The sequence below is a fragment of the Xanthomonas sacchari genome (genome assembly GCF_024266585.1).
Classification (GTDB): domain Bacteria; phylum Pseudomonadota; class Gammaproteobacteria; order Xanthomonadales; family Xanthomonadaceae; genus Xanthomonas_A; species Xanthomonas_A sacchari_C.
Genome location: NZ_CP100647.1, coordinates 4,199,785 through 4,257,455, shown reverse-complemented (window position 1 = coordinate 4,257,455; position 57,671 = coordinate 4,199,785). Strand labels below are relative to the sequence as shown.

General features: G+C 70.3%; 38 protein-coding genes and 1 riboswitch (2 of these 39 only partly in view). Of the genes, 26 read left to right on the top strand and 12 right to left on the bottom strand.

Annotated elements, in window-relative coordinates; translation table 11 throughout:
• From NKJ47_RS17890 to NKJ47_RS17875, 4 genes are all read left to right on the top strand, one after another.
• Positions 1-94: the final stretch of a M23 family metallopeptidase gene (locus NKJ47_RS17890; protein ID WP_254459097.1), read on the top strand. 854 nt of this gene lie to the left of the window's left edge; the window shows 94 of its 948 coding nt (coding positions 855-948); its start codon lies beyond the left edge, outside the window; it ends in the stop codon at positions 92-94.
• Positions 95-258: 164 nt separating this feature from the next.
• A complete protein-coding gene (gene secA, locus NKJ47_RS17885) occupies positions 259-3,000 on the top strand; it encodes a preprotein translocase subunit SecA (RefSeq protein WP_254459096.1) in 2,742 nt (913 codons plus the stop codon).
• 243 nt (positions 3,001-3,243) lie between these two features.
• Complete coding sequence (locus tag NKJ47_RS17880; RefSeq protein ID WP_254459095.1) at positions 3,244-3,618, top strand: VOC family protein; 375 nt, start codon at positions 3,244-3,246, stop codon at positions 3,616-3,618.
• 283 nt (positions 3,619-3,901) lie between these two features.
• Positions 3,902-4,864, top strand: a complete 963-nt coding sequence (locus tag NKJ47_RS17875; RefSeq protein WP_254459094.1) for a Nudix family hydrolase — start codon at positions 3,902-3,904, stop codon at positions 4,862-4,864.
• 259 nt (positions 4,865-5,123) lie between these two features.
• Here NKJ47_RS17875 and NKJ47_RS17870 read toward each other — a convergent pair whose 3' ends face one another.
• The 3 genes from NKJ47_RS17870 to NKJ47_RS17860 all read right to left on the bottom strand — a co-directional run bounded on the left by NKJ47_RS17870 (position 5,124) and on the right by NKJ47_RS17860 (position 8,290).
• A complete protein-coding gene (locus tag NKJ47_RS17870) occupies positions 5,124-5,729 on the bottom strand; it encodes a DUF4124 domain-containing protein (protein WP_254459093.1) in 606 nt (201 codons plus the stop codon).
• 182 nt (positions 5,730-5,911) lie between these two features.
• Entirely contained in the window at positions 5,912-6,754 is an 843-nt protein-coding gene (gene metF / locus NKJ47_RS17865) for a methylenetetrahydrofolate reductase [NAD(P)H] (RefSeq protein ID WP_254459092.1), read from the bottom strand.
• 165 nt (positions 6,755-6,919) lie between these two features.
• Entirely contained in the window at positions 6,920-8,290 is a 1,371-nt protein-coding gene (locus NKJ47_RS17860; protein ID WP_254461463.1) for an alpha-amylase family protein, read from the bottom strand.
• 333 nt (positions 8,291-8,623) lie between these two features.
• Here NKJ47_RS17860 and NKJ47_RS17855 point away from each other — a divergent pair, with 333 nt between their 5' ends.
• From NKJ47_RS17855 to NKJ47_RS17815, 8 genes are all read left to right on the top strand, one after another.
• Positions 8,624-9,544: a M14 family metallopeptidase gene (locus NKJ47_RS17855; RefSeq protein WP_254459091.1), complete on the top strand. Its 921-nt coding sequence runs from the start codon at positions 8,624-8,626 to the stop codon at positions 9,542-9,544.
• Positions 9,545-9,737: 193 nt separating this feature from the next.
• Entirely contained in the window at positions 9,738-10,295 is a 558-nt protein-coding gene (locus NKJ47_RS17850; protein ID WP_254459090.1) for a DUF3228 family protein, read from the top strand.
• A 473-nt stretch (positions 10,296-10,768) separates the two neighbouring features.
• Positions 10,769-13,294, top strand: coding sequence for a methyl-accepting chemotaxis protein (locus tag NKJ47_RS20730; RefSeq protein ID WP_302329797.1), 2,526 nt, complete (start codon positions 10,769-10,771; stop codon positions 13,292-13,294).
• The gene (locus NKJ47_RS17835) at positions 13,291-14,073 is read left to right on the top strand and encodes a TorF family putative porin (RefSeq protein WP_254459089.1); all 783 of its coding nucleotides are present in this window, start codon (positions 13,291-13,293) and stop codon (positions 14,071-14,073) included. The genes NKJ47_RS20730 and NKJ47_RS17835 overlap by 4 nt, the downstream gene beginning before the upstream one ends.
• 448 nt (positions 14,074-14,521) lie before the next feature.
• Entirely contained in the window at positions 14,522-15,016 is a 495-nt protein-coding gene (locus NKJ47_RS17830) for a sigma-70 family RNA polymerase sigma factor (protein WP_254459088.1), read from the top strand.
• On the top strand, positions 15,006-16,004 hold the full coding sequence (locus tag NKJ47_RS17825; RefSeq protein ID WP_254459087.1) for a FecR domain-containing protein: 999 nt from the start codon (positions 15,006-15,008) through the stop codon (positions 16,002-16,004). Before NKJ47_RS17830 ends, NKJ47_RS17825 begins: the two co-directional genes overlap by 11 nt.
• A gap of 60 nt (positions 16,005-16,064) precedes the next feature.
• Positions 16,065-18,821 carry a TonB-dependent receptor gene (locus NKJ47_RS17820; protein WP_254459086.1) on the top strand — a complete coding sequence of 919 codons (2,757 nt, stop codon included), beginning with the start codon at positions 16,065-16,067 and terminating at the stop codon, positions 18,819-18,821.
• 71 nt (positions 18,822-18,892) lie between these two features.
• On the top strand, positions 18,893-20,047 hold the full coding sequence (locus NKJ47_RS17815) for a cytochrome-c peroxidase (protein WP_254459085.1): 1,155 nt from the start codon (positions 18,893-18,895) through the stop codon (positions 20,045-20,047).
• A gap of 102 nt (positions 20,048-20,149) precedes the next feature.
• Here NKJ47_RS17815 and NKJ47_RS20725 read toward each other — a convergent pair whose 3' ends face one another.
• Both NKJ47_RS20725 and ahcY read right to left on the bottom strand, forming a co-directional pair.
• Positions 20,150-20,917, bottom strand: coding sequence for an energy transducer TonB (locus tag NKJ47_RS20725; protein ID WP_302329796.1), 768 nt, complete (start codon positions 20,915-20,917; stop codon positions 20,150-20,152).
• A gap of 612 nt (positions 20,918-21,529) precedes the next feature.
• Positions 21,530-22,975, bottom strand: coding sequence for an adenosylhomocysteinase (ahcY, locus tag NKJ47_RS17805; RefSeq protein WP_254459084.1), 1,446 nt, complete (start codon positions 22,973-22,975; stop codon positions 21,530-21,532).
• Between the two features lie 33 nt (positions 22,976-23,008).
• A riboswitch (S-adenosyl-L-homocysteine riboswitch) is annotated at positions 23,009-23,108 on the bottom strand.
• 189 nt (positions 23,109-23,297) lie between these two features.
• Between ahcY and NKJ47_RS17800 the strand changes: the two genes are divergently transcribed.
• From NKJ47_RS17800 to NKJ47_RS17765, 8 genes are all read left to right on the top strand, one after another.
• Positions 23,298-25,790, top strand: a complete 2,493-nt coding sequence (locus NKJ47_RS17800; protein WP_429002549.1) for a prolyl oligopeptidase family serine peptidase — start codon at positions 23,298-23,300, stop codon at positions 25,788-25,790.
• A 161-nt stretch (positions 25,791-25,951) separates the two neighbouring features.
• A complete protein-coding gene (gene ppc / locus NKJ47_RS17795) occupies positions 25,952-28,666 on the top strand; it encodes a phosphoenolpyruvate carboxylase (RefSeq protein ID WP_254459082.1) in 2,715 nt (904 codons plus the stop codon).
• Positions 28,667-28,747: 81 nt separating this feature from the next.
• The gene (locus NKJ47_RS17790) at positions 28,748-29,323 is read left to right on the top strand and encodes a TetR/AcrR family transcriptional regulator (protein WP_254459081.1); all 576 of its coding nucleotides are present in this window, start codon (positions 28,748-28,750) and stop codon (positions 29,321-29,323) included.
• Positions 29,324-29,406: 83 nt separating this feature from the next.
• Positions 29,407-30,387 (top strand): DUF4105 domain-containing protein, encoded by a 981-nt coding sequence (locus NKJ47_RS17785; protein WP_254461460.1) that lies wholly within the window; start codon positions 29,407-29,409, stop codon positions 30,385-30,387.
• Complete coding sequence (locus tag NKJ47_RS17780; RefSeq protein WP_254459080.1) at positions 30,384-32,333, top strand: lipase family alpha/beta hydrolase; 1,950 nt, start codon at positions 30,384-30,386, stop codon at positions 32,331-32,333. Before NKJ47_RS17785 ends, NKJ47_RS17780 begins: the two co-directional genes overlap by 4 nt.
• A 443-nt stretch (positions 32,334-32,776) precedes the next feature.
• Entirely contained in the window at positions 32,777-35,491 is a 2,715-nt protein-coding gene (locus NKJ47_RS17775; RefSeq protein ID WP_429002548.1) for a TonB-dependent receptor, read from the top strand.
• 101 nt (positions 35,492-35,592) lie between these two features.
• Positions 35,593-36,654 carry a Ca2+-dependent phosphoinositide-specific phospholipase C gene (locus tag NKJ47_RS17770; RefSeq protein ID WP_254459078.1) on the top strand — a complete coding sequence of 354 codons (1,062 nt, stop codon included), beginning with the start codon at positions 35,593-35,595 and terminating at the stop codon, positions 36,652-36,654.
• Positions 36,655-36,698: 44 nt separating this feature from the next.
• Positions 36,699-37,916 (top strand): histidine-type phosphatase, encoded by a 1,218-nt coding sequence (locus tag NKJ47_RS17765; RefSeq protein ID WP_254459077.1) that lies wholly within the window; start codon positions 36,699-36,701, stop codon positions 37,914-37,916.
• 515 nt (positions 37,917-38,431) lie between these two features.
• Here NKJ47_RS17765 and metK read toward each other — a convergent pair.
• A complete protein-coding gene (metK, locus tag NKJ47_RS17760) occupies positions 38,432-39,643 on the bottom strand; it encodes a methionine adenosyltransferase (protein WP_010342184.1) in 1,212 nt (403 codons plus the stop codon).
• Positions 39,644-39,849: 206 nt separating this feature from the next.
• Here metK and NKJ47_RS17755 point away from each other — a divergent pair, with 206 nt between their 5' ends.
• The 3 genes from NKJ47_RS17755 to NKJ47_RS17745 all read left to right on the top strand — a co-directional run bounded on the left by NKJ47_RS17755 (position 39,850) and on the right by NKJ47_RS17745 (position 44,977).
• On the top strand, positions 39,850-41,565 hold the full coding sequence (locus NKJ47_RS17755) for a lysophospholipid acyltransferase family protein (protein ID WP_254459076.1): 1,716 nt from the start codon (positions 39,850-39,852) through the stop codon (positions 41,563-41,565).
• Complete coding sequence (locus NKJ47_RS17750; RefSeq protein WP_254459075.1) at positions 41,562-42,380, top strand: UDP-2,3-diacylglucosamine diphosphatase; 819 nt, start codon at positions 41,562-41,564, stop codon at positions 42,378-42,380. Before NKJ47_RS17755 ends, NKJ47_RS17750 begins: the two co-directional genes overlap by 4 nt.
• Before the next feature lie 473 nt (positions 42,381-42,853).
• Positions 42,854-44,977: a tetratricopeptide repeat protein gene (locus NKJ47_RS17745; protein WP_254459074.1), complete on the top strand. Its 2,124-nt coding sequence runs from the start codon at positions 42,854-42,856 to the stop codon at positions 44,975-44,977.
• A 66-nt stretch (positions 44,978-45,043) separates the two neighbouring features.
• Here the strand turns inward: NKJ47_RS17745 and NKJ47_RS17740 are convergent, their stop codons facing one another.
• On the bottom strand, positions 45,044-45,430 hold the full coding sequence (locus NKJ47_RS17740) for a hypothetical protein (protein ID WP_254459073.1): 387 nt from the start codon (positions 45,428-45,430) through the stop codon (positions 45,044-45,046).
• Positions 45,431-45,791: 361 nt separating this feature from the next.
• On the opposite strand from NKJ47_RS17740, the gene NKJ47_RS17735 reads away from it, so the two are divergent.
• The 3 genes from NKJ47_RS17735 (at position 45,792) to NKJ47_RS17725 (ending at position 49,036) form a co-directional block, all read left to right on the top strand.
• Positions 45,792-46,460, top strand: coding sequence for a hypothetical protein (locus tag NKJ47_RS17735; protein ID WP_254459072.1), 669 nt, complete (start codon positions 45,792-45,794; stop codon positions 46,458-46,460).
• A 151-nt stretch (positions 46,461-46,611) separates the two neighbouring features.
• Positions 46,612-47,685, top strand: coding sequence for a metal-dependent hydrolase (locus tag NKJ47_RS17730; protein ID WP_254459071.1), 1,074 nt, complete (start codon positions 46,612-46,614; stop codon positions 47,683-47,685).
• A gap of 679 nt (positions 47,686-48,364) precedes the next feature.
• Entirely contained in the window at positions 48,365-49,036 is a 672-nt protein-coding gene (locus tag NKJ47_RS17725) for a hypothetical protein (RefSeq protein ID WP_254459070.1), read from the top strand.
• A gap of 417 nt (positions 49,037-49,453) precedes the next feature.
• Here NKJ47_RS17725 and NKJ47_RS17720 read toward each other — a convergent pair whose 3' ends face one another.
• The 5 genes from NKJ47_RS17720 to NKJ47_RS17700 form a co-directional block, all read right to left on the bottom strand.
• Entirely contained in the window at positions 49,454-50,281 is an 828-nt protein-coding gene (locus NKJ47_RS17720) for a class I SAM-dependent methyltransferase (RefSeq protein WP_254459069.1), read from the bottom strand.
• Between the two features lie 24 nt (positions 50,282-50,305).
• Complete coding sequence (gene dusB / locus NKJ47_RS17715; RefSeq protein WP_254459068.1) at positions 50,306-51,304, bottom strand: tRNA dihydrouridine synthase DusB; 999 nt, start codon at positions 51,302-51,304, stop codon at positions 50,306-50,308.
• 228 nt (positions 51,305-51,532) lie between these two features.
• On the bottom strand, positions 51,533-53,908 hold the full coding sequence (locus tag NKJ47_RS17710; RefSeq protein WP_429002451.1) for a glycoside hydrolase family 98 domain-containing protein: 2,376 nt from the start codon (positions 53,906-53,908) through the stop codon (positions 51,533-51,535).
• A gap of 597 nt (positions 53,909-54,505) precedes the next feature.
• A complete protein-coding gene (locus NKJ47_RS17705; RefSeq protein ID WP_254459067.1) occupies positions 54,506-56,626 on the bottom strand; it encodes a TonB-dependent receptor in 2,121 nt (706 codons plus the stop codon).
• Between the two features lie 147 nt (positions 56,627-56,773).
• Positions 56,774-57,671: the 3' portion of a ribokinase gene (locus tag NKJ47_RS17700; protein ID WP_254461458.1), read on the bottom strand. Its footprint extends 59 nt past the window's final position; 898 of the gene's 957 nt are visible here — the last part of the coding sequence; the start codon falls outside the window, past its right edge; its stop codon occupies positions 56,774-56,776.

The following is a 57,671-nucleotide window of genomic DNA, read 5'->3' as shown; positions in this document are numbered from 1 at the left end:
GCATTTCGAGGTGTGGAAGGACGGGGTGGTGGTGAACCCGGCCAAGTTCCTCGGCGATGGCGCCATCCCGGTGGGCCGCCGCGGCCGCGGTTGAGCCGCGCCGGGGGCGGCGTGGCGGCGCTTGAATCGCCGGGCGCCGCCCCAAGCTACAATGTGCTTTGCCATCGACAGGGCGCCTCGCGCCCTGTTTCGTTTGCGGCCCGTCGATTCCATGGGGGATCGGGCCGTAGAGGCGTTCCTTTCCAACCGGTTCCTTCAATGATCAACAGTCTGCTTACTCGCGTTTTCGGTAGCCGCAACGAGCGCCAACTGCGCCAGCTCCACCGTATCGTCGCCAAGATCAATGCGCTGGAGCCGGAGATGGAGCAGCTCTCCGACGAGCAGCTGCAGGCCAAGACCCCGGAACTGCGCGGCCGCATCGCCGGCGGCGAGACCCTGGACAAGGTGCTGCCGGAAGCGTTCGCGGTCTGCCGTGAGGCCAGTCGACGCGTGCTGGGCATGCGCCACTACGACGTGCAGTTGATCGGCGGCATGGTCCTGCACCTGGGCAAGATCGCGGAAATGCGCACCGGCGAGGGCAAGACCCTGGTCGCTACGCTGCCGGTGTACCTCAACGCGCTGGAAGACAAGGGCGTGCACGTGGTCACCGTCAACGACTACCTGGCGCGCCGCGACGCCGCGCAGATGGGCAAGCTGTACAACTGGCTGGGCCTGAGCGTCGGCGTGGTGTACCCGGGCATGCCGCACAGCGACAAGCACGCCGCCTATGCCGCCGACATCACCTACGGCACCAACAACGAATTCGGCTTCGACTACCTGCGCGACAACATGGCGCTGTCCAAGGCCGACCGTTTCCAGCGCGGGCTCAACTACGCCATCGTCGACGAGGTCGACTCGATCCTGATCGACGAAGCGCGCACGCCGCTGATCATTTCCGGCCCGGCCGACGAGTCGCCGGAGCTGTACATCCGCGTCAATCGCATCGTGCCGCAGCTGGTCAAGCAGGAGTCGGAAGAGGGCGAGGGCGACTTCTGGGTCGACGAGAAGGGCAAGCAGGTGCACCTGTCCGAAGCGGGCATGGAGCACGCCGAAGAACTGCTGCGCGCCGCCGGCATCCTTGCCGACGAGGAAGACCGCCTGTACGGCGCGCAGAACCTGAGCGTGGTCCACCACCTCAACGCGGCGCTGCGCGCGCACGCCATCTACCAGCGCGACGTCGACTACATCGTGCGCGACGGCGAGGTGGTCATCGTCGACGAGTTCACCGGCCGCACCCTGCCGGGCCGGCGCTGGTCCGACGGCCTGCACCAGGCGGTGGAGGCGAAGGAAGGCGTGCCGGTGCAGCGCGAGAACCAGACGCTGGCCAGCATCACCTTCCAGAACCTGTTCCGCATGTACAAGAAGCTGTCCGGCATGACCGGTACGGCCGACACCGAAGCCTACGAGTTCCAGAGCATCTACGGCCTGGAAGTGGTGGTGATCCCGACCAACCGCCCGACCATCCGCAAGGACTGGCCGGACCAGGTGTTCCTCAACCGCCAGGGCAAGTTCAACGCGGTGCTGGCCGATATCGAGGACTGCGCCAAGCGCGGCCAGCCGGTGCTGGTCGGCACCACCTCGATCGAGACCTCGGAGATGCTGTCCGAGCACCTGCGCAAGGCCGGCGTGAAGCACGAGGTACTCAACGCCAAGCAGCACGAACGCGAGGCGCAGATCGTCGCCAACGCCGGCCAGCCGGGCGCGGTGACCATCGCCACCAACATGGCCGGCCGCGGTACCGACATCGTGCTCGGTGGCTCGCTGGAAGCCGAACTGCACGCGCTGGGCGAGGAGCCGGACGAGGCGACGCGCGCGCGCCTGAAGGCGGCCTGGCAGGAGCGCCACGACGCGGTCAAGGCCGCCGGCGGCCTGCACATCATCGGCACCGAGCGGCATGAGTCGCGGCGTATCGACAACCAGCTGCGCGGCCGTTCCGGCCGCCAGGGCGACCCGGGTTCCTCGCGCTTCTACCTGTCGCTGGAAGACAACCTGATGCGCATCTTCGCCTCCGACTGGGTGCAGAAGGCGATGCGCATGATGGGCATGAAGGAAGACGACGTCATCGAGGACAAGCTGGTCAGCCGGCAGATCGAGAAGGCGCAGCGCAAGGTCGAGGCGCACAACTTCGACATCCGCAAGAACCTGCTCGACTTCGACGACGTCAACAACGACCAGCGCAAGGTGATCTACGCCCAGCGCGACGAGCTGCTGGACGCCGAGTCGGTGAAGGAGAACGTCGACGGCATCCGCGACGACGTGATCTACGACCTGGTGTCGCGCTTCGTGCCGCCGAACTCGGTGGACGACCAGTGGGACCTGGCGGGCCTGGAAGCCACGCTGGCCAGCGAACTGGGCCTGTCGCTGTCGATCAGCGAGCTGGTCAAGCGCCAGGAGGAACTGGACGCGGACGGCATCGTCGAGAAGGTGCGTGAGGAAGTGGACCGCCATTTCCGCGAGAAGGAATCGGCGATCGGCAGCGAGACCATGCGCGCGCTGGAGAAGCACGTGATGCTCACCGTGCTCGACCAGAGCTGGAAGGAGCACCTGGCGCGGATGGACTACCTGCGCCAGGGCATCCACCTGCGCGGCTACGCGCAGAAGCAGCCCAAGCAGGAATACAAGAAGGAAGCCTTCGAGCTGTTCTCGGAGATGCTGGAGCACGCCAAGCGCGAAGTGGTGACCCTGCTGGCGCGGGTGCGCATCCGCAGCGAGGAGGAAGTGGCGGCGCTGGAGGCGCAGGAACGCCAGCAGGTGGAGGCGCAGCTGCGCCAGGCGCAGTTCCAGCACCAGGACGCCGGCGGTTACAGCGCCGACGAGGAAGCCGAGCAGGTGCAGGGTGGCGGCGCAGCGGCCCCGACCGTGGCGCAGGTGACCCGCGAGGCGCCGAAGGTCGGCCGCAACGATCCGTGCCCCTGCGGCAGCGGCAAGAAGTACAAGCACTGCCACGGCCAGCTGAGCTGAGCGCGCTGCTGCGCGATCGCGCAGCAGCCTCGCGGTTGGCGTCGCAGACTCGGCGCGCCCCTAGCTGAAGGGGCCGTGTCCCGAACGCGCTGCCGGCATTGCCCACGCTTTTGCGAACCGCCCCGCCTCGCGCAGGGCGTTCTGTTTCTGGGAGGGACGCGGGACGATGCGCTCGGTGGCGTGGCGCATCGCGCCAGCGGCGGGTAGGGTGGCCGATCTCGCCATTGCCTCTCGAGGCCTGCCGTGCAACCGTCCCCCAGCCTGGAACTGAAGGTGTTCGTGCCGGCGCGCGATGTCGCGCTGTCGGCGCGGTTCTACGCGGCACTGGGATTTGCGCCCGAGCCGCTCGGCGACGGCCTGATCTGCTTCCGCCATGGCGATCGCTGCGCGTTCCTGCTGCAGGATTTCTACCACGAAGGCTTGGCGCACCATCTCGTCCTGCATCTGTGGGTGGAGGACGCCGATGCCTGGTGGCGGCGCCTGCAGGCGACCGACCTGGCCGGCCTCTACGGCGCGCGCCTGGGCGATCCAGAGGATCGGCCCTGGGGTATGCGCGACTTCACCCTGCACGATCCCGGCGGCGTGCTGTGGCGGATCGGTCACCGCCTGGACGCCTGAGCGAATGGCGCTGCGGACGCGCGGCGCCGCCGCCAGGCACGCGGCAGCACGGCGCCGAGCGGCGGGGCCGCCGCGCGACAGGCCGGCCTGCGCACGCCTGACGCCCGCCCCGATCCTGGTTTTGTGCCGGCCTGGCAGGATCCGGCGATCAAGGCACGTCCTCGCGCAGCGCACCGCCTGGCCCTGGATCGCCCGGCTGCGCGGGGCGGCCCTTCATGGCCGATCGCGCCGATGTGAACCGGGTTCATTGCGCTGGCGGCGCCGGAAACGGCAAGCTTGCGCCATGTCCGAACCGCTCAGATCCATCCATGTCGTCGCCGGCGTCATCACCGATGCGCGCGGCCGTATCCTGCTCGCCCGCCGCACCGAGGGCCGCGACCTGGCCGGCCTGTGGGAATTCCCCGGCGGCAAGCGCGAGCCCGGCGAAACCTCGGAGCAGGCGCTGGTGCGCGAACTGCAGGAGGAGCTGGGCATCGAGGCGGTGGTCGGCGACTGGCTGATGGAGGTGCCGCAGCGCTATCCGGACAAGCGGCTGCGCCTGGAAGTGCGCCAGGTACTGTCGTGGAAGGGCACGCCGCGCGGCCGCGAGGGCCAGGCGCTGACCTGGGTGGCCGCGGACAAGCTGGGCCGCTACCCGATGCCGCCGGCCGACCAGCCGGTGGTGGCGATGCTGCGCCAGCCCGCCTGCTACCTGGTGACGCCGGAGCCGGCCGAGCCAGGCCCCTGGTTGACGGCGCTGGAGCGCGCGCTGGACGCCGGCGTGCGCCGCGTGCAGTTGCGCGCGCGCGGCCTGCCGGCCGAGCAATGGGCGCCACTGGCGCGGACCGCGGCGGCGCTGTGCGCGACGCGTGGCGCACAGGTGCTGCTCAACCGCGACGTGGCGCTGGCGCAGGAACTGGGCGTGGGCGTGCACCTGGGCGCGGAGCAGCTGCCGCAGTGGCAGGCGCGTCCGTTGCCGGACGGGCAGCCGGTGGCCGCGTCCTGCCACAGTCTCGAGGAATTGCAGGCGGCGCAGCGCCTCGGCTGCGATTTCGCGGTGGTGGGGCCGCTGGCGGCCACCGCGAGCCATCCGGGCGCCGCAACGCTGGGCTGGGAAGCGTTCGAGCGCCTGCGCGAGCAGGTCGCCCTGCCGATCTACCCGATCGGTGGCCTGGCGCCGACCCAGGTGGCCGAGGCGCGCCGCCACGGCGGCCAGGGCATCGCCGCGATCCGCGGACTATGGCCGTTGGCGGCCGATGTGGCATGAGTCGGGCGGCAACAACCGCTTCCCGCAGGAGTCGACTGTCATGCAGCCGCGACGCGCGAAGGAGCGCGCTGTCCGATGGCGCAATGCGTCGGGACTGAAGTCCTCCCACAGTGATCCTCCGACGAGGCTGGCGCCACACCTGTGGGAGCGGCTCCAGCCGCCACATCGGATTGCCGACACGCCGCGGCTAAAACTGCTCCTGCGCGAAGGGGAGGCGCGTACGGGCAAGTCGCCGTCGCGAATCCCCAATCCCCGCCTCTCAAAAACTGATCCAGAAACAGTCGTACTGCCGGCGCAGCCCCAGCACGGTGGACGCCGGGGTAATGCTGCCGCTCAAGGTCTGTTGCAGGCGCAGGCCGGTCGCGCGCCGGCGCGGTGGGCCGTCGGTGCCGTCGCCGTCCGGCGTGCCCGGCATCGGCGTTTCCGCGGCTGCGGCGGGCGTGGCGGCCGCGGTCTCTGCCGCGTCGTCCGGCAATACCGGCACGATCGCGACCAGCGGACGGCGCACGATCGCGTCGAGCCGGTCGAGAATGCGTTGCGCGCCGGCGTCGGAGACGCCGTTCCACCAGTACAGCGCCGACAGCCGGTTGACGTCGCGGGTCGCCACCGCGGTGCGGATCTGCTGTGCCAGCACGCTGAGCCGGCGCACGCACTGCGGCGGCGCCGGATCGCCGGTGCTGCCGCCGACGTTGCCGGGCGCGGCCGGTGGCGGCAGTCGGTCGATCGCGCCGACGTCCTCGCAGCGGCGATCGCTGAACACGGTGGTGCCGTCGGGGCCGCTGCAGCGATTCACCCGCTGCGCCGCGGCGGGCAGCGCGAACATGCACAGGCACAGGAGCAGCGGCATCGGCGGAAGGGCGCGCATCGGCGCAGGGTAGCCGCAGCTGGCGTGACTGCTGGGCGAATGCCTTAGGAACGCCGGGATTGGGGATTGGGGATTGGGGATTCGCCAAAGCGGGGTCGGCGCGCATGTGCGCCGCTGTTGCCAATCCCCAATCCCCAATCCCCAATCCCCAATCCCGAGCGGCCGCACAGGGGCCGCGACGCTCAGCCGGCGCCGCCGGCTGAGCGCAGGCGCGCCAGCACGCTGGTGGTCGGCTTGGCCAGGTTGAGCGTGTAGAAATGCAGCCCGGGCGCGCCGCCGTCGATCAGGCGCTGGCACAGCGTGGCGACCACGTCTGCACCGAACTCGCGGATGGCCTCGGCATCGTCGCCGTAGGCCTGCATGCGCTTGCCGATCCAGCGCGGGATTTCCGCGCCGCACTGCTCGGAGAAGCGGCGCAGCTGGCTGAAGTTGGAGATCGGCATGATGCCGGGCACGATCGGGATCTGCACGCCGAGCTTGCGCACCGCGTCGACGAAGTGGAAGTAGGCGTCGGCGTTGTAGAAGTACTGGGTGATGGCCGCATCGGCGCCGGCGTCGACCTTGGCCTTGAAGTGGCGCAGGTCGCTGAGCGCGTCGTTGGCCTGCGGATGCGTCTCCGGGTACGCGCCCACTTCCAGGCGGAAGGCATCGCCGTGCTCGGCGCGGATGAAGGCGATCAGGTCGGCGGCGTAGCGCAGGTCGCCCGGGTGGCCCATGCCGGACGGCAGGTCGCCGCGCAGCGCGACCAGGCGGCGGCAGCCGATGGCGCGATACAGCTTGAGCAGTTCGCGGATCTCCTCGCGGCTGCCGCCCACGCAGGACAGGTGCGGCGCGGCCTCGAAGCGATGGTGCTGCTTGAGGTGGCGCACGGTCTCGGAGGTGTAGCTCAGGGTCGAGCCGCCGGCGCCGAAGGTGCAGGACACGTACTCCGGCGCGTGGGCCTTCAACCGCGCGGCGGTGCGGTCGAGCTGCGCGCGCTGTTCGTCGGTCTTGGGCGGATAGAACTCGAAGCTGATGGCGGTCATGGGCGCAGCGCGGCGGGCAATGCGGTCAGTATATCTCTTCATCCGGATGGATGTGCAAGAAGCGCTGGCCGCCGCATCGGCGCGGCCGCCGCCACCGCGCCGCCCGGATCGGCGATGCTGTCCCCGCTGGGCGCGCCTCGGGGCGCGCCGCTCCGGCGCACAAGCTCAGCGCTGCCACATCCGCGCCTGCCGCGGCGGCAGGCTGAAGGTGTAGCTGCCGCTGGAAATGCGCACCACGCTGCCGGAGCCCAGCGCATCGGTGTAGTCGACGTTCCAGCGCAGCACGCTGCCGTTCATCGGCACCGCGGCGGTGACGGTGTCGCCGCACTTGTTGATGCCGACGATGCCCAGGTCGCCGCGGCGGAACAGCAGGTAGCAGGCACCGTGCGCCAGCACCTGCATGTCGCGGCCCTGCGCGGCGTTGTGGAAGCCGACCATGCGCTTGAGGTCCTCGCGCTGGTAGGCGTTGACCCAGCGGTTGTCGCCGCTCTCGTTGTTGTCCGAGTACACCATCGGCACGCCGCCGTCGCGGCCGAGCAGGTAGGCGTAGGCCAGGGTCTCGTCGACCGGATCCATGATCGCGTAGCGGAAACCGGCGTTGTTGGGGATGTCGTGGGTGATGGCGAAGGTCACTGCACGCGCGCCCGGCAGCGCCTGGCCATAGGCGCCCGGATCCACCAGCAGGTCCATGCTGCCGCCGTAGGCGAAGGCGTTGCGCACCGAATTGAACAGCGGGAAGTCGTAGGCCGCGTGCGGGGTGGCCTGCAGGTACGGCGCCAGGAACTGGTCGTAGTCGGCATTGCCGCTGCCGCCGCCGGTGATCACCTCGCCGAACACCAGCACGCCGGCGCGCACCTGCGCGTCGAGCACCTTGTTCAGATGGTCGAAGGTCATGTGCTTGGCCGCGTCGATGCGGAAGCCGGTCACGCCCAGCGCCTTCAGCGCCAGCAGGTAGTTGCGCTGCTGCTGCACCACCCAGTCGTTGCCGCCCAGGTCCGGCAGGCCGGGATCGCTGCCGCCGCCGCAGATGCGGTAGGTGCGCACCTGGTAGGAATCGTTGTAGTCGGTGATGCACTGCGCCGGGCCGAAATCGCTGGCGCTGAGGAAATTCTGCGACAGGTCGCCGAACAGCCGCAGCGACGCATAGCGCTGCGGATTGGCGGCGTACTGGCCGAGTACCGCGCTGCCCGGGTAGTTCAGGTCCGCGCGCGTGGCCGCCTCGTTGGCCATGTGGTTGAGCACCACGTCGGCATAGGTCTCCACGCCGACCGCCTTCAGCGCCTGCACCATGCTGGCGAAGGCATCGGTGTCGCCGAGCGGGTTGTCGATCAGGCGCATGTCCTGCGGCTGGTAGCGCGCCCACCAGGCGTCGCCCTGCGAGCGGTAGGCCGGCGCCACCAGCACCTTGCGGTAGCCGGCGGCGGCGATCTGCGCGGCGCGCGCTTCCACGGTGGCGTAGCGCCAGTTGAACGCGTGCAGGATGACGTCGGCCTGGGCGCTGGCGGTGGCCAGGAGCAGCAGCAGGCCGACCAGCAGGCCGCGCCAGCGATGCAGGCGCAGCAGACGATTTGCAGCGGATGGGACGCGCATCGTTCGATCTCCTCGTTGCGTGGGCACAGGCACGGCGCCTGCCGGACAGGGGCGTGAGGTCGCCGCGCGGCTGGCGTGCGGCGGGAGGATGCTAAGCGCGCATCGCGGCGCAACATGCGCGCGCTACATACGTATTCATGGCGACAGCGCGCGAAAGCGGGATCGGTATCCGCTTCCGCGCGGGTGCGTTACCGATGCCGGGTTTCCGTTGTATGCGGCGTCGCCGCCGGTGCGCTTTGCTACAGTCGCCGCCCTCACCTGTCGACGCGGAGCCGCCCCATGACCAGTGCAGCCTTCTATCCGATCGGAACCCCCGGCGTGCCCTGGGGCGCCGCCGAGAAGGCGGCCTGGCTGGCCACGCAGCCGCGCCGGCGCAGCTACCAGGACGAGGTGGTCGCGGCCATCGAGCGCCTGCGCGGGCCATGGGAGGTGGTCGAGTACGGCGAACTGGCGTACGCGCAGGCGCGCTATCCGCTGCTGGCGCTGCGCAGCCGCGGCTGGGACGATGCGCTGCCGTGCATGCTGGTCACCGGCGGCGTGCACGGCTACGAGACCAGCGGCGTGCACGGCGCGTTGCAGTTCGCACAGCAGCATGCCGAGGACTACGCCGGCCGCGCCAACGTGCTGGTGGCGCCGTGCGTGAGTCCCTGGGCGTACGAGCGCATCCACCGCTGGAACGCCGATGCGTTGGATCCCAACCGTTCGTTCCGCGCCGACAGCCCGGCGCAGGAGTCGGCGGCGCTGCTGCGCCTGGTCGCGCCGCTGCGCGATCGGGTGCGCATGCACATCGACCTGCACGAGACCACCGACAGCGACGAGTCCGAGTTCCGCCCGGCGCTGGCCGCGCGCGATGGCGTCGCCTACGCGCCCGGCGGCATTCCCGACGGCTTCTACCTGGTCGGCGACAGCGACAATCCGCAGCCGGCGTTCCAGCAGGCGGTGCTGGCCGCGGTGGCGCAGGTCACCCATATCGCCCCGGCCGACGCCGCCGGCGAACTCATCGGCACGCCGCTGGCGGCGCCGGGGGTCATCAACTATCCGGTGAAGCGGCTGGGGCTGTGCGCGGGCATCACCGACGCGCGCTACGCCACCACCACCGAGGTCTACCCGGACAGCGCCAGCGCCACGCCGCAGCAGTGCAACGCCGCACAGGTGGCGGCGGTGCGCGCGGCGATCGACTACGCCCTGGCGCATCCGTAGCCGCAAGCCGGCTGCGTGCCCTGTAGGAGCGGCTTCAGCCACGCAGGGCGTTACCGATAGCGCCTGTCGCGGCTGAAGCCGCTGCTACGTGGGGTCTCCGAACACCGGGGTTTGCCGGCGCGGCGACGGTGGCAGCGGTGGGCACTGGCCCTGCCGCGCGCTACGCTGGTGCGCCCTCGTTCGCCACGACGCCATGTCCATCGTCCTCACGCCGTTCGCCCGCACCCGCCTGTTCCCGCGCGATGGGCGCCGCAATGCGATCCAGGATTGCACGCCGGAGCAGTTCGAGCAGCACCTCAACGCGCATGCGCCGCTGCAGGTGCTGGACGGCTACGCGCCGTTCTGCAAGCTGCACGTGCACCGCAACTGGACCTCGACGCGCTGCCTGACCGTGCCGATCACCGACGCCAACCGGCGCCTGCTGCGTTCCGGCTACGAGGCGCGCAGCCGTGAGGAGTTGCCGGTGCTGGTGCGCTGGTTCGAGGGCGTCGAGCCGCCGGTGGCCGAGTACCTGCTGCCGATCCTCTACAGCCGCGCGCAACTCGCGCACGAGGGCGCGCCGATCGAGGCCGACTGGGGCGTGGTCGGTTGCCTGTACACCGCCGAGCCGCAGGAGATTCCGATGGCGCCGATCACCATGCTGCGCAATGCGCTGGGCGTGGAGGAGGGTGGCTCGGGCGTACCGCTGGATCGCGACGCTTATCGGCGCAGCGTGGCGTTCTGGGAACACAACGCCAACTGGCGTCCGTAAGCGCAGCGCGCGCCGTCCGCGCGCGCTGCCTTGCCGGCCGCACAGCGCGTTGCGTACGCGCCGCGCGCAGCTGCCCTTACTGCGCACGGGCGTGAGCGCCTGGCGCTCGGCCACGCACCTACGCAGCCGTCGTCATCCGTTCCCCGTTGCTGCTGTGCTGCTGTCGGCACGCCGCGTTGCACCCGTGCACCCGGCTGTTCACCAGCGCAAACGTGCAGCAGGGAACTGCGCGCTACCGCGCGTTTTCACCGGGAACCTCTGCCCATTCATCGGCTTGGCGCGGAGCGGCCATCAAGTTTGCGGATGGCGGGACGATAGCCAGAGGGTGGGGCGCATGCAGCAGCACCCGGAGGTGATGTCCGGCGGCGCGTCGTGGCCCGGTGGGGAAGGCGTCCCTGGCGGGCCATCGGCGACGGAGACGGCGCGGCGTGTGACCCCAAGACCGTATCCCTCCCCCTGCCAAGGAAGTCGTCATGTCCACTCCCTCGCCGCATCGCCGTCGCGGCAGCGTCGCCAAACGCCTGATGCTGGGTACCGGCCTGCTCGCGCTGGCCTGCTTCGGCCTGACCGCGATGATCATCTACTGGCGCAGCAGCGACGCGCTGCTGTCGACCTCGCGCACCAGCATCGAGAACCTGGCGCAACTGGAAGCGCAGCGCGTGTCGCGCGAGATCGGCGTGGCCTTCGACGCCAGCGAGGCGCTGGCCAACAGCTTCCGCGTGCAGCACGGCGCCGGCGGCCTGTCGCGTGACACCGCCACGGCAGTGTTGCGCAGCCAGCTCGACGCGCATCCGCAGTGGTTGGGCATCAGCACCATGTGGGAGCCGGACGCGTTCGACGGCAACGACAAAGGCTTTGTCGGCGCCGAGGGCCACGACGCCACCGGCCGCTACATGACCTGGTGGTCGCGGCAGAACGGCACGCTGGTCCGCGAGGCGCTGCGCGACTACGAGAAGCCCGGCGACGGCGACTGGTACCTGCTGGCGCGCAACACGCACAAGCCGGTGGTGATCGAGCCGTACTACTACCCGGTGGCCGGCAAGGACACGCTGATGACCACGCTGGCCACGCCGATTCTGGAGAACGGCCGTTTCCTGGGCGTGGTCACCGTCGACTTCACCCTCGATACCCTGCAGCGGCGCATCGCCGCGCTGCGGCCGATGGGCGAGGGCTATGCCAGTCTGCTGTCGCCGCGGGGCGTGGTGATGGCCAGCCGCGATCCGCAGCAGGTCGGCAAGACCCGCAACGACGCCTGGTCGAAGGACATGCTGGCGCGCGTGGCCAAGGGCCAGGTGGTGTTCGACCATCGCCGCAGCGACGGCGAGGACGCGCTGAGCGTGTTCGTGCCGCTGAAGATCGGCGATGCGCCGCAGGCGTTCGCGCTGGGCATCTCGGTGCCGTACGCACTGGTGATGGCCAAGGCGCGCGCGCTGTTGTGGACCATCGCCGCGGTCGGCCTGCTTTCGGCGCTGTTGCTGAGCGGCGCGCTGTACCTGCTGCTGCGCCGGCAGGTGCTCGACCCGCTGGCCGAGGCGGTGCGGGTGTCCTCCGCGGTCGCCGCCGGGCGCCTGGACAGCCAGGTCCGGCACCGTCGCGACGACGAACTGGGCCAGTTGCTGGACGCGATGGGCAGCATGCAGGCGCAGCTGCAGGCGGTGATGCAGGCGCAGGCGGAGATGGCGCAGCGCCACGACGCCGGCGAGATGAGCTACCGGATGGACGCCGCGCGCTTCCCCGGCGAGTACGGGCGCATGGTCCACGGCACCAACGCGCTGGTCGCCGCGCACGTGGACGTGCAGCGGCGCCTGGTCGAGGTGATGGCGCAGTACGCGATCGGCAACATGCAGGTGGACATGGAACCGCTGCCGGGCGAAAAGGCGGCGATCACCGAGGCGATGCGCACGACCAAGCGCAGCCTGCAGGCGATCAACCAGGCCATCACCGAACTGGCGCAGGCCGCGGCCTCGGGCGATTTCTCCCGGCGCGGCGACGCCGAGCGCTTCCAGTACGACTTCCGCGGCATGGTGGTCGGGCTGAACGGCCTGATGGAGCTGACCGAAGGCAACCTCTCGGCCCTGTCGGCGCTGTTGCGCGCCGTGGCCCAGGGCGATCTCACCGCGCGCATGCACGGCGAGTTCCATGGCGTGTTCGCGCAGATGCGCGACGACGCCAATGCCACCGTGGAGCAGCTGACTGGCATCGTCGGCCGCATCCAGCAGGCCACCACCGCGATCAACACCGCCGCCAGCGAGATCGCCGCCGGCAACGACGACCTGTCGCGCCGCACCGAGCAGCAGGCGGCCAATCTGGAAGAGACCGCGGCCTCGATGGAGGAACTGACCGCCACGGTGAAGCAGAACGCCGAGCATGCGCACCAGGCCAGCCGCCTGGCCCAGGACACCGCCGACGTGGCCTCGCGCGGCGGTACGGTGGTCGAGCAGGTGGTGGAGACCATGTCCGGGATTTCCGACGCGTCGAAGAAGATGGCCGAGATCATCGGCGTGATCGACGGCATCGCCTTCCAGACCAACATCCTGGCGCTCAATGCCGCAGTGGAGGCGGCGCGCGCCGGCGAGCAGGGCCGCGGCTTCGCGGTGGTGGCGAGCGAGGTGCGCGCGCTGGCGCAGCGCTCGGCGACCGCCGCGCACGAGATCAAGGGCCTGATCGATGCCTCGGTCGGCAAGATCGACGACGGCACCGCGCTGGTCAACGGCGCCGGCGACACCATGCGCGAGGTGGTGGCCAGCGTGCGCCGGGTCACCGACATCATGCGCGAGATCGCCGCCGCCTCGCAGGAACAGAGCGCCGGCATCGAACAGGTGGGCAAGACCATCGTGCAGATGGACGAGGTGACCCAGCAGAACGCCGCGCTGGTCGAGGAGGCCACCGCGGCGGCGCGGGCGATGGAGGATCAGGCCGAGGAACTGCAACGCGCGGTGGCGCTGTTCAAGCTCGCCGCGCCCGCGTCGGGCCGGGCGCGGCTGGAACTGGTGTCGTGAGGCCGGCGCGTACGGTAGCGCTGGCGGTGGCGCTGGGCAGCGCCGCACCGGCCTGGGCCGGGACCGCCAGCGCCAATCTGGCGGCGACCTCGAACTACGTCTCGCGCGGGTTCGAGCAGAGCTGGGGCCGGCCGGTGCTGCAGGGCGGGCTGGACGTGGCCAGCGACAGCGGTTGGTTCGCCGGCACCTGGGCGTCGGGGGTGAGCCCGTACTTCATCGAAGGCGGGCACCTGGAGTGGGACGTGTACGCCGGCTACGCGGCCAGCCGCGGCGACTGGGGCTGGCGCGCCGGGGTCTACCACTACGCCTATCCCGGCGCGCGCATGAGCGCCAGCGGCACCCGCTACGACTACGGCGAGGCGATCGTCGCCGGGCGCTGGCGCACGCTGGAGTTGTCTTACGCCAGCACCTGGACCCGCGACTATTTCGGCTACAACAGCGCCACGCTGGGCGTCGGCCAGGGCCGGCATTCGCGCGGCTCCGGCTACCTGGCATTGGACGCCACGCTGCCGCTGGCACCGGACTGGCAGGCGAGCGTGCATGCCGGCCACCAGCACGTGCGCCATTTCGCCGACTACGGCTGGACCGATGCGCGCCTGGGCCTGAGCCGCACCTGGCGCGGCACCGAGTTCGCGCTGAGCTACGCGCGCGCCTGGAACAGCGCCGGGGTGTACCGCCGCTACACCACCGGCGTGGCCGACGGCGATGGCCGGGTGCATGTATCCAATCCGATCGACGGCGCCTGGGCGTTCACGATCAAGCGCAGTTTCACGCTGTAGCGGATGCGGCGCCCTTCGCCGCCAGCAACGCGCGCAGGTGGTGCTGAAGCGTGGTGCGATCGCCATCTGCGCCATGCGTTGCGCATCGAAGAGACCGGCAGCAGACCGCGCCGCCTGCCGTCGTAGCGAGGCGTTCCGGGCGCACGAAGCGAACTGGTGGCCGCACCTTGATGCGCCGGACACGGGGCGGAAGCGGGGCGCTGGCAGGGGACGGGCAGCCGAGGCCATCGCACTCCGCGGAGCGCTTGGGCAGTCGCGCCGCCGCCACGGCGACGCGATCGCGCGGCAGGCATGCCGGCCGCGCCGCGCCGGGCAGGGCAGGGCAGGGCAGGGCACCCGCCGCCACGCATTGACGCCGGACGTTAAAGTAAATAAGAATCGTTTTCTTTTGTTCAGGGGCGAGCCACGCGCGTCGAAGCGGCCCCACGCCGCTTCGCTCGGGGGTCGCATGCTTCTCCATCGGGATTTGCTCGGTCAGCTCTACCGTGATCATCAGCCCTGGCTGCAGCGCTGGCTCGCCGGGCGCCTGGGCTGCCGCGACGTCGCCGCCGACCTGGCGCAGGACACCTTCGCGCGCCTGCTCAGCGGACGCGACCTCTCCCGCCTGCACGAGCCGCGCGCCTATCTGACCACCGTCGCCAAGGGCCTGATGGCCAACTGGTGCCGGCGGCAATCCTTGGAGCGTGCCTATCTGCAACGGCTGGCGGCGCTGCCGGAGGCGGCGATGCCGTCGGCCGAACAGCAGGCGCTGGTGCGCGAGGCGCTGGAGGCGATCGACGCGATGCTCGACGGCCTGCCCGCGCAGGCGCGCCGGGTGTTCCTGCTGTCGCAGTTCGACGGGCTCGGTTACGCCGAGATCGCCTGCCGGCTGGGGGTGTCGCTCAGCACGGTCAAGCGGCACATGAAGCGCGCCCTGCTCGGTTGCCTGCTGCATGCGCCCTGAGCCGGCGGGCGCGGCGCTGGATCCGCGTGTCCTGGAGCAGGCGGTGGAGTGGCTGGTCCGGCTGGGCGACGACGGCGCCGGCGAGGCCGAGCACGCCGCCTGCGCGCGCTGGCGTGCGCAGCACCCCGATCACGCCCGCGCCTGGGCGCGTGTGGAACGCCTGCACGACCTGATCGCAGCGGTGCCGGCGACGCTGGCGCGGCCGGTGCTGGACCGCCCGTCGCGTGGCGGGCGCCGCGCGGCGATCAAGTCCATGGGCGCGTTGCTGCTGCTGGCGCCCGGCGCGTGGCTGGGCTGGCAGTGGCTGGAGCGGTCGCCGGCCGGCGCGACGCTGCAGACGGCGGTCGGCGAACGCCGGCGGCTGCGCCTGGACGATGCGAGCCTGCTTGAGCTAGATACGGACACCGCGCTACAGGTGGCCTTCGACGCGCAGCAGCGTCTGCTGCGCCTGCGCCACGGCAGGATCCTGGTGACGACCGCGGCGGACCCGCAGCGCCCCGCCCGCGCATTCCGGGTGACGACCGCCGATGGCGCGCTGCAGGCGCTGGGCACGCGGTTCGAGGTGCGCGCCGATGCCCGCGGCACCGGCGTGGTGGTGCTGGAGGGCGCGGTGTTGGCGCAGCCGGGCGCGGCGGCCGCGCGTCCGTGCCGGGTGCCGGCCGGGCAGGCGTTGCGTTTCGATCGCCGCCACTGCGGCGCGCTGCGGGCGATCGCGCCGGGAACCGCCGCCTGGACGCGCGGCATGCTGGTCGCCGATGCGTGGCCGCTGGCGGACCTGTTGCGCGAACTGGGCCGCTACCGTCGCGGCGTGCTGCGCTGCGATCCGGCGCTTGCCGGGCTGCGGGTGTCCGGCGCGTTCCCGCTGGATGATCCCGAGCGCAGCCTGGCGCTGCTGGAAGCGACCTATCCGGTGCGCGTGCGGCGGCAGGCGGACGGCTGGTGGACCACGCTGGCGCCGCGCGAGCGCGCGCCTACGCAAGCGCGCTGACACTTTTTCGCGACTCGCGTGGCAAGGCTGCGAATCCTTCTTCGTCGAGTCCCATCGCCCATGCGTCGCCTCCCACGTCCCATCCGCGTCAGCCTGCTGGCCGTCGCCCTCGCCGCCGTGCCACCGTCCCTCGCCCGCGCGCAGAGCGCCCCGGTCGATCTGCCGGCCGGTCCTCTCGGCAGTGCCCTGAGCACCTTCGCCGGGCAGCGCGGCATCGCGCTGGCGTTCGATCCCGCGCTGACCGAGGGCCGGCAGGCGCCGCCGCTGCACGGGCAGGTCGACGACCGCGAGGGCCTGGAGCGCCTGCTGGCGGGATCGGGCCTGCGCCTGATCGCACGTGCCGACGGCAGCTACACCCTGGTGCCGGCCCCGGCCGGCGCCGCGGCGCTGCCGTTCGCGCCGCTGCGCATCGGCGCGCAGCGGACGTTTCCGTATTCGGAGGGAATGGCGCTGGACCAGGCTTACCTCGAAGGCGCGCCGAAGGGCGACGGCGACATCGCCACGCTGCTGCGGATCGATCCGGCCGTGCAGTTCAGCGAGACCGCGCGCAGTTCGCGCAACATGGGCGAGATCCGTCCCGCCGACATCAGCATCAACGGCGCGCCGTTCTACCAGAACCTGTTCCTGCTGGACGGGGTGAGCTTCAACAACGACATCGATCCGACCTTCGACAACCCCAACCATTTCGCCGACGTGCCCAGCCACTCCCAAGGCGTGGCGGTGGACACCGATCTGCTGGAGAGCGTGACCGTCTACGACAGCAACGTGCCGGCGGCCTTCGGCAACTTCACCGGCGGCGTGGTCGATGCGCAGACCCGCAAGGCCGGCGATGCGCTGCGCGGCAAGCTCTGGTGGCGGATGGCGCGTTCGGCCTGGGACGAGATCATCGTGCCGACGGGCCAGGAGCAGAGCTTCGCGCAATCGGCCAGCGCGTCCTACCAGCCGCGCTACGACAAGGCCAAGTTCGGCCTGCGCCTGGAAGGGCGGACCGCGTCCGGCCTCGGCCTGGTCGGCACGCTGCTGCGCACGCGCTCGGAGATTCCGCTGCGCGGCTACACCGCCGGCAACCTCAGCCGCAGCGACAGCAACCGCAAGACGCAAACGCGCGAAAACAGCGCGGTCACCCTGGCCGCGGACTGGCGCGGCGAGAGCGGCCTGGAGCTTGGCGCCAGCCTCGCCTATGCGCCCAGCGACGACCGCTACTTCATCCAGAACGCCAACAACGCCTGGTTCGACCTGAAGTCCGGCGGCCCGGTGCTGAGCCTGCGCGCCAATGCCGAGCACGGTGCCTGGCGTTTGCGCAACACGCTCAGCTACAGCGACCTGGAGAGCTCGCGGCGCAGCCAGGTGAACTATTGGAAGGCCTGGGCGAAGTCGGCAGCCTACGACTGGGGCGTCAACAACAGCAGTTTCGAGGGCAGCTGGGGCAACGTCGACCAGCACGATCGCAAGCTCGGCTACCAGTTCCAGCTCGACCGCGAAGCCGTCGCCTGGGGCGCGACCCACCATGCACTGCAAGCCGGCGTGTCCTATCAGCGCCGCAAGGCGAACTACGCCCGCCTCAACGACCACTTCTCCTATCTGCAACCCTACGCCACGACCAGTTGCACCACCGCCGACGGGCGCGTGGACAGCGACAGCTGTTCGCTGTCGCCGGTGGCGGCCACGTCCGGCACGCTGATCGCCGGCCGCGGGCAGTACTTCCGGCGCCTGACGATCTACCGCGCGGGTGCGTTCGCGGTCAGCGGCGACGAATGGGCGGCGTGGCTGCAGGACGACATCCGCATCGGCGACCTCAGCCTGCGTCCGGGCTTGCGCCTGGACCAGGACGACATCTGGGACAGGGCCACGCTGGCGCCGCGCCTGGCCGCCTCGTGGGACCTGCGCGGCGACCGCGCGACGGTGCTCAGCGCCGGCCTCAACCGCTACTACGGGCGCAACTTCTTCAGCTATCTGCTGCGCGAAGGGCGCGAGCGCCTGGGCCTGACCAAGACCCGCAGCAGCAGCCGCACCGCCTGGGACAGCGTCACCGGTACCAGCGGCGGCTCCAGCAACCGCCTGGCCGACGTCGACATTCCCCATACCGACGAATGGACGGTGGGCGTGGACCAGCGCTGGGCAGGCATGGAGATCGGCCTGAAGTACGTCAACCGCGACAACCGCGACGAAGTGCTGCGCCAGTCGGTCCGCAGCAACGATGCCAGCGGCGCCTACGCCACGAATGTCTACGAGTACGTCAACAAGGGCCGCAGCCGCAGCGCGGTCTACACCCTGAGCGTGGCGCCGCAGGCGCCGCTGGTGTGGGGCGGCAGCACCACGCAGGCGCAGTTCGCGTTCGACTACACCGACAGCCGGCGCAACTACTCCGATTACCAGTCAAGCTGGAACGACGCCGCGGACGCGCTGGTGCTGTACAAGGGACAGCCGACGTGGCTGTACGACCTGCCGGCCACCGACTTCGCACGCCGGTGGAACGCACGCCTGTCCACGCAGACGCGGCTTGCGCTGGGACCCGGCGAACTGCTGTGGAGCAATTTCCTGCGCTACCGCGCCGGCTTCCGCAACATCCTGCAGCGCGGCAGCGCCGACTACCAGGGACAGACCCTCGACGTCTATGCCGACGTGGTCTATCCGCGCTCCTTCAGCCTCGATACCACCCTGGAATACAGCGTCGAGCTGCCGCGCGCGCAACAGGTCTACGCGCGGCTGGAGGCGATGAACGTGCTCAACCGGGCCAACCCCATCGTCGGCGCTGGCAATTCCGCCTACTACGAAGCCGGGCGCAGCTATTGGCTGGAAGCCGGTTACCGCTTCTGATGCGCGAGTGCGTGCAGGAGCGGGCGCCGGCCGATGCGCCGCAGGGGGCGGCGCGCGGCCGGCGCAGGCGTGTGCGCCGGTACTGCCTTGCGCTGCTGCTGGCCGGGCTGGCGGCAGCGCCGCAGGCGGTCACGCCGGCGCCTGCGGCCGCCGCGGCGGAGGCTGATGCGGCGTTGGCGTACTGCCGTAGCCGCATCGCGGCGAGCGCAGCGACGATCGACTATGCCTGCCTGCGCCGGGTGTATGCCCAGCCCATCGCGCAGTGGCCGGCACCGCAGGTGGCCGACGGCGCGCAGTGGAGCGAGCTGGCACCGCTGCCGGCGAGGACCCCGGAGCCGCCGGACAATCCCGGTACGCCGGACAAGATCGCCTTGGGCCGCATGCTGTTCGAGGATCCGCGCCTGTCGCGCTCCGGGCAGATCGCCTGCGCCAGTTGCCACGACCGCGAACTGGGCTGGGGCGACGGCCGCAGCGTGCCGTTCGGCAACGCCCGCCAGCGCGGGCGGCGCAACGCGATGAGCGTGGCGATGGCGGCCTATGCGCAGCCGCTGTTCTGGGACGGACGCGCGCGCACCCTGGAAGAGCAGGCGCTGCATCCCATCGTCGATCGCAAGGAAATGGATTTCGACATCGCCGCGCTGTTGCGGCGGCTGAACCGCAGTGCGGACTACCCGGCGCAGTTCCAGCGCGTGTTCGGGACGCGGCGCATCGACGCGCAGCAACTCGCGCAGGCGCTGGCGGCGTACCAGCGCAGCCTGGTCCCGCGCGCCAACCGCTTCGACCGCTTCCTGGAGGGGCGGCGCGACCTGCTCAGCGACCAGCAGGTGTGGGGGCTGCATCTGTTCCGCACCCACGCGCGCTGCATGAACTGCCACAGCGGGCCGGCGCTGACCGACAACGGCTTCCACAACCTGGGCCTGCATTTCTACGGCCGCGCGCGGCAGGACCTGGGCCGCTACGAGGTCACCGGCGATCCCGCCGACAGCGGCAAGTTCCGCACGCCCTCGCTGCGCGGCGTCGGCAAGACCGGGCCGTGGATGCACAACGGCGGGTTCGCCGACTTGCGCGGCATCGTCAACCTGTACAACGTCGGCATGCCGCGGCCCAAGCCCAGGCCGGCGCAGCTGGGCGACCCGCTGTTTCCGCAGCCAGACCCGCTGCTGCAACCGCTGGACCTGCACCGGAGCGAGCTGGAGGCGATCACCGCGTTCCTGGATACCTTGTAGGCGCCGCTGCGCCCGGACTGCGCACGCGCGAGTGGGGCGCGGGCACGCGCTGCGCCGGAGCCCGCAGCGGCCGCTCTGCCGCGCGCCAGCACCGGCGCCGGCTCAGCGCAGGAAGAATTCGACCGGAACGTCGACTTCGACCGGGTCCGGCAGCGTGTCCGGCGCGCGCGGCAGCGGCTGCGCGCGCAGGAAGGTCTGCAGGGCCTCCTGGTCGAGCAGGGCGTAGCCGCTGCCGTGGCGGATCGTCGCCGACAGCACACGGCCCTGCCGGTCGAGCCGCGCACGCACGTAGGCCACGCCCTCCTGGCGGCGATTGCGCGCCTGCCGCGGGTAGCGGCGGAACTGGTGCAGCCGCGCCAGTACCTTGCCTTCCCAGTTCGGGTCGCTGGTGCCGGCCGCCTGCGCTGCCGGCGGCAGCGGCGGCGAGGACGGCGCCGCCGCCTCCGCCGCCTGCGGCGCATCGGCAGTGGCGGCGCTGGGATCGGTGCCGGGGTGGTGCGCCAGCGCATCGGCCGCGGGCTGCGGCAGTGGCGGCGATGCCGGCAATGGGCGCGCGGTGGGGCGCTGCACCGGCGGGGGCTGCACGGCCGGCGGTCGCCGCGTCTGCCGCGTCGCCGCCTGCTCCGGGCGCGGTTGCGGCGCCTCCTTCGGCGCCACCGGCATCGGCGGCGCCGCAGGCGGCAGCAGGGTCAGGCGCATCCGCACCGATTCCTGGGGCGGCGGCAACGGCGGTGGCGCCGTGGCGATGCCGAACAGCAGCCACGCCAGCGCCAGATGCGCGCCGATGGCGATGCCGGCCGCGAGCGCACGCGGCAGGGCCTCGTGGCGCCAGGTCGAGCGGGAAGGGACGGTGGCCGCGGCGAACGCCATGTCTGCGGATTAATGCGAATGATTATCATCCAATGATAGCGCAGGTGCGGATGCGGCGCAGGCGGGCGAGAGGATTGCCTGCGCATCGGTCGGCTTGGTGAGGGCAGTGGGGGCGGCCGTGCGGGGCAGAACGCGCTGCCGTTGGCACCGATCACCCTGTCGCGCAACGCGCTGGAGATGGAGGACGGCGATGAAGGCGTGTTGCCGGATCGCGGGCGATCGGCGCAGCGTAGCGTTTCGGAGGCCGGCGCCAACTGGTGGCTAAGATCGTGATCGCGCCGCTGGTGTTTCATGCGTCGCGCGCATAGCCCGCCTCCCGCTGTGCGCGGATGGCCAGCACGATCACCGTATCGGTCACGTCCACATCGCGATACAACGCCAGGTCCCCGTAGCGCAGGTGTGGTGCAGATGACCTAGCTGGACAGACGCGTCGGCCAACTGGCCGGAAAAGGCCGCTTGGAGCAGGATTGGCGGAAGGTGGCGATGTCTGCGGTTTTTCGCTCCGTACGATTTCCAGCTCCCTTCCTCCACGCGCGCGCAGCGCCGATCGCACAAAAAACGGGCGCCTCGCGGCGCCCGTTCCTGTCTGCATGGCGATGTCTTGCCGATGGCTCAGTAGCGGTAGTGCTCCGGCTTGTACGGGCCTTCCACCGGCACGCCGAGGTAGGCGGCCTGCGCATCGGTGAGCTTGGTCAGCTTCACGCCGATCTTCTCCAGGTGCAGGCGCGCCACTTCCTCGTCCAGCTTCTTCGGCAGGCGGTACACCTGCTTCTCGTAGCTGTCCTTGTTCTGCCACAGGTCGATCTGCGCCAGGGTCTGGTTGGCGAAGCTGTTGGACATCACGAAGCTGGGGTGGCCGGTGGCGCAGCCCAGGTTGACCAGGCGGCCTTCGGCCAGCAGGAAGATCGCATTGCCGTTGGGCAGCACGAACTTGTCCACCTGCGGCTTGATGTTGATCTTCTGCACGCCCGGTAGCTTGTACAGCGCCTCGACCTGGATCTCGTTGTCGAAGTGGCCGATGTTGCAGACGATGGCCTGGTCCTTCATCTGCGTCAGGTGCTCGATGCGGATGATGTCCTTGTTGCCAGTGGTGGTGACGTAGATGTCGGCCTGGCCGAGGGTGTCCTCGACGGTGTTGACCTCGAAGCCCTCCATCGCCGCCTGCAGCGCGCAGATCGGGTCGATCTCGGTGACGATGACGCGGGCGCCGTAGGCGCGCAGGCTGTGCGCCGAGCCCTTGCCAACGTCGCCGTAGCCGCACACCACCGCGACCTTGCCGGCCAGCATCACGTCCATCGCGCGCTTGAGGCCGTCGGCCAGCGACTCGCGGCAGCCGTACAGGTTGTCGAACTTGCTCTTGGTCACCGAGTCGTTGACGTTGATCGCCGGGACCAGCAGGGTGCCGGCCTCGGCCAGCTGGTACAGGCGGTGCACGCCGGTGGTGGTCTCTTCGGAGACGCCCTTCCAGTCCTTGACCACGCGGGTCCAGTAGCCCGGGCGTTCCACCGCCACGCGCTTGAGCAGGTTCTTGATTACCTGCTCCTCGTGCGAGGAGGCCGGCTCGTCCACCCACTTGGAGCCGTTCTCCAGCTCATAGCCCTTGTGGATCAGCAGGGTCACGTCGCCGCCGTCGTCCACCACCAGTTCCGGACCGGTCTGGGTGCCGTCGGGCAGGGTGAAGGTCAGCGCGTCGAGGGTGCAGTCCCAGTATTCCTCCAGGGTCTCGCCCTTCCAGGCGAACACCGGGGTGCCGGTGGCGGCGATCGCCGCGGCGGCGTGGTCCTGGGTGGAGAAGATGTTGCATGAGGCCCAGCGCACGTCGGCGCCGATGTCCTTCAGCGTCTCGATCAGCACCGCGGTCTGGATGGTCATGTGCAGGGAGCCGGTCACGCGCACGCCGGCCAGCGGCTTGGCGGCGGCGTACTGGCGGCGGATCGACATCAGGCCCGGCATCTCGTGCTCGGCGATGTCCAGTTCCTTGCGGCCCCAGTCGGCCAGGGAAATGTCGGCGACCTTGTAGTCGCCCTCGGTGGAAAAACTCTTGAGTGCAGCGTTCATCGATAAAGCTCCGGTCAATGGCGAGAAACTCGCGAAGTCCGGGCGCCGTTGTCGCTCAAGCCTCGCGCCGAGCCTGGCCGGGTCTGGAGACGGGGACTCCGGTCTCGATCCGGTCGCAGCGCCCCTCGGCGCAAGGGGTGATCGATTATAGCGGCTGCCACGTGTGGCGCTTGAACACGCGCGCCGGCCCAACCATCGACAGGGGGCGTGCGGCGCAGGCCCTGCTACCGTCGTCGGCTCGATCGAGGCGAAGGAGAGGCGAGAGATGAACCAGATCACAGCGCGCGGCCGCCGCCGCATCGCCGGCCCGGTCTGCGGCCTGCTGTGCGCGGCGTTGGCGGCAGCCGGCAGCGCCAGCGCCGGCGCCGGCGCCGCCGCGGCGGCAGCGGCGGCAGCGGCAGCGGCCGATCCGGCCGACAGCGGCTATCAACTGCCGTCGGCGCCGCTGCAGGCCATCGTCGATGCGCCGCGGCCGCCGCAGCTGGCGCTGAGCCCGCGGCGCGATCTGGCGGCGCTGCTGCAGTTGCCCGCGCTGCCCGGCATCGCCCAGGTCGCGCAGCCGGAACTGAAGCTGGCCGGGCTGCGCATCCACCCGCGCACCCGCTCGCAGAGCCGCTTCGCCTTCGGCCAGACACTGTGGCTGCTGCGCATCGCCGACGGCAGCGAACTGCAGATCGATGGCCTGCCGTCGCCGCTGTCGATCGCCGGCATGGCCTGGGCGCCGGACCAGCGCCATCTGGCCTTCAATCGCGTCGATGCGCGCAGCGGCGCCAACGAGCTGTGGGTGGTGGACATCGCCGCGCGGCGTGCGCGGCGGGTCGCCGAACGGCTCAACACGGTGTCCGGCGAGGGCTATGCGTGGATGCCCGACAGCCGCCAGTTGCTGGTGTTGCTGCAGCCGCAGGAGCAGGGCGCGGCGCCGCCTGCCGATGCGGTGCCGACCGGGCCGGCGGTGCAGCAGACCGCCGGCGGCGGCGCCACGGCCTTGCGCACCTACCAGGACCTGCTGAAGAACGAGGCCGATGCGCGCCAGTTCGATGATCAGCTGCGCGCGCAGCCGGCGCTGGTCGACATGGACGGACGCCTGCAGCGCATCGCCACGCCCGACCTGTACCTGTCGCTGGCGCCGTCGCCGGACGGCCGCTATCTGCTGGCACAGCGCCTGCAGCGGCCGTTCTCCTACCTGGTGCCGGCCAGCGGCTTCCCGCGCACCATCGAGGTGCTCGATCGCGCCGGCACGCCGGTGCACACGGTGGCGCAACTGCCGTTGGTGGAAGGCCTGCCGACCGGCAACGACGCGGTGCGTACCGGCGTGCGCGATATCGACTGGCGCAGCGACGCCCCGGCCACCCTGGTCTGGGCCGAGGCCCAGGACGGCGGCGACCCGGGACGCGAGGCGGCGGTGCGCGATGCGGTGCTGATGCAGGCCGCGCCCTTCGCCGCGCCGCCGGTAACGCTGGCGCGCCTGCAGTCGCGCTTCGCCGGCATCGCCTGGGGTCGTGGCGACCTGGCGCTGATCGACGAGTTCTGGTGGAAGACGCGCCAGACCAGGCAGTGGCGCGTGGCGCCGGACCATCCCGCGCAGGCGCCGCAGCTGCTGGTGCAGCGCTCGCAGGAGGACCGCTATGCCGATCCGGGCACGCCGGTGACGGTGCGCGATGCGGCCGGCAATCCGCGCCTGCTGATCGCCGCCGACGGCCACAGCCTGTTCCTGCGCGGCGAAGGCGCCTCGCCGCAGGGCGATCGGCCGTTCCTGGACCGCTACGATCTGGACACGCGGCAAACTACCCGCCTGTTCCAGTCGCAGGCGCCCTATTACGCGGTGCCGCAGGCCCTGCTCGACGACAGCGGCCAGCGCCTGCTGATCACCCGCGAGACGCCGCAGGAACCGCGCAATTTCTACCGGCTCGATGGCGCCGGCGCGGAGCCGGTGGCGCTGACCCGCTTCACCCATCCCACGCCGCAGCTGCGCGACGTGCACAAGGAGCAGATCCGCTACCGGCGCAAGGACGGCGTGGAGCTGACCGCGACCCTGTTGCTGCCACCCGGCTACGACGCCAAGCGCGACGGTCCGCTGCCGATGCTGATGTGGGCCTACCCGGGCGAGTTCAAATCCGCCGACGCCGCCAGCCAGGTCACCGATTCGCCGTACCGTTTCAACGCGATCGGCTATTGGGGGCCGCAGGCGTTCCTGGCGCTGGGCTATGCGGTGCTCAACGACCCGTCGATGCCGATCGTCGGCGAGGGCGCGCGCGAACCCAACGACACCTACGTCGAGCAACTGGTCGCCGATGCGCAGGCGGCGGTGGACGAGGTGGTGCGACGCGGCGTCGCCGATCGCGATCGCATCGCCATCGGCGGGCATTCCTACGGCGCCTTCATGACCGCCAACCTGCTCGCGCACACCCGCCTGTTCAAGGCCGGCATCGCCCGCAGCGGCGCCTACAACCGTTCGCTGACCCCCTTCGGCTTCCAGTCCGAGGAGCGCACCTACTGGCAGGCGCAGCCGGTGTACCAGGCGATGTCGCCGTTCAACTACGCCGACCGGATCAAGGATCCGCTGCTGCTGATCCACGGCGCCGAGGACAACAACTCCGGCACCTTCCCGATCCAGAGCGAGCGCATGTACGCGGCGATCAAGGGCAACGGCGGCACCGCGCGGTTGGTGATGCTGCCCAACGAGGCGCATGCCTACCGTGCGCGCGAATCGGTGCTGCAGATGCTGGCCGAGAGCGAGCGTTGGCTGCGCACCTATCTGGGGCCGGCGCCCACGCCCACGCCGACTCCGGCTGTGTCCGGCGCCGCGTCGCCCTGAGCTGTGCCTGCACCCCGGCTGCGCGTCCGCGCGGCCGGGGTGCAGGGGCGCTGCCGTACCGGGCAAATGGTTCGCTTTGAAACCGTCGCCGCGGCCGGCGGGAAGGTGGTCCTTTTCGGTTAGGCTTGCGGCGCCCCCACTGCCGAGCCATGCGTTTCCCGATGAACGAGTCCCGCAGCAGTATCGTCTTCGCCACGCCCGACCTTCCCCTACGCGACGACGTGCGCCGCCTCGGCGCCCTGGTGGGCGACCTGCTCGCCGAACAGGTCTCGGCGCAGTTCCTGGACGAGATCGAACGCATCCGCACCACCGCCATCGCACGTCGCGAGCGCGCCGCGCCGCTGTCCTCGCTGAGCGAACAGCTCGCCGGCCGCGCGCCGCGCGATGCCGAAGCGCTGGTGCGCGCCTTCAGCACCTATTTCCAGGTGGTCAACATCGCCGAGCGCGTGCACCGCATCCGCCGCCGTCGCGACTACCAGCGCAGCAGCGCCGACACGCCGCAGCCGGACGGCCTGCACGACGCCTTGCGCCGGCTCAAGGCGCAGGGCGTCGGCGTGGAGGAACTGCGCGACTGGCTGCCGCGCATCGACGTCGAGCCGGTGTTCACCGCGCATCCGACCGAGGCGGTGCGGCGCGCGCTGCTGGAAAAGGAACAGTTGATGGTCGCCAGCCTGGTCGACAACCTCGACGGCCTGCGCACCCCGGGCGAGCGCGCCACCGACGCGGCGCGCTTCCGCATGGCGCTGACCGCCTCGTGGCAGACCGCCGACTCCTCGCCGGTGCGTCCCACCGTGGAGGACGAGCGCGAGCACGTCGGCTTCTACCTGACCCAGGTGCTGTACCGGGTGATCCCGGTGATGTACGAGACCCTGGAGCACGCCATCGAACAGACCTACGGGCAGGCGCTGGCCCTGCCGCGGCTGCTGCGCTTCGGCACCTGGGTCGGCGGCGACATGGACGGCAACCCCAACGTCGATGCCGCCACCATCACCGCCACCCTCGACGCGCAGCGGCGCGCGGTGCTGGAGCGCTATCTGAAGGAGCTATGGCAGCTCGCCAGCCTGCTCAGCCAGTCGACCACCCTGGTCGCGGTCAGCGCGCCGCTGCTGGAACAGCTCGAACGGTATCGCCAGTTGCTGCCCAAGGCCGCGGCGCGCTCGCGGCCGCGCCATGGCGACATGCCCTACCGCCTGCTCAACGACCTGATGCGCGCGCGCCTGCAGGCCACCCTGGACGATGCGCCGGGCGCCTATGCCGCGCCGGCCGAACTGGAGCACGACCTGCAGCTGATCCTGGACAGCCTGCAGGCCAACAAGGGCCTGCACGCCGGTTGGTTCGCGGTGCGGCGCCTGCTGTGGCGGGTGCGCAGCTTCGGGTTCCACCTGGCCCGGCTGGACGTGCGCCAGGAGTCCAGCGTGCATGCGCGCGCGGTCGCCGCCGCGCTGGACACGCAGGACTGGGACGCGCGGGCCGTGGAGGAGCGCGCGCGCCTGCTCGGCCCCTACGCCGGCGGCGAGCAGGCGCTGCCGGCGGCCGGCGACGAGGGCAACGCGCGGCTGGATGCGGTGTTCGCCGCGCTCGCCGACGCGCGCGCACGGCACGGCGCCGATGCGCTGGGCAGCTACATCATCTCGATGGCGCACGACCGCGCCGACGTGCTGACCGTGCTGGCGCTGGCGCGCCGCGGCGGCCTGGTCGACGCCGATGGCGCGGTGCCGCTGGACATCGTGCCGCTGTTCGAGACCGTGGACGACCTGCGCGGCGGCACCGCGACCCTGCGCGACCTGCTCGCCGATCCGGTCTACCGCCGCCACCTGGCCGCGCGCGACGACGTGCAGATGGTGATGCTCGGCTATTCCGACAGCGGCAAGGACGGCGGCATCGCCGCCTCGCGCTGGGGCCTGCAGCGTGCGCAGGTGGAACTGCTGGAGGCGGCGGCCGAACTGGGCATCCGCCTGACCTTCTTCCACGGCCGCGGCGGCTCGATCGTGCGCGGCGGCGGCAAGACCACGCGCGCGCTGGAGGCGGCGCCGCGCGGCAGCGTCGACGGGCGGCTGCGGGTGACCGAGCAGGGCGAGGTGATCCACCGCAAGTACGGCATTCGCGCGCTGGCGCTGCGTTCGCTGGAACAGATGACCGGCGCGGTGCTGCTGTCGAGCCTGCGCCCGCGCGCGGCCGACACGCGCGAGGACGACTGGCGGCCGGTGATGGACCTGGTCGCCGAGCGCAGCAGCCAGGCGTATCGCGACTTCGTCGGCGATGCCGAGTTCATGCGCTACTTCCGCCTGGCCACGCCGATCGACGTGATCGAGCGCATGACCCTGGGCTCGCGGCCGTCGCGGCGGCTCGGCCAGGATGCGGCGCTGTCCAACCTGCGCGCGATTCCCTGGGTGTTCGCCTGGAGCCAGGCGCGCGCGGTGATCCCGGGCTGGTACGGCGTGGGCAGCGGCCTGCAGGCGGCGGTGGATGCCGGGCACGAGGACGCGCTGCGGGCGATGGCCGCCGACTGGCCGTTCTTCCGCACCTTCCTCGACGACATCGCCATGGTCCTGTCCAAGGGCGACCTCAACATCGCCGAGATGTTCTCGCGACTGTCCGGGCCGCTGCACGAACGTTTCTTCCCGCGCATCCGCGACGAACTGGCGCTGACCAAGGGCTGGGTGAAGGCGCTGACCGGGCAGGCGTCGCTGCTGCAGCACGACCCGCGCCTGGCGCTGTCGATCCGCCTGCGCAATCCGTACATCGACCCGATCAGCGTGCTGCAGGTGGACCTGCTGCAGCGCTGGCGCGCCACCGGGGGCGAGGACGAGGACCTGCTGCGGGCGCTGGTGGCCTGCGTCAACGGCGTCGCCCAAGGCGTGCAGAACACCGGCTGAGGCCCGCCCGACGGGGCGCCGCCGGGCCGTGCCGGACGTCCCAGCCATGGTCCGCTTGCGGGCGGACAAAATTGTCCGATAATGCCGCGCATGGAGATGCGAGCCGATACCGCCCAACGCCGCCGCCTGTTGCTGGACGCTGCCGACGAGGTGTTCTGCGCGCATGGCGTGCTGGCGCCGCTGGAACTGGTGGTGGAGCGCGCCGGCCTCGGCCGCGCCACCCTGTACCGGCATTTCGCCGACCGTACCGAGCTGATCGCGGCGCTGCTGGATCGCGGCCTGGACGGCCTGGAGGGCTGCGCGCGCGAGATCGGCACGCGCCCGGACGGCCTGTTCCTGCTGCTGCACGACGTGGCCGAACACATCGCGATGTCGGCGCCGCTGGCCGACTACTGGCGGTCGATGCCGCGCGCGCATCCGACGATCGCCGCGGCGCACGCGCGGGGCATGGCGATCCTGCTGCCGTTCCTGCAGCGTGCGATCGACGCCGGCCTGTGCCGTGCGGACCTGGGCGAGCAGGAACTGGCCCTGGTGATGGACATGCTTGGCGCCTGCCAGCGCGGCAGCGACGAGGCCGAGCGCAAGGCGCTGGCGCAACGCGGCTGCCGCCTGCTGTGCCACGCCCTGGCCACGCCTGCCGCGGCGGCTGACTTGTGAGCGACGTCGCGCCACGCCGCGCCGCGGCGCAGACCGGCACGCCGCGCCCGGCCTGGCCCTGGCGGCTGGCGCGCGCGCTGGCGATGCTGGCGGTGCTCGCCGCCAGCCTGTGGGGCGCGCTGTTCCTGGCCTACCTGCCGCATACCGGCGCGGTGGTGCGCTACGGCTCGGCGCTGCTGTGGGCGGCGCTGGGCGGCGCGGCGGTGTGGGGGCTGCGGCACCCGCGCGAGTACCGCGTGCTGCCGCTGCTGTTCGCGCTCGGCTGCGCCGGCATGGCGGTGGGCTGGGCGGCGCTGCAGCCGCAGCAGAACCGCGACTGGGCCGACGATGTCGCGCAACTGCTGCAGCCGCAGGTGGACGGGCAGGTGGTGACCTTGCACAACGTGCGCAACTTCGCCTGGCGCAGCGAGCGCGACTACACCCCGCGCTGGGAGACCCGCCGCTACGACCTGGAGCGGCTGGCCTCGGCGGACCTGGCGCTGTCGTACTGGATGGGGCCGGCGATCGCCCACACCCTGGTCTCGTTCGGCTTCGACGACGGCCGCCGCGTGGTGTTCTCGCTGGAGATCCGCAAGGAACGCGACGAGGCGTTCTCGGCGCTGGCCGGGTTCTTCCGCAATTTCGAGCAGGTGATGGTCGCCGCCGACGAGCGCGACATCCTCGCCGTGCGCAGCAACGTGCGCGGCGAGGACGTGTACCTGTACCGGCTCAACCTCTCGCGCGCGCAGCTGCGCCAGTTGTTCCTGGGCTATGTGGCGCAGGCGCAGCAGCTGCAGCGCGCGCCGCGGTTCTACAACACCGTCACCAGCAACTGCACCACCATCGTGTTCGAACTGGCGCGCAAGCTGGACCCGGCGCTGCCGCTCGACGTCCGCCTGCTGCTGTCCGGCTACCTGCCGTCCTACGTGTACGCGCAGCACGGTTTCGTGCCCGGCTACAGCCTGGCCACGCTGCGCGCGCGCGGCCGCATCGGCGAGCGCGCCCGCCAGGCCGGTGCCGGCGCCGACTTCTCCACGCGTATCCGCGCCGGCATTCCTGGCGACGATCCCGCCGCCGCGCCATGACCCTGCGCGCACGCCTGGTGCGTCGCACGGGCGCGGCGCTGCTGGCCGCCGCGCTGCTGCTCGGCGCCGGCTGCGCGATGGTCAGCGTGCAGTCGCGCAGCGCCGCTGACTACATCGCCACCCAGCGCGGCGATGTGCTCAGCACGGGCAGGCTCAGCGATGCCAGCCTGGAGACGTTGCGCGTCCTCGCGCTCGATCCCAAGACCTGCGAGGCGGACGTTCCGGCCTGCGCCACGCAGCTGCGCGCATTGCAGGGGCTGGATCAGGAGCGGCGGCTGGCAACCCTGTCGGAGCTGTGGGTGCATGCGGCCAATGCGCGCACGCCGCGGCAGGCGAGGGCGCTGGACGATGCGACGCTGCAGGCGTGGCTGGAGGCGGCGCGCTACGCCTACGCCTACCTGTTCTACACCCCGCGCCCGGCCAGCGCGCGCGCCTTCGAGGATCGGCAGACCCAGGTGCGCGACTACTACAACTACGCGGTGCAGCAGGTGGTCGGCCAGCTGTTCCTGCGTTGGCGTGCCGGCAGCGCCAGCGGCGAACTGCACGACGAGGACACGCTGCGCACGGCCGGCTGGCTGGTGCGCGCGGACATGGGCAGCTTCCGCCTGCCCGGCGGGGTGGCACGGCCGGACGCGATGCTGCCGGCGTCGACGCTGCGCTTCGATGGCCTGCGCAGCACCTACCGGCGCGATGGCTTCGGCGCCGAACTGGTCGCGGAGATCGCCCCCGCCAAGGTCGGCGACCCGACCGCGACGATCGCGGCCAAGGCCGCGCCGGACCCGCACGCGCCGGCGTTCAGCGAAATGCCGTATGCGCCGACCACGGTGCTGCTGCGCTTCGACGGCGACAGCCTGGCGCAGGTGCTGGACACCCGCAGCGTGGTGGTGGCGCCCTGCGATCCGTACCGCGACGGCGAGGTCGAGGTGCACGGCCAGCGCCTGCCGCTGGCGGCCAACTTCACCGCCGCCTACGGCCTGTGGCTGGCCCGTTCCGGCTTCGCGCGGCAGTCGCTGCGCTCCATGCTCGGCCGCAAGGCCGGCATCGACCAGCCGCATCTGTACCTGATGCAGCCGTACGATCCGGACCGGCGCATCATTCTGATGCTGCACGGCCTGGCCAGCAGTCCGGAGGCCTGGGTCAACGTCGCCAACGAATTGATGGGCGACGAACAACTGCGCCGCCACTACCAGATCTGGCAGGTCTACTACCCGACCAACATGCCGATCGCCTGGAACCGCGCGCAGATCGCCGCGCTGCTGCAGCAGACCCTGCGTCACTTCGATCCGCAGGGGCAGGCGCCGGCCTCGCGGCACATGGTCCTGATCGGCCACAGCATGGGCGGGGTGATCGGGCGCCTGCTGGTCAGCGACTCCGGCGACACGCTGTGGAACGACCTGATCGGCGCGCGCGGCGACCGGCGCCCGCTGGACCCGCAGGCGTTGGCGCAGTTGCAGCCGCTGCTGCGCTTCGCGCCGCTGCCGCAGGTGGACCGGGCCATCTTCATCGCCGCGCCGCAGCGTGGCACCGCCTTCGCCGAAGGCCGCCTCGGGCGCCTGGCCGCGCGCCTGGTGCGCCTGCCGGTGGCGCTGCTTGATCGGTTGAATACCTTGCTGCAGGGCATCGACGGCCCCGATGGCGCGCCGATCCGCGTGCCCAACAGCATCGACAACCTGCGCGACACCGATCCGTTCGTGCGCGCGGCGGCGGACCTGCCGATCGCGCCGGCGGTGCGCTACCACACCATCATCGCCCGCCGCGATCCGGCGGTGCCGCTGGCCGAGTCCGACGATGGGCTGGTGCCGTACCGCAGCGCGCATCTGCCGGGCGCGCTATCCGAACTGGTGGTCACCTCGGGTCACAGCGTGCAGGAGACGCCGCAGGCGATCCTGGAGATCCGCCGCATCCTGCACGCGCAGTTGCAGGTCGACGCCGCCACGCCGCGGTGACGCTGCCTGCGGCGGGCGGTGGTGCGCCTGCGCCGCGGAGGGCGCCGGCGGCACGGCGTGGTCGCGCCATGCCGACCGCGACGCGGCGCGTGCGGGCGCGTTGACCCAGGCGTCGCCGGCAGCGGCCAGCGACTGCGCTGCATCGGTGCCACGGCAGCAGGGTCGCACGGCGACGCATCCTGGTTGTGCCGAATTGCGCAGGAAACGCGTCGAACCGAGGTGCATTGGTTTCAAGTGACATCGTTGTCATCAAATTGCAGCCACGCACCCCGAACAATGCCCGCCGCCGTGAACGCGATCACGGCCTCTCTCCCCTCCATTGCCCGGCCTGCGGAGCGCTTCCGTCGGCCGCGCCTACGTTCGGATTTTTCATGTCGCACTCGATCCATCTTCAAAAACGCCTGTCGCGGGCGATCGCCGCAGCGTTGCTCGGTGTCGCGCCGATGGCCTTGGCCCAGGCGCAGGACGCGCAGGAGACGCAGAACACCGCCTCCGACGCCAGCGCCAAGACCCTGGACAAGATCACCGTCGCCGTCACCCGCTACAACGCCGCGGACATGCAGATGGCGGCGACCAACACGGCCAACGTGCTGTCGGCCGACGACCTGAAGTACACCGCCGTGCACAACATCGCCGAGGCGCTGGGCCTGCTGCCGGGCGTCAACGTGGTCAACACCGGGCAGTCGTACTTCGGCGGCGTCGACGGCGCCGCGCGCGGCGAGGGCATGTTCGCCTCGGTGCGCGGCCTCAACGCCGAATACAACGTCAACCTGATCAACGGCGTCAACGTCGCCCAGGGCCTGCCCTACAGCCGCAGCGTGCAGCTGAGCCTGCTGCCGCCGTCGGGCCTGCAGACCATCGTGTTGAACAAGACCTCCACCGCGGCGATGGACGGCGATGCGATCGGTGGCACCATCGACTACCGCACCCCCAGCGGCTTCGACTACAGCGAGGCGATGGGCGGCAGCGTCACCGCCAGCGGGCGCATGGAAAGCCGTGCGCGCGACTACGGCGACGACGGCCTGGGCAAGGGCGCGGCCGGCGAGTTCCATGCCAAGTTCGGCGCCGACAACCAGTTCGGCGTGTATACCAGCGCGTACTACGACGAGCGCCATTACGTGAACAGCGAAGTGGCCAATGCCGCCGCCTCGCGCGGCGACTGGGGCAGGAAGTATTTCTCGCGCACCACCGCCAACGGCCAGCCGGCGCCCGGCTACGATCCGCAGGACCTGCTGCTGGCCACCGGCGCCAACATCGGCTACTCCGCCGGCGACACCAAGCGCTACGGCGGCAACGTGTCCTTCGACTGGCACGTCGACCCGAGCCTGCAGCTGTACGCGCGCGCCACCTACGCCTACGCCAAGACCGAGCAGAACACCGGCTACACCCAGCTGGTGCCGGCCAACGTCAGCCTGGTGCAGATCGGCACCACCGGCGTGTACCAGCCGCAGATCAACCGCGTGGCGGTGCGCTACTGGTACGAGACCAATCCGGAAGTGGCGGACCTGGCCACCTTCCAGTTCGGCGCCGACAAGCAACTGGGCAACTGGACGCTGTCGCCGAACCTGTTCTACAGCTACGGCGACAACGATCGCCCGGACCACGTGGAAATCTCCGCGCGCGTGGACCAGTACGCCTCCACCCAGTTCCCCTACGGCGGCGCCAACACCTTCTCCGGCTACGACAGTGAGGGCTTCCCCAAGCCGCTGCTGACCCCAGCGATCCAGGCCCAGGCCAGCGACATCGGCAGCCTGTACGCGCGCCGCTACGGCCAGTTGACCAAGTCCTACAGCGGCCAGACCAAGGGCGGCGCCAAGTTCGACGTGCGCTACGACTTCGACCAGGGCGCGCTGAGCAACGTCCAGTTCGGCGTGAAGTACGTCGACAGCTCGCGCGACTTCACCTCGCGCGACTGGACCAACAGCAAGTTCACCGACGGCACCCTGCTGCGCGACACCGGCCTGGTGGTCGGCCAGTACGATGCGGTGTACCCGGGCAAGTATGCGTGGCCGACGGTCAAGCTCAGCAACGGCGGGCTGAAGGCGATGATCGCCCAGCACCTGACCGCGGCCAGCTTCGACACCTGCGGCAGCCTGGCGATCAACAACCAGAACTGCGCCACCATGCGCGGCGACGAAGCCGTGACCTCGGCGTATGCGATGGCCACCTTCCGCAGCGGCGACCTGGAAGTGATCCCGGGCGTGCGCTTCGAGCACACCAGCATCCGCAACACCTTCTGGACCATGCCCGAGGACGCCAACGGCAACGAGCTGCCGGGCTTCTTCAGCAGCAACCACACCAGCTACGACGTGCCGCTGCCGAGCGTGTTCCTGAACTACCGCCCGGGCGACGGCAACGCGGTGTACCGCGCCTCGGTGTGGACCAGCTACACCCGGCCGGCGCTGGTGCAGCTCGGCGGCGGCGCCAACTACGACGTCTCCAGCGACGGCACCACGGTCATCACCGAGGGCAACCCGGACCTGAAGCCGATCAAGTCGCTCAACGTGGACCTGTCCGGCGAGTGGGACAACGGCCATGGCGGCCACGCGATGCTGGCCGGCTACTACAAGCGCCTGACCGACTACATCTACGAGAGCGGTTCGGATCCGGCCAACGCCGGCAGCAGCGCCGGCGCCGGCAACGTGCGCTACGTGCGGCCGCAGAACGGCGGCGACGGCAAGGTGCTCGGCGTCGAGGCCGCGGTGCGGCAGACCCTGCAGGGCATGCCGGCGCCGCTGGACGGCTTCGGCATCGGCGCCAACCTCACCCGCCAAAGCACCCGCGTCGACCTGGGCATGGATGGCTTCCACGACGAGCGCATCCAGAATGCGCCGGACCTGATGGCCAACGCCGAGCTGTTCTACGAGAAGGGTCCGCTGTCGGTGAACCTGGCCTACCACTATTCCGGCGAATACGTCTCGGTGTACGACTACTACAACCGCGGCGCGAGCTGGGACGATCTGTGGGTCAAGCCGATCACCCGCGTGGACCTGCACGTCGGCTACACCTTCAACGAGCACCTGCGCGCCGACCTGTCGGTGGCCAACCTCACCAACCGCCTGAGCTACTGGGCGCACGTGGGCCGCAACAGCACCGCGATTTCCGACATCGTCGATGCCGGCCGCACTGCGCTGTTGAACGTGAAGTACACGTTCTGAACCGGGCACCGGCGCACGCTGGACGTCGTCACCCGCCGCGTGGCCTTGTGCCGCGCGGCGGGTGGGGCGTTGTTTGCCTCGCGGTCCTGCTCGTCTGCCTGATGCTGGCGGGCCTGCCGGCGTCCGCCCACGCGGCGGACGCGCCGACGGCGCTGCCGATCGACGGTCTACGCCTGGACCAGGTGCAACTGCTCGGCTCGCACAACAGCTATCGACCGGTACCGACCGCACAGGTGCGGCGGCGCCTGCAGGTGCACGCCGCCGCCGAATGGCCGGCACTGGCCTATGGCCATCCTTCGCTGCAGGCCCAGCTCGCGCTGGGACTGCGGCAACTCGAACTCGACGTGGCCGCCGATCCGCATGGCGGCCTGTATGCCGCGCCGTATGCGCACGCAGATGCGGCGACCCGCGCGAGCATGCGCGCACCGGGCGCCAAGGTCCTGCACCAGCCGGGCCTGGACTACGCCAGCCATTGCCTGCGCTTCCGCGACTGCCTGGCGATCCTCGCCGCCTGGTCGCGCGCGCACCCGCGGCACACGCCGCTGGTGGTGCTGGTCAATGCGGTGGATTTCGATCCGGTGCCGGGCCTGTGGCCGCACCGTTCCGCTTTCGACGCCAACGACCTGGACGCGCTGGACCGCGACATCGCCGAGGTCGTCGGGCGTGCGCGGTTGATCGTGCCCGACGACGTGCGCGGCGACGCGCCGAGCCTGCGCGACGCGGTGCTGGCGCATGCCTGGCCGCGCGTGGCGCAGGCGCGCGGCCGCATGCTGTTTGTGCTCGATGGCAATCCGCGGCACGAGGCGCTGTACCGACAGGATCATCCATCGCTGCGCGGTCGCATGATGTTCGGCTGGTACGCGCCGGACCAGCCCGAGGCGGCGGTGCTGTCGATCGAGGATCCGCTTGCCGAGGCGCCGCGCGTCCGCGCGCTGGTCGCGCAGGGCTTCGTGGTGCGCACGCGCGCCGACGCTGAAGGCCGCGAGGCACGCGCGCACGATCGGCGCCGCGCGCAGGCGGCGCTGGAGGCCGGCGCGCAGTGGATCAGCACCGATTACTACGCCGGCGCGCCGGATTCGCAGCGGCTGGGCTACTGGCTCGGCATCGCCACCGGCCTGCGCTGCGACCGGGTCACGGCCGCGTGCGGTGCGACCGCACCGTGAGACTTTCCATGTTGGGGACGATGATGAAAACAGGTACGCGCTGGATGTTATGGGTCGTGCTGGTGATGGCGACGTTGGGTGCGCAGGCACGGCCTGCGCCCAAGGCCGCGCCCGCGCTGCAGGTGGAAAAGGTGTGGATGCTGTTCCGTCACGGCGTGCGCGCGCCGCTGCCGGGCGAGGCCGCGGCCGCCGCGCTGGCGCCGCAACCCTGGCCGGTGTGGGACACGCCGCCGAGCCTGCTCACGGCACACGGCCGCACCGCGGTGGAGCGCAGCGGCGACTACACCCGGCAATGGCTGCTGCGCGATGGCGTGCTGCCGGCCAAGGGCTGCCCCGCCGACGGCACGGTCAGTATTTACGCCAACACCGACCAGCGCACCATCGTCAGCGCGCAGCTGCTGGCCGACACCCTGGCGCCCGGCTGCCATCTGCAGGCCGGCCACCAGGCCGAGGGCAGCGACGACCCGCTGTTCCGTCCGGTGGAAGCGGGCGCGGTGGACTTCGATGCCGCCGCCGCGGTGGCCTCGATCCAGCGCCAGACCGGCGGTCCGGGTGCGGTGCTGGCGCCGTATGCGCGCGAACTCCGCGTCATGCAGGAGATCCTCGGCTGCGCGCAGCGCTGCGACTTCGCGCACATGCCCTCGTCGCTGACGCCGGGCGCGAACGGCCGCAGCCTGGCCCTGCACGGGCCGCTGGATCTGACCTCCGGCACGGCCGAGGTGTTCATCCTGCAATACGCCGAGGGCATGCCGCTGGACCAGGTCGGCTGGGGCCGCGCGACCCCGGCGCGCATCGCCGCGGTGTCGCGGCTGCATGCCTTGCTGTTCGAGATCTATGCACGGCCGCAGTACATGGCCGCGCGCGCGGGCGCGCCGCTGGCGCACCGCCTGCTGGACACGCTGGGCGCGGCCGACGCGCCACGGCTGAGCGTGCTGGTCGCCAGCGACACCCACATCGCCGCGCTCAGCGGCCTGCTCGACCTGCACTTCCAGTTGCCCGGTTTTGGTCGCGACGACGCGCCTCCGGGCGGCGCGCTGGTGGTGGAGCAGCTGCGCGGCCCGCACGATGGCCAGCGCTACGTGCGCGTGCGCTACCAGGCGCAGTCGCTGGACCAGCTGCGCACGCTGGCTCCGTTGAGCCTGCGCCATCCGCCGCTGCTGCAGACCCTGCAGATTCCCGGTTGCAGCGACCCGGCGACCGGGCTATGCCCGCTGCCGAAGTTCCAGTCGTTGCTGCAGGCGGCGCTGCAGCGGCGCGGCTGAACCGCTCCCGCCGTGACACTCGCTGCTGCCTGGCGGACCAGGGCGTGTCATCAATCCCCGAGCAATCGCGGCCCTTCGGGTTGGGCCTGGCAGACGCGGCATCCTCGGGAAGGGGTGACACGCTCTAGGGTGAAGCGCATGCCATGCCGCCCGGACGGCCGCCCTTAAGCGCAAACCGACGATGCGGCGGCGCACGTGCCTGCCTGTGAGCGTCAACTGTCATGCAGCCGCGGCAAGCGAAGCCGAACGCCGAGTGACACGCTCCGTCGTCGGGACTGAAGTCCCTCCCACAAGGAGGCCAAGCCCATGCCTGCGGAGCGACTTCCGTTGCGATGCGCGTTCCCACCAAGGCCTGTCGCGGCCGAAGCCGCTCCTGCGCGAACGCGTTCCTGCGGCATGACACGCCCCTGCCTGCATGGCCGTTGCCAGTTCCCGCCACTGGCCAGTTCCCATCCCCCAAACGCAGAACAGGCCGCAGTGCGGCCCGTTCTGCGTCGCAAGCGCGGCAGGCAGGCTTACTTCAGCTTGGCGTCCGCGCGCAGCGCCTCGGCGCGGTCGGTCTTCTCCCACGAGAACGCGGTGGCCTGGTGTTGGGCGCCGGTGCCGTCGGTGTAGGTGAAGGCCTTCGGGGTGCGGCCGAAATGGCCGTACGAAGCGGTCTGCTGGTACATCGGGTGGATCAGGTCGAGCATCTGGATGATGCCGAACGGACGCAGGTCGAAATGCTTGCGGATCAGCTTCTCGATCTTGTCGTCGGCGATCTTGCCGGTGCCGAAGGTGGTGACCGAGATCGAGGTCGGCTCGGCCACGCCGATGGCGTAGGAGACCTGCACTTCGCAGCGGTCGGCCAGGCCGGCGGCGACCACGTTCTTGGCGACGTAGCGCGCGGCGTAGGCGGCCGAACGGTCGACCTTGGACGGGTCCTTGCCGGAGAACGCGCCGCCGCCGTGGCGCGCCCAGCCGCCGTAGGTGTCGACGATGATCTTGCGCCCGGTCAGGCCGCAGTCGCCCACCGGCCCGCCGATCACGAACTTGCCGGTCGGGTTGATGTGGAACTTGGTGCCCTTGTGCAGCCACTTGGCCGGCAGCACCGGCTTGAGGATTTCCTCGCGCACGGCTTCGACCAGGTGCTTCTGCTTGATGTCCGGATCGTGCTGGGTGGACAGCACCACCGCGTCGATCGCGGTCGCCACGCCGTCCTCGTAGCGCAGGGTGACCTGGCTCTTGGCGTCCGGGCGCAGCCACGCCAGCGGCGAGTTCTTCTTCTTGCGCACCTTGGCCTGCTGTTCGACCAGGCGGTGCGACAGGTGGATGGCGGCCGGCATGAAGCTGTCGGTCTCGCGGGTGGCGTAGCCGAACATCAGGCCCTGGTCGCCGGCGCCCTGTTCTTCCGGCTTCTTGCGGTCCACGCCCTGGTTGATGTCCGGCGACTGCTTGCCGATCAGGTTGAGCACGCCGCAGGTCTCGCCGTCGAAGCCGACGTCGGAGCTGTTGTAGCCGATGTCCAGGATCACCTTGCGGGTCAGCGCTTCCAGGTCGATCCAGGCGCTGGTGGTGATCTCGCCGGCGACGATCGCCACACCGGTCTTGACCAGGGTTTCGCAGGCCACGCGCGCGCGCTTGTCCTGGGTCAGGATCGCGTCGAGCACCGCATCGGAGATCTGATCGGCGATCTTGTCCGGGTGGCCTTCGGAGACCGACTCGGAGGTGAAGAGATAGCTGGACATCGCGGCTATATCCTTGTATTCGGATGAAAAGATGGAGGCGCATGATACACGGGCGCCGGGCGACGTGCATGCTGCCCGGGGCGGACGTTGTCCAAGGTTAACCGGTTGCCGCGCCGCGGTGCGCCCGTCACTTTGCCGTAGTCAGATTGCAAGATCGGTGTCGCCGCCGCGGCCGAAGCTGTGCGCAGTCAGCAAGGGGGCTTGCCGTGCTCGCACTCGAACGCCGTCTTCAGGACCGCTACCCGCACTGGTTTGCCGGACGCCGCTCGCGGCTGGTCCGGCCATTGCTGCGCGGCCTGCAGAAATGGTCCGGACTGGACGCGCTGGACGCGTTCCTGGAGGCCAACCGCGACCTGCGCGGGTTCGCCCTGGTCCAGGCCGGACTGGATTTCCTGCAGGCCCGCTACGTGGTCGCGCCGACCGCGGCCGAGTGCATCCCGGCGCGCGGGCGCCTGCTGATCGTCGCCAACCATCCCTCTGGCGCCCTGGACGCGCTGGCGCTGCTGGACTGCGTGGGCCAGGTGCGGCGCGACGTGAAGATCGTCGCCAACGATTTCCTGTGGGCGCTGGAAGGCCTGCGCGAGCTGCTGCTGCCAGTGCGCATCCTCGGCGGCGCGCCGTCGCCGGCCAGCGTGCGGGCGATCGAACAGGCGCTGGCGCAGGAGCAATGCGTGATCGTGTTCCCGGCCGGCGAGGTCTCGCGGCTGGGCTGGGGCGGGGTCGCCGACGGGCGCTGGCGCCGCGGCTTCCTGCGTTTCGCCCTGCGCACCGCCGCGCCGGTGCTGCCGGTGCGCATCCACGCGCGCAACTCGGCGCTGTTCTACGGCGCCTCGGCGCTGTTCAAGCCGGCCGGGACCGCGCTGCTGGCGCGGGAGATGTTCGCCCGCCGCGAGCGCCGCATCGCGCTCAGCCTGGGGCGTGCCCGTGCGCTGTCGCAGGAGCTGCCCGAAGCCGAGCTGATGCGGCGCCTGCGCAGCGAGCTGTATGCGCTCGGCCGCAGCGGCGGGCAGGCCGCGCCGAGCGAAGAGGCGCTGGTCGCCGCCGAGGACCCGGCGCAGCTGGCGGTGGAAGTGGCCGGCCTGCGCAGCCTCGGCCACACCCTGGACGGCAAGCAGATCCGTGTCGGCCGGCTGCGCGCCGGCTCGGCGTTGTTGCGCGAGATCGGGCGCCTGCGCGAACTGACCTTCCGCGCGGTCGGCGAGGGCACCGGCCGCCGGCTGGACCTGGACGACTACGACACCTGGTACGAGCACATCGTGCTGTGGGACGGCGCCGCCACGCGCGTGGTCGGCGCCTACCGGGTCGCCCGCGGCGCGCCGGTGCTGGCCGAGCGCGGCCTGGCCGGCTTCTACACCGCCGAACTGTTCCGCTACGGCGAGGGCATGCTGCCGCGCATCGCCGCGGGCATGGAGCTGGGCCGCAGCTTCGTGGTGCCGGACTACTGGGGCAGCCGCAGCATCGACTACCTGTGGCAGGGTATCGGCGCCTATCTACAAGACCATCCGCAGGTGCGCTACCTGTTCGGCGCGGTGTCGATCAGCGCCGCACTGCCGTATGAAGCGCGCGAGCAGATCGTGGCCTACTACGCGCGCTACTACGGCGACGCCAGCGGCGAAGCCGCCTCGGCGCGGCCGTTTCCGTATCCGGAAGCGCCGCCGGCGTTCGACGCACTGGACGCCGACACCGCCTTCAAGGTGCTCAAGGGCAACCTCGACGCGCTGGGCGCGGCGGTGCCGATGCTCTACAAGCAGTACACCGATCTATGCGAGCCCGGCGGCGCGCGCTTCCTCGCCTTCGGCGTGGACCCCGCGTTCAACGATGCGATCGACGGCCTGATCGAGCTGGACCTGCAGCGCATCCGCAGCAAGAAGCGCGCGCGCTACCTCGAACGTCCCCGCAACGAAGCAGAGGTGGTGGCATGAATCCGGTCAGCAGCCTGTCGCCGCGCCGCGCGGTGTTCGTCTCCGACGTGCACCTGGGCGCACCGCATTGCCATGCGCGCGAATTGGCCGACTTCCTCGGCGGCCTGCGCTGCGAACAGCTGTACCTGGTCGGCGACATCGTCGACTTCTGGTGGATGGCGCAGCGCCGCGCGGTGTGGAGCGCGGCGCACCAGCGCGTGGTCGATGCGCTGCACGCGCTGGCCCGCGGCGGCACCGAACTGATCTACGTGCCCGGCAACCACGACCGGCCGATCCGCCGCTTCTGCGGGCTGGCGTTGCCGGCGATGCAGGTGCGCCGGCGCGCGGTGCACGCCACCGCCGACGGGCGCCGGCTGCTGGTGGTGCACGGCGACGACTACGACAGCGTGACCCAGTTCGGCGGCCTGCAGGAGAAGTTCGGCGACTGGCTGTACTACCGCATCCTCACCGGCAACCAGCTGACCAACCGCGTGCGCCGCCGCCTGGGCATGCGCTATTGGTCGCTGGCCGATTACCTGAAGCGGCAGAGCGGCGCGGCCGAGCGCTACATCGAACGCTTCGTCGCCGCCGGCCTGGACGATGCGCGCCGCCGCGGCCTGGACGGGGTGATCTGCGGCCACGTGCACCGCGCCGGGCTGTTCGAACGCGACGGCCTGGTCTACGCCAACGACGGCGATTGGGTGGAAAGCCTGACTGCGCTCGCCGAGGACGCCGACGGTACGCTACGCCTGCTCTCGCACCGTGGCGAGGTGCTGCGCGAACTGCCGCCGCGCCTGCGGCTGGTGCAGGAGAGCGCCTGGCCGCGGGCAGCCTGAGGCCGGCGATCGCCGGGCGGCGCTGCACGGCCCGGCATGTTGGTGCCGTCGACTGCTGCCGCGCCTGCGCGCGCCGTGCCGTTGTCCCCGCCGCGCTCGGCCCGGCCGCGGCGCCGCCGCACCTGCCCTGGACGGAAGCGTAGAACCCTGCGTGACCGCCATTCCACGATGGCCCGTATGGGGTGTGCATCGCCTCCGCGCGCGCTTGCCCGGCTCGCGTGGCATCGGGTCTACTGCGGTGCGTCGGCGCCGCATGCCCAGGCAGGAACCCACGTTCGCGTCCGGGCGTGGCGCTGATCCATGTCGCTGTGGCGCGCGTGCGCCGCATCCCGATCAGTTCTGGAGTCGTGGAGACCGTGAAACCAGGGAAGGCGTTGTGCGGCCGGTCGCGCAGATCGGTGGGGACGTGGCTCGGCTTGGACGGGTTCGCCGTTTCCGGCGAGCCCGTCCTGGCGCAGGCCACGGCGGCAGGCATGCGATCGCGGGCATGCCTGCGATTGGCCTGCCTGGGTGTCCTGCTCGCCGCGAGCGCGGCCTCGATCGCGCAGAACACGGTCTATGGCTGCGCGGAGCCCGCGGCGCCGCGTCCGCTTCCCGATCCGCTGCTGTGCGTGCAGCAGGCTGGCGTGTCGACGCCGCATGCGGCGGGCGCTGCGCGGGTCGAGGCATTGTTCGCGCGTGCCAAGCAACAGCTCGATGGCGGTCGCCTCGACGCTGCCGAACAGGCGCTGGACTGCGCCGCGTCCAACATCGGCGATGCCGGCGATACCCGCTTGCGCTACGAACTCACCCGCCGCCGCGGCATTCTCGACTTCCGTCGCGAACGCATTCCGCAGGCGCTCGAACGCTTCGAGTGCGCGGTGGCGCTGTCCCGGTCGCGGGGCGATCGCGCAGGCGAGGCGCGCGATCTGAACAATGTCGGCGCGGCGCTGCGCCGTCTCGGCGATTTTCGCGATGCCCTGCGGCACCTGATGCTCAGCCTCGACCTGCAGCGCGCCCGCGGCGCGGTGTCGGCGTCCGTGCTGACCAATATCGCCGACGTGTATCGCGAATTGCGCGAGCCGGCCACGGCGATGCGCTACTACCGCGACGCGCTCGCCGCCAACCGCGCGCAGGGCGACGCCATCGAGGCCGCGCACGTGCAGGAAACCATGGCCGAGCTGGCGCTGGACAGCGGCGACACGCAGCAGGCGCTGGCCTGGTTACGGGAGGCCCTGGCCGTGTACCGCGCGCAGGGACGCCGGGTGTACGAACTGCGGGTGCATGACGGCCTGATCCGCGCGGCCCTGGCACTTGGCGATGTGGCGCAGGCGCAACGCTGGAGCTCCAGTGCGCTGGCCCTGGCCGAGGCATGGGCGCTGCCGTTGCCGTCTGCGCTGCAGTTGCAACTGGCGCGAACCGCCCGGCTCGAAGGCAATGCCGCTGCTGCCGCGGCACGCCTGCGCGCGGCGCTGGCGGCCACCGCTGGCGGCGATCCGGTGCGGGTGCCATTGCTGGAGGAGCTGGCGCGGCTGCAGGAAACCAGTGGCGATACGGTGGCAGCCATCGCCACGCTGCGGCGCGCGAATGCGGAAGCCGCCGCGCTGGTGCGCGCGCAGCACGATCGCCAGCTGGACTGGCTGCGCATCCGCTTCGACACCGCCGAGAAGCAGCGCACCATCGACGCCTTGCAGAGCGAGAACCGTCTGCGCAAGGCGCAGCTGCGTCAACGCACGCTGCTGCTGTGGCTGGCGCTGGTATCCGGCGTCGCCGCCGTGCTCGGCGGCTGGCTGTTGCTGCAGCGTCGCCGGCAGCGCGAACGCGTGCTGCAAGCCGCGCGCCAGGTCCGCCACGAGGAGCAACTCGCGCGCTATCGGCGCGAGGCGGACGCGCTGGCCGAGGATCGCAGCCTGCTGCAGACGCTGCTCGACAGCCGCGAGGATGCGCTGTGCCTGCTCGATGCCGACGGTCAGGTGCTGGCCACCAATCGTGCCGGCCGCCTGCTGCTCGGCGGGGCGGACGCCGCCGACCCGGTGGGGCAGGCGGTGTTCGCCTGCATTGCCGAGAGCGACCGCCCGGCGTTGCAGGCGGCGCTGGAGCGGATGGAGGACAGCACCGCGCAGCGCCTCGAGGTCGTGGCGCGGCACGGCACGCCGCTCGCCGCCACCCTCGCGCCCTGGCGGGGCGGCGATGGCCTGGTCGTCCTCGGCCTGCAGGAACGCGACCGTGACGCGGCGTCGGACACCGCGCAGGCCGAGGACGTGCACGAGGAGGCCGCCGCGCCTGCGTTGCGCGACGCGTTCCGGCGCGCGCTGGTCGACTTGATGCTGGCGGTCATCGACACCTGGGAGCGCGCCACGGCGACCGGCCGGCTGGAACTGGCCGAGCGCAGCCGGATCTGGCGCGTGAACATCGACGACGGCCGCCTGCGCGCGCGGGCGATGGAGCGCTACCTGGCGGTCGCCAAGTTGCCACGCAACCCGCGCTGGCGGGACGTGCTGCGCTCGGCCTATTTCGTGCTCGCGCAGTGCGACGGAATCTCGGCAGAGGCGCGCGCCGCCTTGCAGTCCAGGATCGACACGGTGCTGGCCTACACCCGCCGGGACGCGCTCGGCTGAGCGTGCCCGGCATTCCTGCTGGCGATCGTTGGCCGCATTGAGGAGCGCGCGCGCCTGCACGGTGCGTCAGCGCCCGCGCTTGGCCGGGCAGACCACGCACGCGCCTTTCAAGCCGTGTTCCATGCGATAGCTGCTGTGGTGGTCGCGGGCCAGGAACGTCGTCGGGCCGAGCACGATGGGCTTGGCCGATCGCGACGGCGCCACCACCTCGCAATAGGCGGCGATGGTGTTCAGCGTATTCGTGTAGGGCTCGTGGCTATCGACCACCCCGCACTTGTCCATCGTCTGCCGCAATTGCTCGCCGTCGAAATCGAACTTCACCACGACCTCCGGTTCCTGGTCCTGCTCCAGGCACCAGTCCGGTGGCAAGGTGTCGTGGCCGTGGGCGATCAGGGGAAGGGTCAGCAGCACCGCGACGAGTGTGGTGTGGAAGATGGAGCGGTAGGCAGGCATCGGAATCTCGCAATACGCAGAGAAGGGACCAGCAGCCTACGAGCGGCGCCGCGGCGGATGCCAGCGCATCCACGGGTATAGACCGGGAACAAATCCGCCTAACGCATTGATTTCCAGGATGGTGGCATTCGCGCCACAGGTGCAGCGCGCGCCCGGTGCAGGCCTGCCGCCGCACTCTGCCTCGCCAATCCCGCCCGGTTCGTTCCGCGGGCGGCCCGGCTTCGCCCTCGTGCTGCGCCGACGCCCTGCCTAGCCTGAAATCGCCGGATCGCAGCGTGTGCCGATGCGGCGGTGGCCATCCCCCGGGGCGATCTATGCACCCAGCCATCTCCAATCCCTTCCATATAGCGAGAGAACGCTCATGAAGAAGAAGTTCCTTGTCGCAACCGCCCTGCTGGCGGGCAGTGTCGTTGGCGCCCCTGCGCTGGCGGCTGAGAACCCGATGGATCATGCAGGTATCCAGCACAACATGTACCTGGGCTGCCTGATGGACCTGAATGCACCTGCCAAGGATTCCTTGGTGGTTGTGGTCGAAAAGTGCGGCTACGACCCGGGCATGCCGCTGGAAAGGTTCGTCGCTCTGCATCAGCCCACCATCGATGCGTACGACCCGTCACGGCCGTTGAGCGAAAACCTGGCAGGAATGCGCAAGGTTTTCAGTGCATACGAATTCTCGTTCATTGAACGGATGGACAAGATCGCCGAGAACGCCGAGGACATGGATGTTGCGGCGCGGCAGTTGGAAGCACTGGAGCGGGAAGCCATCGATCGGCTCGATGCCAAGTCGGATAGCGGTGCGTTGATCCTGGGTGGGCTGAGCGTCGCCCGGCATTCCAATCGCTACTGGTCAAAACGCGCGGCCGAAAGCGGTGAGTTCGCTGCCAGCGGCGGCACCACGGCGAAGAGGGGCGGGTTCTGGAAATGGCTGTCTGTTGTCTTTGCCGACGTAGGTGGCTTCGTCGAGTCCTTCGACGTCGGAGAGGCGTCCTCTCAGTCTCAGTCCGTTCATGCCGCTGTATTCAAAGATTAGTGATCCAAGCCAAGCACAGCGGAAGGGAAGGGCATCCCGGCGGGATGCCTTTCTTTACTCCCTGTTCGTGAGCGAGGGTCCCGGTCTGACCGACGTTATCGACACCGCTCCCGCCACGCATGCATCCCCGCATCGCTGCTAGCATCGGCCGATGGATTCCCTTACCCAGATCGTGCTCGGCGGCGCCATTGCTGCGGCCATCGCGCCGGCCGCGCATCGGCGTGCGGCACTGCTCGCCGGTGCCGCACTCGGCACCGTGCCCGACCTCGATTCGCTGATCCTGCTGCCGCTGACCCGCGATCCGGTCACGCTGATGACAGTGCATCGCAGTTTCAGCCATTCGTTGTTCGTGCTGCCGCTGCTCGGCTGGCTGGTCTGGTGGCTGTTCCGCCGCTTCGGCCACGGGCGGGTCGCCGAGGCGCCGCGGCGCTGGTTCTGGGCGATCCAACTGGCGCTGATCACCCATCCGTTGCTGGATGCGTTCACTGTCTACGGCACGCAGCTGTGGTGGCCGCTGCGGCCGCCGCCGACGATGTGGTCGAGCGTGTTCATCATCGATCCCGTCTACACGCTGTGGCTGCTGCTGGCCTGCGCCATCGCCTGGTTCGCCCGCGCGCGCCGCGTGGCGCAGCAGGCCTTGCTGGTCGGGCTGCTGCTGAGCAGCACCTACCTGGGCTGGTCGCTGCTGGCCAAGCATCTGGTCGACCGCGAGGCCGACCGTGCGCTGGCGGCGATGGGCCTGGCGCAGGCGCCGCGCTTCTCGGTGCCGATGCCGTTCAACACGCTGCTGTGGCGGGTGGTGGCGATGACCCCGAGCGGCTACGTGATCGGCGAGCGCTCGTTGGTCGCCGACCACGGGCCGATGCGCTTCCAGGGCTGTCCCTCCAACACCCAGGCGCTGGCGCAGGTGCGCGACCTGCCCGCGGTGCAGCGCCTGACGTGGTTCAACCGCGGCTTCATGCGCGCGCAGGTCAAGGATGGCGAACTGGTGCTCAGCGACCTGCGCATGGGCCTGGAACCGGACTACAACTTCAACTTCGCCGTGGCGCGACAGCAGGGCGACGGCTGGGCGGCGATGCCGCCGCGGCAGATGCAGGCGGCGTACCGGGCGCCGGTGGCACGTGGGCAGATTGGTGCGGCGCTGGCGCGGATGTGGCAACGGATCTGGACCGAACCGGCATCGCACGCGCCGGTGAGCGCGCAGGTACCTGCCGCGATGCGTTGAGCGCGGCGCAATGGAGCGTGGCGCTGCCGAAGCCAAGTCGCAACAAGCGGCAATGGTTGCCAGGGCATTCGAGTTAGGCGTCTCGTGGTCGGCTGCCCCGCACGTGGCCGTCAGCTGCCGCGGTGATTCCCGGTTGAAATCAAACTTCGTCACCACCTCCGGCCTGTGATCCCGCTCCAGGCAGCAGTCCGGCGGCAGGGTGGGGTGTCTCGGCTGTAGACGGCTAACGGCAAGCTCGAAGGGCCGCGGCGATGGAATGCGCGCCGGCGGCCGCGGTGCGGCCAGCACGGCATGGGCGGCGAGACGCTGGTGGGTAGGTGAGCTTCCTAACCACAAGGCCCGCAACAGCCGCGTAGCAGCGACGCCGCGATTCCAGCGCATCCGCGGCGATGGATCGGGAACGAATCGGCGCAAGGCATTGATTCCTCAATAATGGAGTGTCCGCCGGAAGCCAGGGGCCGCGTTTGCGCGATGTGGTGACGGTGCCATCGATTCGCCAATTCGACCCGGTTCGTTCCCGTCTCGACCCGGTTTCGTCCTCGTGCGTCGCCGCAGATCTGCCTAGCCTGAAACCGTCGCATCGCGCCGTGTGCCGATGCGCTGTGGTCGCCTCGCCTGGGTCCTCCGCGGGAACGTCGGAAGATCTGGGCCACCCTCCATCCATTACATGAGAACGTTGATGAACAAAAAGCTCTTTGCCGCGACCGCCACCCTCCTGGTCGGTAGTGCCTTCGGTACCGCGCCCGTGCTGGCGGCCGAGAATCCGCTCGATCAGGTAGGCATCCAGCACAACATGTACCTGGGCTGCCTGATGGACACCAACGCCTCGCCCGACGAGGCCCTGGCCGTGCTGGTCGAGAAGTGCGGCTACAACCCCGGCATGCCGCTGGAGCGCTTTATCGCCACGCAGCAGCCCATGATCGATGCCATCGATCCGCTCCGCCCGATGACCGAAAACCTGGCCGAACTGCGTCAGCAGCTCAGTGCCTACGAGTTCTCGTTCATCGTGCGAGTGGACCAGATTGTGCAGAACGCCGAGGGCCTGGACGCGGCGGCGGTGCAATTCGAGGAATTGGAACAGGAAGGCATCGCGCGGCTCGATGCCAGGTCGAAGAATGGCGCGCTGGTTCTGGGTGCGTTGAGCGTGGTGAGACACTCCGCGCGCTATTGGTCCAAATTTGCGGTAAGCACCACATCGAAACCGGACCCGAAAAAGGGCTGGTTGATTGTCTCAGCGTCCGATTCGATCGGTTCCTTTTTCTCTGGCAGCGGTGGAATTGGGGCTGCCGTATCATATGCAGTCTATCAAGAGCTCGCTTCGGAAGGATATTTCCCACTCTACGCAAAATAAAAATCTTCCCCGTGCTCTTGCTTCGGGCAGTGCAGATGAAGTAAACAAAGGCGTTCCCGCTGGGGGACGCCTTTGTTTATCAGACACACCGAGAATGCGGACATGTCGCCGCTATCTGGTGTGCAGGCGCAGCGCCGATCCGGGCTTCTGGAGGCGCCTGAGTCAAGCCTTCTCCGCATCGCCAGCAAAGTAGTTGCGTGCGACAACTTCAACGTCGCGGTGGCGCGGAAGCAGGGCAACGGCTGGCAAGCAATCGCCCTGGGGTAGCTGCAGGCAGCGTATCGGGCGCTGGTAGCACGCGGGCACGTCCGCGCAGCACTGGCGCGGATGTGGCGGCGGATCTGTGGACAGAGCCGGCATCGCCCGCGCCGGTGAGCGCGCAAGCGCCAGCGACGCGGTGAGCGCCATGAAAGCGACTCAATACACCGTCGCGTGCGCCTGCACGAACGAATAGAAGAACACCGCGTCCGGGTCGCTCTGCACCTGGGCCATTTCCCGGCGCATGCCGGCCACGGTCTCCGCGTCCACCGCGCCGGCCTGCAGCAGCCGTTCGGCCGCCGACAGCAGCAACTCTTCCCAGAACCCGATCATGGTCTTGCGCCGTGCCGGTTCGCGGTTGTCCAGGTGCAGGGTCTTGATCTCGGTGCTGACGTCGCGATAGCCGCCGGCCAGCAGCAGGTTGCCGAGCTTGGCACCGACGAAGGGATCGCCGCCGTGGTCATACTGGAAGTCGTTGAACGCCATCCAGTAGCGCCACACGTTCGGCGAGTACGGGTGCAGCAGGAACGAGGCGTTCATCACCTCGGTCACGTACACCGGCGATCCCGGCGCCAGCACCCGTCGCACTTCGCTGAGCACGCGCGCCGGCGACGGCACGTGCTCCAGCACCCAGCACAGGAACGCGGCATCGAAGCTGCGCGGCTGGAACGGCAGGTCGCCGGCGTCGGCCTGCTGCAGGGTGTAGCGGTCCTGGCACCAGGGCATGCGCTGCAGGTTGTCGCGCGCGGCCTGCAGCTGCGCCTCGCTCAGGTCGATGCCGGTGACATGCAGCTCCGGGAAGCGCCGCAGCAGCACTTCGGTCTGCGCACCGACGCCGCTGCCCACTTCCAGCAGGCGCCGCGCGCCGGTGTAGTCGATCTGGTTGAACAGGGTGGCTTCCAGCAAGCGCGCCTGTTTCAGCAGGCGTGCCTGTTCGGTTTCGGAATAGCCGTGCAGATAGGTCGGGGTGTCGGCAGACGAACCCATGGCGGTGCTCCGGGGAGAATGACGTCAGGCGGCGGCGGACAGGGCCGGCGGCACGCCGGCGATCAGCGCGTCGAAGTACTCGGCGGTCAGCGCCAGTTGCGCCTGCGCGCTCTCGGCGCGGTTGACCACGGCGCGGAACGCGGCGTTCTCGGGCCGGTCCTTGGCGTACCAGCCCAGGTGCTTGCGGGCGATGCGCACGCCCTGCGCCTCGCCGTAGAAATCGTGCAGCGCCTGCAGGTGGCCGAGCAGGGTGTCGCGCACGCACGCCAGCGACGGCGCCGGACGTAGCTCGCCGGTGGCCAGGTAGTGCGCGATCTCGCCGAAGATCCACGGCCGGCCCTGCGCCGCGCGCCCGACCATCACCGCGTCGGCGCCGGTCGCGGCCAGCACCTGCGCCGCCTTCTGCGGCGAGTCGATGTCGCCATTGGCGATTACCGGGATGCGCAGCATCGCCTTGATCTGGGCGATGGTGGCGTACTCGGCCTGGCCGCTGTAGTGCTGGTCGCGGGTGCGCCCGTGCACCGCCAGCGCGGCGATGCCGCAGTCCTCGGCGATGCGCGCGATGACCGGGCCATTGCGGTGGTCGCAGTCCCAGCCGGTGCGGATCTTCAGCGTCACCGGGACCGGCGAGGCCTTCACCACCGCAGTGAGGATGCGCGCCACCAGCGCCTCGTCGCGCATCAGCGCCGAACCGGCCCAGGCGTTGCACACCTTCTTCGCCGGGCAGCCCATGTTGATGTCGATCAGTTGCGCGCCGTGGTCGGCGTTGTAGCGCGCGGCCTCGGCCAGTTGCTGCGGTTCGGTGCCGGCGATCTGCACGCTGACCGGGTCCGGCTCGCCGGCATGGTCCATGCGCTGCAGCGACTTGCGGGTCTGCCAGAAGCGCGGGTCGGAGATGGTCATCTCCGACACCGCCAGGCCGGCGCCCAGGCGCTTGCACAGCAGCCGGAACGGCTTGTCGGTGACCCCGGCCATGGGCGCCAGGATCACCTTCGGTTCGATCGTGTAGGGGCCGATGCGCATGCCGCTAGTGTAGCGGGGCGGCTTGTGCGACGCCTCCCGAGCGCTCCCGGGAGGCGTCTGGCGGCTGGCGGCTGGCGGGACATCGTCCGCCGGGGGGCGCCCCGCGGGAGGCCGTCCGCGGCGCGGCCGCTGCGGCGGCTGCCTGCCGCCGCGAACGCGGTCCCCACGGTCGGCGTCATCGGCCGGCCGCTGCGCGTGCCGCTGTCGCGCGACAGCGGCACGTCGGGCTCATTGCGAGATGCGGATGTTGTCCAGGTACAGCGATGCCGGCCGTGTCGCGCTGGCACGGAACTCGATGCGGTTGCTGCCGGCATTGAGCGTGACCGGCTGCTGCAGCGTCGCCCAGTCGCTGGCCGAGGCGGTCTGCGCGAACAGCGGCGTACCGACCTTGACTCCGTTGACGTAGAGATCGACGTTGCCCACGCTCGCGCCGGCGGTCGAGTAGCGGGTCTGCACCTGATAGGTGCCGGCGCTGGCGACGCGGACGTCGGTGCGGATGCTGGCGGCAGCGCCGGTGCCGAAATCCACGTAGCCCAGGCCCTGGTAGTTGCGTATCGGGCCGGAGACGCCGTTCTCGACCTGGCTGCGGATGTTGCGGAAATCGAAGTTCTCCGCCTCGTACTGCTGCACGCCGGTATATGCGGGCGGTGCCGACGGCGCCTGCACGGTCGCCTCGGGCGCCCCGCTCAGGCGTCCCCCGCTGGCGTTGCCGGTGCAGTGCACGGTGATGTCCAGCGGCCCGTTGTGGGCCACGCGCAGGGTCAGTCCGTCGGCGGTCGCGGTGCTGGTCACCGTACTGGGTTGGTGGTCGCCGCGATCGACGAAGCTGAAGGTCGGCGTGGTGCTGGCGCCGTCGATGTCGATCGTGTCGGTCTTCAGCGCCCCGTCCGGGGAGTCGAAGTTGGTCAGGTAGATCGACAGCGTGTCCGCGAACTCCTTGATCACCCCGCTGGTGTAGGGCGCGTAGTTCACGCTGACCGCGGCGCAACTGTTGTACTTGAGCGGAATGGTGCCGCTCGCGTTCTGGTTGGCCTTGGAGGGGTTGTAGGTCACCCAGGTGTTGTCCTGGCGCCCGGCATAGATGTCGCCGCTGTACTCCTGCGGGAACAGCGCATTGAGTTCGGCGAGCTTGGCGTCCAGGGTCGGCCAGCGCGCCGCGTAGCCGGTCTTGGCGATCTGCACCTTGAACGAGCGCGCGGTCGCGTCGGTCAGCTGCCACACGGTCGGAATGGCCGGGTAGCGCCCGGTCTTCTTGTACCAGCTGTGCTGGTTGAGGTAGGTGCCATCGCCGTCGAGCAGGTACAACCCGGAGAACAGGCTTTCCGGCGAGGAGTACAGGTTCCTGTCGTCGCCGGTGGTGGTGTCGTTGACGATCACGACCTTGGAGCGGTCGATCACCTCCTGGCGGTTGAGGATGCGCAGCGTGCCGTCCAGGATCTTGCGGTAGATGTCCAGCTGGATGTTGCGGAAATGCGGGTAGAACTCCCAGCGCCGGCTGCTGTAGCCGTCGGCGGTGGTCGCGTTCGGCAGGGTGTGCACCGCGTCCAGCCGGATCTGTTCCGGGCCGTCGAACACGGTCTCGCCGGTGAAGGCCAGATGTTCGATCAGGTGCGGCGAGCCGGCCTGGACCGGATAGTCGCTGTTGTCGCTGCTATACCAGCCGGTGCGGTCGGGGCGGATGCCGTAGTGGCCGGCGAAGCCGGACAGGTACATGCCCAGGCTCACGCTCTCGATGTCGTGGAAGCCGTAGTTGCTGGTGAACTTCTCTTCGATGATGAAGTTCTTGGCATAGGCGCCGAACGCGGTGCGCAGGCGTTCGTTGCGCTTGACCATCGCCAGCGGGTTGATGTTCGCCCCCCAGAAGCCGCCGGTGAAGCTGACCGTCAGATAGCCGCCATACTTGTTGGTGAGTTTGAGCAGGTTGGACCAGTGCTCCCAGCGCTGCGCTGCCGAACCCGAGCAGGGTTGGTCGAAGCCCCAGAACTGCTCGGCGTAGTTGAAGCCGATGAAGTTGGGATAGTCGCGGAAGAACTCGCCGTAGACGGTCGATTCCAGATCCGCATCCGGCGCGTAGTCCGGAAAGTGGCTGAAGCCGCCGCTGGATGGCTGGATCATCGCCCAGATGCCGTTGGCGGCCGCGGTCTTCATCCACGACCGCGCGGTTTCCACGCCGTTCTCGACCTGCAGCCAGTTGCACTGGTTGCCGGTGGCGCCCTGATGGTTGATCGACAGGGAAATCAGCAACACCGCGTACGGGCGCAGGTCCGCCGGGATCAGGTCGATGATCTTCTGCGGATCGGCCGAATTCCAGGTGTCCGCATGGATCAGGAACATCGGCTGGCTCGGCGACAGCGGACGGCGCAAGGCGACGCTGTCGTTGTCGCCGCCGTCGCCCGCGTCGGCGGTGGTGGCGTCGGTCTGCGGTGCAGTGGCCGGTGACTGCGCGCGCGACGTCGCCGACCACGCCGTGGGAATGGGGGCGGCTGCGCCCTGCTGCGCGGTCGAGGCGCTGCGGTCGTCGTTGTCACCGCCGCATGCGCTCAACAGCAGGCTCAAGCATATGCCCAGCACGGCGCATTTGTTCCATTCTCGCTGCGTCTTCATCGGGGGAATCCATCTCTTGGGGGGAGGGATGCATGGCCGCGCACGCGCACGCGGTCGCGCGATGCGACCAGGCGAACCGGCGTTGCCGAAGCGGCGGCGAATCTAGCAAGCGTGCGCGGACCACGAATGCGAACGGCCGCACGTTGCGCGTCGGTGTTTACGGAAATCGACGGCGCTGCGCTGCGTAACGGCCGGCGCACGCGTCATGCCCTGCGCGAGCGAGGCCGGCGCCTCGCTGCGGAGGTGTGGAGGGACACGGCGCGTGCGTGATGCAGGCCGCAGCGCGTGTTGGCGATGCGTGCCTGTGCGTCCCGCCGGTGCGCGAGACGCGACAAGGGCCACGTGACGACAGCGCGGCGCGGCGCGGTCGGCAGGCCGGCGCGGCGGCGCGCGGGCGAGGACATCGCCCGCGCCGCGGGCGCGGGGGCATGTGCGGTTCAGCGGATCCGTTTGTATCGCGCGGAACCTGTGCCGCTGCCGTCGCGGATCGGTGGCGGTGCGTGCGCCCTCAGCGTGACCAGGCGGCCGGCGGGGTTGCCTCGGGCCGCCAGAGACATGGCCGGGTGCTTCCGATGCGGCCCTGGCCGAGCCGGCGCCTCAGAAGCGCACGTTCCAGCCGACCGTCAGCACCCGCCCGCGACCGGCGGTGTAGGTATCGTTGCGCGGCGTGGTCTGCGCGTAATAGCTCAGGTACTGGCGATCGAACAGGTTCTCCACGCCCACGCTCAGTTGTCCCCGCGGCAGCGCGATGCTGGTCTGCAGGTCGAACGTGGTGTAGCCATCGAACTGCGCCACCTGCGTGCCGCGCAGGTCGAAGCGGCGGCTGACCGCGCGACTGCCCTGCAGGCGCGTGGAGATGCCCGGCGTCCACTGCTGCTGCCAGAACGCGGTCACGCGGTCCGGGCTGACGCTGGCACCGGGCATGTCGCTGTCGACGCGGCCATCGCCGTTGCTGTCGTAGCGCGCATCGGCGGTGGCGTAGCCCACCCCCAGGCGGGTGCCTTCGGCGGCCTGCCAGGTGGCGGTGCCCTCGAAGCCCTGGATCTCGGTGCGCTCGCGCGCCACGCGATAGCTCTGGGTGGCGGGGTCGTAGTCCAGGCGGGTGCCACGCTTGGCATCGGACCAGTAGTAGGCGGCGTGGATCAGCCAGCGCCCATCCTCGTAGTCCGCGCCGATCTCGCGGTTGTCGGAAATTACCGGGCGCAGGTCCACCAGGGTGTCCACGCGCTGGTTCGGCACGTTGATGGAGCGCAACACGCGGCCGATGTCGGCCACGGTGTAGCCTTCGGAATAGGACGCGTACAGCTTCAGCGCCTCGGTGGCGTCCCAGACCAGGCCCACGTTGGGCAGGGTCTCGGTGGTGGTGGGTTTGCCACCGCGCACGAACTGGCCGCCGTTGTTGCTGGGGATGGTGGTGAAGTCGTTCACCTCCAGCGTGCCGCGCTCGTAGCGCAGGCCGGCGCTGAGCGTCCACTGCGGCGCGAGGCGATACTCGGCCTGCACGAACGGCGACAGCGAGCGGTAGGTCGTCGCCGGCACCCACTTCAGGCCGCTGCGCACCAGTTCCTGGTAAGTGCGGTCGCTGGCCAGGTCCAGGCCGAGCGTGGCGCGCAGCGGCAGCCCGAACAGGTCGCCGCGCGACCAACTGGTCTTGGCGCCGACCTTGCGCGAGGTGTTCTGCGACTGGTCGAGCACGCTGCGGCCGTCGTTGAGCAGGTTGGCGAAGGTGGTGCCGCCGTAGCGCCCGGCGAAGTCCACCCAGTACGCCTGCGCTTGCAGGTAGCCGCCGGCCAGCGCGTTGTCGGTGTAGTCCAGGCTGACCGAGGTGGAGCGGTTGCGCGGCGCCTCGGTGATCTTCTCGCCGCGCCGCGAGGTGGCCGGGCGGCCGCTGGCGATGTCGCCGGGAACGGTGAGGTAGTCGTTGTCGCCCTGCAGCGTGTAGCGGTTGGCGTTGAGTTGCAGCCGGCGCTGCGGATCGAGGTTCCAGCCGAGCTTGGCGAACAGGTCGTGGCTGCTGGCGTCCATCAGGTCGCCCTGGATGTCCTGCACGCCGACTGCCTGGCCGTTGCCGTCGTAGTAGAGGCCTTCGCGCGCATAGGACACGCCGGCGACCGCATCGAACGCGCCCTGACGGGTGCCGAACAGATACGAGGCGCGCTCGCCGGTACTGTCGCTGCGGTGCGGCAGCGCGCTGCTGCCGGCCACGGCGATGTCCTGGAAGCTCTGCCCATCCTGGCGCGGCGCGCGCTTGGTGATGATGTTGATGATGCCGCCGGAGGCGCCCAGGCCCTGCAGCGCATTGGCGCCGTGGATCACCTCGATGCGCTCGATCATCGCCGGGTCGATGGTGTGTCCGTCGCGGCCGCCCTCGCGCAGCGGGGTGGACTGCGGGATGCCGTCGATCAGGTACAGCGGCTTGCGTCCGCGCAGCGTCTCGCCGCTGGTGGTCAGCTTCTGCCGCGAGGGCGAGAACGAGGGGATCAGGTTGGCCAGCACCTGCGACAGGTCCTGGGTCAGCGCCAGTTGCTGGCGCAGTTGCGCCTGGTCGATGACGGTGATGGTGTTCGGCAGCGCCGCCGCCGACTCCGGCATGCGGCTGGTGCTGGCCGACACGCTGACCCGGTCGAGGTCGACCACCGTCTGGGCATGGGCGGCGGGCAGGGCACAGCTGCCGAGCAGGCTCAGGGCGAGCGCGGTGGAGAGCGGGTGTGGGGACATCGGTTCAGCCAGGTGACGAAGTGGCTGCGGATGTTAATGAGAATTATTATTGTGTCAACGCCGGACATTGCATGCCGCATCCCGGCACGTAATGTGATGTGGTGCGCGATTGCGCGGCGGCGCTGGATCGGGGGAGGCGCCGATGCCTCAGCCGGCGCTGTCCGGGGTCAACCGCGGCATCGACGCCGCCGCGCCTTCGGCTTCGGTGGAGCGCGCCGCGTAATGGTTGGCGAAGCGCACGTGGGTGGCGAACGTGGCGTTCGGCGATTGCGCCAGCGAGGCCACCAGGGCGCCGTTGAAGGCATCGCCGGCACCGGTGGTGTCCACGGTGTGCGCGGCTTCGGCGCCGATCCGGTAGTAGGGCTGGGTGTCGCCGAGCAGGCGCTCCTCCGGATGCGAGATGAACGCGCCGACCGCGCCCAGCGTCACCACCACGGTGCCACCCGGCAGCAGCTTGCGGCACAGCGCGTGCAGGCTGCCGCCATCGGTGGCGGCGACGTCGTCGGCGTCCACGCGCACGCCGACGTGACGCGCCAGCAGGGCGGCGAACTCGGTCTCGTTGGGGGTCAGCACGTCGGCCAGCTTGAGCAGGCCGATGCTGGTCTGCGCGTTGGCCGGGGCGGCGTTGAGCACCGTGGTCAGGCCGGCTTCGCGCGCCAGCGCCAGGGTGGCCTCGATGGTCTCGATCGGCGACTCCAGCTGCGCCAGCAGTACCCGCGCCGAGCCCAGCAGCGGGCGCTGCGCCTGCACGAAGTCCAGGCTCAGCGCGGCATTGGCGCCGGCGCCGATGACGATGGTGTTGCGGCCGTGGCCGTCGACGTAGATGCCGCCGGTACCGGTCGGCTCGGTGCTGGCCTCGGCGACCAGGGCGATGCCGTCCTGCGCCGCCAGGCCGCGCGCCATCGCGCCGCCGGCATCGTCGCCGAGCGCGCAGACGAAGCTGGTGCGCGCGCCGGCGCGGGCCGCCGCCACCGCCTGGTTGAAGCCCTTGCCGCCGGGGCCGGTGCTGTAGCGGCCGGCGATGGTCGCCCCCGCTGCGGGCAGA

Coding starts and splice junctions, on each gene's coding strand:
- secA (WP_254459096.1), top strand. CDS start 259: ATGATCAACAGTCTGCTTACTCGCGTTTTCGGTAGCCGCAACGAGCGC.
- NKJ47_RS17740 (WP_254459073.1), bottom strand. CDS start 45,430: ATGCCTGCCTACCGCTCCATCTTCCACACCACACTCGTCGCGGTGCTG.
- dusB (WP_254459068.1), bottom strand. CDS start 51,304: ATGCGCATCGGCCCCTACACGATCGAACCGAAGGTGATCCTGGCGCCC.
- NKJ47_RS17720 (WP_254459069.1), bottom strand. CDS start 50,281: ATGGGTTCGTCTGCCGACACCCCGACCTATCTGCACGGCTATTCCGAA.
- NKJ47_RS17785 (WP_254461460.1), top strand. CDS start 29,407: ATGCTGGCGGTGCTCGCCGCCAGCCTGTGGGGCGCGCTGTTCCTGGCC.
- NKJ47_RS20730 (WP_302329797.1), top strand. CDS start 10,769: ATGTCCACTCCCTCGCCGCATCGCCGTCGCGGCAGCGTCGCCAAACGC.
- NKJ47_RS17790 (WP_254459081.1), top strand. CDS start 28,748: ATGCCGCGCATGGAGATGCGAGCCGATACCGCCCAACGCCGCCGCCTG.
- NKJ47_RS17730 (WP_254459071.1), top strand. CDS start 46,612: ATGGATTCCCTTACCCAGATCGTGCTCGGCGGCGCCATTGCTGCGGCC.
- NKJ47_RS17710 (WP_429002451.1), bottom strand. CDS start 53,908: ATGAAGACGCAGCGAGAATGGAACAAATGCGCCGTGCTGGGCATATGC.
- metF (WP_254459092.1), bottom strand. CDS start 6,754: ATGACCGCCATCAGCTTCGAGTTCTATCCGCCCAAGACCGACGAACAG.
- NKJ47_RS17745 (WP_254459074.1), top strand. CDS start 42,854: ATGCGATCGCGGGCATGCCTGCGATTGGCCTGCCTGGGTGTCCTGCTC.
- NKJ47_RS17830 (WP_254459088.1), top strand. CDS start 14,522: ATGCTTCTCCATCGGGATTTGCTCGGTCAGCTCTACCGTGATCATCAG.
- NKJ47_RS17750 (WP_254459075.1), top strand. CDS start 41,562: ATGAATCCGGTCAGCAGCCTGTCGCCGCGCCGCGCGGTGTTCGTCTCC.
- ahcY (WP_254459084.1), bottom strand. CDS start 22,975: ATGAACGCTGCACTCAAGAGTTTTTCCACCGAGGGCGACTACAAGGTC.
- metK (WP_010342184.1), bottom strand. CDS start 39,643: ATGTCCAGCTATCTCTTCACCTCCGAGTCGGTCTCCGAAGGCCACCCG.
- NKJ47_RS17780 (WP_254459080.1), top strand. CDS start 30,384: ATGACCCTGCGCGCACGCCTGGTGCGTCGCACGGGCGCGGCGCTGCTG.
- NKJ47_RS17705 (WP_254459067.1), bottom strand. CDS start 56,626: ATGTCCCCACACCCGCTCTCCACCGCGCTCGCCCTGAGCCTGCTCGGC.
- NKJ47_RS17825 (WP_254459087.1), top strand. CDS start 15,006: ATGCGCCCTGAGCCGGCGGGCGCGGCGCTGGATCCGCGTGTCCTGGAG.
- NKJ47_RS17735 (WP_254459072.1), top strand. CDS start 45,792: ATGAAGAAGAAGTTCCTTGTCGCAACCGCCCTGCTGGCGGGCAGTGTC.
- NKJ47_RS17820 (WP_254459086.1), top strand. CDS start 16,065: ATGCGTCGCCTCCCACGTCCCATCCGCGTCAGCCTGCTGGCCGTCGCC.
- NKJ47_RS17725 (WP_254459070.1), top strand. CDS start 48,365: ATGAACAAAAAGCTCTTTGCCGCGACCGCCACCCTCCTGGTCGGTAGT.
- NKJ47_RS17850 (WP_254459090.1), top strand. CDS start 9,738: ATGTCCATCGTCCTCACGCCGTTCGCCCGCACCCGCCTGTTCCCGCGC.
- NKJ47_RS17765 (WP_254459077.1), top strand. CDS start 36,699: ATGTTATGGGTCGTGCTGGTGATGGCGACGTTGGGTGCGCAGGCACGG.
- NKJ47_RS17770 (WP_254459078.1), top strand. CDS start 35,593: ATGCTGGCGGGCCTGCCGGCGTCCGCCCACGCGGCGGACGCGCCGACG.
- NKJ47_RS17870 (WP_254459093.1), bottom strand. CDS start 5,729: ATGCGCGCCCTTCCGCCGATGCCGCTGCTCCTGTGCCTGTGCATGTTC.
- NKJ47_RS17775 (WP_429002548.1), top strand. CDS start 32,777: ATGGCCTTGGCCCAGGCGCAGGACGCGCAGGAGACGCAGAACACCGCC.
- NKJ47_RS17875 (WP_254459094.1), top strand. CDS start 3,902: ATGTCCGAACCGCTCAGATCCATCCATGTCGTCGCCGGCGTCATCACC.
- NKJ47_RS17855 (WP_254459091.1), top strand. CDS start 8,624: ATGACCAGTGCAGCCTTCTATCCGATCGGAACCCCCGGCGTGCCCTGG.
- ppc (WP_254459082.1), top strand. CDS start 25,952: ATGAACGAGTCCCGCAGCAGTATCGTCTTCGCCACGCCCGACCTTCCC.
- NKJ47_RS20725 (WP_302329796.1), bottom strand. CDS start 20,917: ATGGCGTTCGCCGCGGCCACCGTCCCTTCCCGCTCGACCTGGCGCCAC.